This window comes from Parapedobacter sp. (genome assembly GCF_053550995.1).
In genome coordinates this window covers 1-42,676 of sequence record NZ_JBMQOC010000015.1, presented here as the reverse complement: position 1 = coordinate 42,676, position 42,676 = coordinate 1, and the positions used below count along the sequence as shown (strand labels likewise).

Here is a 42,676-nt window from a genome sequence, read left to right as displayed (position 1 = left end):
AGCCTCGGCCCCACCACCTTGGTAAACATGTTTCAACCGGCTCTTGAGCGCAAAAACCGCCTGTTTGTTCCGGTCTTCGTTTTGGTTAAACTCAAGGTTTAGAACCCGTTTAAAATTCATCTGATAATTTTTTTTGCCTCTTTTTGGCTGTACCTTCGTTAAATTTTCTCAGGATAGGCTTCCGGCTATCCCTGCGAAATTTGCCTCGGTTCGCTCAAAAACAGCCTGTAAAAATTTTTACCATACAAATTTAAACAGGCTCTTTATCATGGTTCACAAGATACGGCATTCTTTTTTATCTTTTTTTCTTTTTTTGGGTTACCTTTTAGGTCACCGCGTATTAAAGCGTAATTAAGCACGTTTGTTTTAAACACAAAAAAAGAAATTAACATGAAAAATGCATTCAAATTCGGTTTTTTAGGTTTGTTGTTCTCTGTAGCTTTTGCTGCTTGTAACACCACCACTTCTGAAAGTGAAAACACCGCTGATTCGTTGGCAACTGAGATCGAAGAGCAAGTAGAAGCTACTACTGATTCTATCGATTCACTCGGTGACGCTGCTATCGACTCATTGGACTCGTTGGCACAATAAGCAACCGAATTGAGAAAATCCGGAAAAGGGGTCGTCCGCCAGTTGGCAGGCGCCCCTTTTCTTTTTACCTATGCATTCATCAACCAACTATCCAGCAAATACCGGCAATTCAGCACTTTCTCATATAAGTCTGCCGGCGTATAGAAATAATGGTTGGAAGCCTCATACCCCAATCGCGAATCGCCGGTCTGGAGGATAGCCAACCGATGAGCCAGTGCTATTTCATCGGCAAGGACATGGGCGATCCGCTCTTTGGTGGCCCCCCGGTTCGATCCCGCCGTTGACAAGGTATCGCGCAATTCGATAAAATCGACTTGATTGGCTATACTTCGGTAATGAATGGAAATCGCTTCGATAAGGTTGCTTTCCCGCTGCACGGCAGTGCGCTCCCGCCGATGGAGATGCAATGGCCCGCACTCCGCTGCCAGGCGGTGGGTAACCGCAGCAAAGGCTTCGCCCAATTCACGAAGTAATCCTGCAAAGACCGCTGACGGATAGATAGACCGCCAGCTGGTTACGTCATCATACGGAAGCCCCACCATCGTCGCCCTATACCCTGTGGGTTCGGACCAAAGCAAGTTGGACGGCCCACATTGCAACGGTGCATTGTAAACGACGCCGATATGGTATGGGAATTTACTGAAATGCTGGCTGAACGTATGCCAGGCGCTAACAACCGCCCCTGCTGCCTTGCCGAAACGGTGGCGGGCAACGGTTCGGATCGCATCGTCCGCCGAAAGATTCCCATCACTGCCCATCAGTGAGACAACCTCCAAGTTCGGGGACGGGTATCCGCCCAATGTCCAGCTCAACATCATTCCTTCTATACCTTCGGCCCGAAGATGCTCTATGTGTTTGGCTACATTATAAACTGCTGGTATATAAGGCACCGCACCGATCTCCCACGTGTTGTTGGCCTGAATCTTAGCCATGGTTTTCAGACCGTGTTCCCGCGCGATTTTCCAATGCCGCCTCGCCCTCGGGCCGGGGCCTACCGCAGAAATGGAATACTCGCCGACCTGGCTTTTCACGCCGCCACGCTCGATTTCCAATTCCCATTCGCTGACACTCATCAGCAACGTATGTTCGGTAGATAAGCGTGGGATAATGGCCGGTGCCCAATCGCCGGGCCACCCCCAATCCCAGATAATCAACTGGGGCCGCTTGGCGTCGGCATCAACTGATTTGGCGTGGACGGCCGCGGAAAAGCCCTTGGCTATCCCACGGTTATAGGTATTAATAAGCGATGAAACCACCTTAGGCGCCCCCAGTTGCCCGCAGCGCGGACATTGGTTGCCCTGGCCGTGCGACCAACAATGGGTAGGGTTTTCCGAGGCCGTGATCGAAAAGAAACCCGAAAGCAACGGTACCCGCTCGATGATCTGCGCGATAGCATCTTCGAGGTACCGTTCTACTGCAGGGTGGCTCGTACAGAGGGCGGTGCCCTGGCCACGAAGGTCGGGGTGTGTTTTAAAAAACGACTCGGGCTGGTGCCGGGGCTCATTCAGATAAAGGAAGATACCCATACCGTGTTTCTGCGCACGCTCGGTGAGCGTCCGAAGGTTGTCCAGCCGCCGCTGCCAATTGTCGCTGATGGAAAGATCCCAAGGGAATGGGGTTAGCTTGCTGAGCACAATATGCATCCAGATACTGTCTACACCCGAAGCTGCCAGCCGCTCCAGGTAGGCATCGGGGTATGAGTCGATTTCGGGATCGAGCAGTGGATCGCCGAACAGCGCGAAGTAAGGGTACGCTATCCGTGGGCTGAAGCCGGCGGCCGGCGTTGCCACATCCCGCTTTGTTGTGATAGGTGCGGACAGTTCTTCCACGAACTGGAAATATGGCATCCGCTCCTTGGGCAGGCCGTGCGGAAAGGACGCCTTCAGAAGCTCCTGGAAATCGCTTTTCGTCGGCCCATCCAGCTCAGCCAACTGATCGTACCGCAAAGGCGGGCACTCCGGCTTTATGCTGCCCAGCTTGATATAGAAGAAGTCGTCTTCCTTCAGCGTGAATTCCAATTGGGCCTCACTCCATCCCATCAATGCCTGCAACTGCACCTTCGGAAGGAGATGCCAGTTGCGGCGGATTACCGTGAGGTAACTACGCTCCCATTGTTCGGCCGTAACATCAGGTACCGCATGCAATCCCATCGATGCCGCTATATCCTGCAGCTGCCGCGGCGTGGCACCTACCGTTGCTGCGAGACGGTCTGATGGGACAAGCCCCCAATTTCGCCAGACATAGGCATACAAGGCGTTGGGGAAATGACTGAACGTCAATGCTTTCTTGCCTGTCTCCATCACAGAGGCCGTAATTGCACTCGCCGGAAGCCCCTCAAAAAGTAGAAGCGCGCCCAAAGCGGTATTCGCGGCGATAAACTGCCTGCGGTCCATCCCAAATTTACGTCGTTGGTTCATCGTCGGTTATCCATTTTCAGATTTCGGAATACGGGCCAATGTACAGAATTTTATGAAATTTATAAAAACGGCAGTGTAGCAAACGGATGCACGGTACCTAATTCCATAATATCGATACTATTTTACGGTTAAGCATCTAACTAGTTGCTTTTCATATTAAATTACGGTAAGTTAGCATCACTAACAATACGACCCCTGTTATGAAAGCAGTAGAATACCGGTTGCCCAAGGAGTTTGACAAGTCGTTTATCGTCTTTACCGAACGGGGCACCTATTTCCCGTGCCCTTGGCATTATCACCCCGAATATGAGTTTGTGTTAGTCAATAAAAGTACCGGTCGGCGCATGGTGGGCGACCATATTGGCCACTTCAATGAAGGCGACTTGGTGTTCATGGGCCCCTCCCTACCCCACGTATGGGTCAATGATGCCGCATATCTGCAGGGCAAGGCCCAACAAGATGCGGATGCCGTGGTGGTACATTTCGTTGAAGATTTCCTTGGCGAAAACTTCCTTTCTCTTCCGGAGCTGGAGCCGCTTAAAAAGATACTGGACCTATCCCGCAGAGGGTTGGCCATCAACGGAAAGACCAAAACAGAAATCAACCGGCGGATGAATGGGATGATCGGCGAGAGTGGCCTAAGCCGGCTCTCGTCGCTTTTCGCCATGTTTGATATCCTGGCCCACAGTACCGAATATGAGCCGCTCGCTAGCCCTACTTACATGCAGCATACGCAGGGCTATTATTCCGATCGATACAGTAAAATCACCGATTACATCCTTCGAAATTATCATCGTGAAATTACCCTAAATGAGGTCGCATCAGAAGCTAGCATGGCCATCACCACATTTTGCAACTTCTTCAAAGAGCATTACCGCATGACGTTCGTAGAATACCTCAATACCATTCGTATCGGGCATGTATGCAAATTGCTTGCAGATAGCGACGACAATGTCGTTACGATTGCCTATGAATGCGGGTTCAATAACTTGGCCAATTTCAATAGGCAGTTCAAGCGCCTGAAAGGCATGTCGCCAAGTGAGTACCGGAAGATGCTGGTATTGGAGTCGGCTTAGCCATGATATTCTTCATCGACACGACGGGCAGCACCCTGTAAACCGTACAATGCTATCTGCCATTTTTTAAGCATTTAACCCCCCATCCATCAGTATGTTCTCGCCATTGATATAAGCACCGGCCGCAGACGCTAGAAGGACAATCAACCCTTTTATATCATCCCGATTAGCCATTCGGCCCAAGGGCACTTTTTTGCAATAGTTTTGTAAGAATTGTTCGGGCTGGTTATTGAACAAGCCTCCCGGACTTATACAATTGAAGCGAATATTTCTACCCGCATGTATTCGAGCCATGTAACGTGTCAAGTTAATCAAACCCGCGTTGTGGAAGAAGTAATCTGGAGGAGGATTACCCATATTTGTACCTTCGTAATTCGATAAATCGGGTCCTTTCATCCCCATCATAGAGGCAATGTTAATGACACTACCGCCTCCAGAGCGAACAATCAAATCGGTCATTTCCCGCAGCAGATGGAACATGCCCGTAGCATTGTCTTGCATGGACTGGGCGAATTGTTCTAGCGGGTCGTCGTAGCGTTTCATAGGGCGGGATACCGCATTATTGACGAAACCATCCAAACGGCCAAAACGTTGTTGGATGTGTGTTTTCAACGCATTGACGGATTCGGAAATAGCCTGATCAACCTGCATGGCATGTACATCGTAACCAGCAGCACGAAACGATGCGGCCGTATCCGCCGCGCTTTCCAACCGCCGCGATGTCGTAATAACCGTTGCATCAGCTTCGGCCAACCCTTCCACGATGCATTGACCATATTTACCGGAACCCCCGGTAACGAGGACGACTTTGTTTTTTAAGTTTAGTAATTCCCTGACGTTCATCTTACGATACTTTTATACACTTACCACCCTGCAACCGGCTTTCATCGGCTGCAATAACAAGGCTCATCAAACGGTGTGTTTTGTTAAAATCCAGGCGGGGTTTGCCCTCCTCAACCGATCGCACAAACTCGACCAGGTTATCCCGGAACATGGAATAAGAATTGCGGACATCTACCCATTTCCAACCCTGCTGCCCGAAAAAGGATAACTGGAATGTCCCCGATATGTGGTTAAATAGATGAAGTGTAATATCTGTTCCGTTCATCAACCGGATATGGATAATTTCCCGGGCTAACTCACCAACATGCTGTACACTTTCCGGCAGCGGGTCGTCCAATACGCTGAATATCGCTTCCAACAGGTGGATACCGTACTTTTTCCAGTCTTTCTTACCTACCGCCGTGACCAACTCAACTTTGCCTAAGGAGGCCAGTTCTTGTTTGGCAACACGACATTCATTGGCGTAGCGCATCGACGAACAGGACATGATAAACTTATCCGCTTTATGTTGCTCAGCAAACCATGCCAAATCGTCACGTGAATATGCCAATGGCTTATCGATGAAAATGGGAACCCCTGCATTGATAAATGGCTCTGACATTACCTTATGGCTTTCTGGGTCATCCCTTCCCAAAATCACCGCATCCACTTCCCCCACCATATCTTCTTTTTGGTCGATGACGGTGGCTATAGCAGACGATCTAGCAATGCTTTCGGCTGTCGTACGGTCTTGGCACCACACGTGCGTAACGCGCGCACCGGGGATGCCCAATGTGTCGCAATTGGCATCCAAGTAAGCGGATACTGCCGGGTAACCCGTGCGGGTGATTTCTACACCATCGTATTGTCCATTGATAATGGCCGACCACGAATAGGGATGGGCATTCCCTTCACTCATACCAAGCATACCTATTTTGATCATAACCATCCATTTTTATCCCATTCGGCCAGGTTCAGCTCTGCTGGCCTCGGGTACTTCATCGCTCGTGCTTGTGCCAATAATGCTTCATCAAAGTGCCGTGCATTGGCACAGGCAACGGCATCTTCGAGATACGTGGGTTTGTCGATGCCTACCAGCACAGCAGAAACAGCCTCATGTGCCAATGCGAACTGCGTGGCAAACTGAGGCAATCCGGTAAATTTTTGCCCTAGCAATGCCCGGTACCCTTTTATGTGCTGTTCGACGTCATGGAGTGCCGGATGCATAGACCCTACCCCGTCGGTGAGCATCCCCCGCATGAGTACCGAGCGGACGATGATACCCACTCCTTGTTTAAATGCTTGTTCGAAGTGCACACCATGGCTTTGGTCCATCAGGTTAAAGGGGAGCTGGATAGCATCCCATCCCCCGGCACTCACCGTAAGCTGTGTCTCGTCGGGCTTGTACACGGAAACGCCGATAGCCCTCACCAGGCCTTCATCCCGCAATCTCGTAAACGTCGAAATCACTTCGTCGATTTCCAGGATTTCCCTGTCGGCATAATGCACCATATAGAGGTCGATGTAATCGGTTTGTAGTGTTTGTAGACTTTCCTGCAACGAGCCGCGGATGTAAGCCTCGAGCTCCGTTCGGGGCACCAGTGTTCCATTGGGGCGTCTCAAATGCCGGCACTTGCTGGCAAGTACTACCTCCTGTCGCCTATCGCGGAATGCCCGTCCCATAATCCGCTCACTCTCGCCGTATAGACGAGCGGTATCAAAGAAATTAATCCGCGCCTCAATCGCCCGGTGGAGTAACGCGACGGCCTCGCGCTCGGCCAACATATCGGCTTCACCCTTCACGCCAATCCCATAAGGCATGCCGATTTCCACGCCGCCAAAGGCGATTTCCGAAACTTCGATATCGGTATGGCCCAATTTCTTTCGCTGCATCGCCATATTATTCCGCATACGATTTCCCTATATTTCCCTGCTTGCCAAAAGCTGTTAAGATATCCTTGCAATAATTCGTCAAACCAACCACATCCGCACCTACGCTCACAAAATGATAACCCATAGCCAACAACTCCTGCAAATTAGCGGTAGACCCTACGGTGGCAGCAAACTTGCCGTACTTATTGGCTACCTCGGCCACCCGCTTTCTGGTTCCGACCAATAACGGGTGATCCCACTGCCCTGGAGCCCCAATGCCCTGGCTGAAATCGCCAGGACCGAAGAACAACATATCAAAACCTTCCAACTGAGCGATTTCGTCCAATTCGTCCAATGGCTCGGGGTCTTCGATCTGCAGAGCAATAAAACGCTCCCGATTCGCCGACTCCAGATATTCATTGAAATCCATCGCCGTATATCCCCCGTCTGCATTTCCCCCATCAATCGGACGCCGCCCAATCGGATGGAAACGGGTCATATGGATGACCTTTTCGGCGTCTTCCACACCCATGATGTGGGGCACCAGTATACCGGTTGCATCCATTTCCAACGGTTTGATATAGTCGCTGTATGAACCACGTGGCACACGCACCATCACATCGGTACCGTGCGCTTTGGTAGCCCACACGTGTGATGCAATAACGGACCAGTCTTGGCCGATGTGTTCCAGATCAACCCACACGCAGTCGAAGCCTGCTAATGAAGCGATCTCCGACATCAGTGCATCTTTCAGATTAACTTTAAAACAACTGGCCGTATCTCCCGACCGCAATTTATCCAGTACCTTGCTTTTCCTCATATGAATATCATTTATTTACTGGCCGCATTTTCGGCTTTAGACAGAACAGCAACAAGGCGCAAACCACCATGCTTAATGCCGCAATTTGAAAGATCAACGTAAGATTCACCTGTTCATCCCGCAGAGCTCCGGCAACATAAATTCCGATCCCGCCGATGACACAACTGCAAAGATTCAAAAATCCGTAACCTGTCGCAAGATAGCGTTTATCAGCAATCATGCCCAAAATGGGCATCATGTTCGCATCAATAAACGGCCGTGTCAGCGCATAAACCACGAAACCGACAACTGTGGCCCATAACAACATGGTATAGCTGGCTACAAACACAGCGGGCACCGCCACAAGGAAACCGATAGCCGGCAACCACATCCGCGCCTTGGAATTGGTCTTGGACCACCAGTCGGCCAACACACCGCCCCCGATGACACCGACCAGCATTGCCGGGAAAAAATAGGCTGTGGAATACAAACCCGCTTCCGTTTGAGACAGGGCAAACCTTTCCTTATAGAAGGTTGGCAACCATCCGTTCACCATCCAACTGATGGCTCCGGCGATTCCCCAGATAATCATGACGATGATAAACGAGGGATTTCCGAATAATCGCTTCAATGCCCCCCGAGGACCCGTTCTGGATGCGTGTAGGGCGGCGTCTACCGCTTCCTCCTCGGTATTGGCTTTCGGGTCGCGTAGAAAAAACACCAATACAACGGCATACCCGATGCCAACGATTCCAAAAATACTGAAAGCATGATTCCAACTATGGGTTTCTGCCAACCATCCTCCAATAAATCCCAAACTTTGACCAACCATAACGCCAGCTACATGGATACCCGTAGCGGTAGACCTGGTCTTACCGGTGTGCCAGTCCATGATTAAAGCCATTGCAGCAGGCATATAACATGCCTCACTGATTCCCATCAACGCACGCGCCGCGAGCAATTGCTCAAAAGAAGTGGCTAAGGAGGTCAACCAGGTGACCAACGACCAGAAGAATAAGCTGCCGATAATAACCTTGCTCCGATTAAAGCGATCAGCCAAATAACCGGCAAATGGGCTGGCAAAGCCGTATACCCAAAGAAAGACAGAAGTTAATAAACCGAACTCCGCATCCGTCATGGGAATGACTTCTATGATACTTGTCCGCATGGTGGTAATCGTCATGCGGTCAAGGTAATTAAGTGCCCCAACTAGGCATAGCAGCGCTACTAAAAGCCAGGGGTAATACCCTCGTTTACTAATCATCCGCTTAGTTTTTTTTCTAGCCTACGCATCATTTTTAGTACCGCATAAGCTGCTGTTGCATGAATATCTGCATCGTATGTAGTCTTATTGACATCTCTCACTTGATTATACAATCGGAATAACATTTTTCGATCACCCACTTCTCCCCGCTCCGCCAATCCATGAAGCAGTTGCTGCAATCCGGCCGGGTCCCTTTCCATAGACTTCAACTGATTTTTGATGGAAAGAGCCTGCGGATCTCCGATGAGAGGAGCCGTCATCCATGCCGTGGCTAGCAAATTGGCACGCACAGCGACTGGTTCCATATTAATTATCTGAAGCTCCGGCAACTGCAACCATTCATTAAGAGTAAACGGTTTGAGATAGCGGAGCACATAGGAGATAGTCGGAATGAGATCGTTCTTACCTTGCTCAGTTAATTGGTTCAACAATCGTAGACAGGTTGCCCTAACCATGTCCAGTCCGGCATCCGGATGATGCGTAGCATTCCACAGCTTGTAAATGGTAAACGCGTCAATGCTATCGGCCGTTATCCCCGCTACCCACCCCGGGCTCACATCAACGGGCACGCCTAGTTTAGCGAGTGTCTCAATTGCATGGAGGCGATCGATACTGGACGGATTGTTATAAGCGGCAACAATCCTTCCTATCCACGATTCCCGTTCTTCTGATGTTAGAGCTGCCTGTGCTAATGCACGCCAAATGCCAATGCGATAGCGGGGTTGCTCACTATACTTTCGCTCTTCATTCAAGAAAACTGTTCTTACATCATTGACCAAATAGTTTTCCCATATCAGAAATTCGGCAACATGTACTTTAACCCATTCCTTTTGCGTATGGAGAAGTTTTTCTAAGTCATTTAGTGCATGTTGTTTCATATCGGATATAGCCAGTGCCTGTGAATTTACTTTTTTCGGAATAACCAACACAGCAGTGATGATGAACATCGCGAATACCGATGGAAACCATTTAGGCCTTACCAACATGTCCAGCCTCCATCAACGACAATCGTCTGGCCCGTAATGTAAGTAGCTGCATCGGACAAAAGAAAAGCAACGGTCCCGGCAATTTCACGGGGCTGTCCAATACGTTTCATCGGAACACGGGCTTCGAGACGCTCGATAAAATCGGGATGCTGGCTTTGAACAGCAGGATTCGGAAACGGGCCAGGCGCTATAACATTGCACCGTACTTGCTGTTCCGCCCAATGTACGGCCATATACTTAGCCATATGTCGTATAGCCGCCTTGCCTACGCCATATTCTATGGGGTTTTTATTCATCGGCTTTTTATACACCGATGGGTAAGGCGCGACCAGCCCGTACATACTAGCGCATAAGACGATACTTCCTTGGCTTCGGGCGGCCATAGCTTGCCCAACCAGGCGACTTATGTGAAAAACGGCAGTTATGCCACCATGATTGGCCTCATCGAATTCGCCGGTCGTGAGTTCCTCAAATGCTTTGCTAGTGGAGGCAAACGTTAAGTTCACAAATCCATCTGGACAGCCATTGTCCATTATTTCCTTCGTTACGAATGAAGACACAGCATCCAAATCAGTTGCATCCAAACTGACGGGCACCACGTTTTCTCCCAATCCATGAGCAACGAGAAATGCTTTTGCCCGATCTGCTAGATCGATGCACAACACACGCACCCCCATTTCACTCAACAAGGTTACCAATGCACCTCCCAAATAGCCAGCTCCACCCAATACCCAAACCGATCTGCCATTCAAACTGAATAATTCATTCATAAACTTAATTAAGTCCCGAAACTTCTGTTATTCTGCGTCTATTTCTATGATGGTCCCCGCGATGTGCCGATTTCCGTTATTAATGTTATAGTAATAGACAACCAATACACGATTTGCGTCCAGCTGTACGGACCAGGGATATCCGATATCCGTACCGCCGCCATCTTCTCTCAATATAATTTCTGGCGCCGTTGCATAGTCGGTACATTCTGGATTGAGGATCCTCGCCCGGATACCATATGGTTTATGGCGATACCCATAGACCAACAGCACCCGATTATCAGGCAATCGCATGGCCTGTAAGGGATGTCCTTGAAAACCCATCTTCTCCCAATTCCCGAAACTTTTACCTCCGTCCGTCGATCGTGCAATACAAGCTTGGTCGTCCATATTGGCCGTGCGGAGAAAGGCAACGATATCACCTTTAGGAGTTTCATATACAGAGGCTTCATTAAACGAGGCATGACTATCACGGGCCACTACACTACTGTATTTCCAAGTGAGCCCTTTGTCTTCGGATATAAGCAAATAATTGGACGTCTTTCTACTGGGCTTATCCGCGTCAACGGCAGCGACCACCCAAAATATCCGGCCATCTTTCCCTTCATACAATGCGCCACGGTTATAGGCGGGAAGCGGCTTCCCCATCGCATTATAATTAATTTCCGCATCAAGGTGTGGTGGATATATAGGACCTTGCCAAGTTTTTGCACCATCGGTAGACCGTAAGAGGTAACCTCCCAGAAATATCGCCCCCCCTGCTTCAAAATAGGGCTTCTTCAGTTTAGTCAACTCCTCGGGACGCAGAAAAGCCCAACCATAACTGGCACAGAGCATGCTCCCATCACGGAGCTGCAGTAAACAAGGATCCTGCGATCCGCCAAATGGGTGTGCATAAATTAGTTCGGGTTCCGGCGTCCAATGCTCTCCATCCTGTGATCGAACCGCCACCAGATAGCTATTTGGGTCGACATGCGAAGTTACCGACCCTCCAAACACCTTCCGATCAGGAGCCCTGCGAAAAGCAACCAAAAGCTCTCCATCTGGTTTTTTGATAACGGAAGGAAATGCACTATGGTACATCGAATCCGCATAGATTACCACGTCTTTAATTTTACGTACTACCGGAATGGAGTCCCGCTGCGCATGGCTATAGGCATATGGCAGCCAGATTACTCCAATCAAAGCAACTATTAATCGTATCCCTTTCATAAACAATGCATTAAATTTATTATACCAACCTTAATTCTCGAATAGTCCTTTCCGAGCAAAAAATACTACCTATAGATTTTGCCCACCCTAAATGTCGCGCTATTAGCCAACGTTATGGGTTATCTACTCGGTTCTACGGTCACTTCCCGGATTTTGATAGCCCTCCTTATTTCTCCTTTTCCAGTTTTATAAGCGAAATCAGAATAGACGATTAAAAAGTGATTGATCCCTACGGGTAGCAGGCCCGTATATCCGCATGAGACATGCTCATTCTTTTCTCCAAAAGGAAGCATTTCAAACGGGTCCGTCCATCGGTGGCCCTTGCCATCCGTAGAAAACCGAAGCTGGACGCCCGGTCTTCCCGAAGCCAATACCACAACACCGTTACCCAACTGCAACAACTTGGGCAATACGCCAGCGCCGGCAAAAACTTGCGGTTGGGTCCACGTTACACCACGATTGTCCGAACTACTTACATACATCGGGCTATGTCCCAATCCATCTGAAGTACGTAATACACATAGGTATGTGCTGTCTTTAAGTATCTCAAAAGCAGGCTCCGTAAATCCAAACGAAAGCCTCTTACTCCCATTAGGGTCATGCTCCAAATCAGGTTGATAGGGTATCTTGCTAACGACATCCCAAGATCTTCCCCCATCAGTTGATCGGTAGAAGCTCACCCCGGCCGCCGGCACCTTACCCGCCTCTTCATAAAAACTTGGATAAGTGATTGTTGCAACACTTCCACCTGCCTCAATGCGCATATCACCCCACCATACTACCGGAAACAGTTCACCATCGGTATACCGCAATACTCCGGGATCATTCAATACATTATGTTCCACATTCCAACGACTATTGCCCGGGCTCAACCGAGCAATGTATACACCGCGCAACGCATCCGGGAGCGCAGACATACGATAATAGGAAAAGTCCCTACCATAGGCTTCCTTATTGGAATCGACAGCGTTGAGCAAGTCTAACTCCGATACCTTCAACGCCACTGGCGTACTATTCTTGATGTAGGTACCATCCGTCAGCTCAAGTCCGCCGCCCAAAGGCATTCCCCCTTCTATTTCCTTCCACGATTTTCCTTCATCATCCGAAACGGCGAAACTACTAAGCCCTTTTCCATAGCTTTCCGCTGCATCTTTCCCCATGTGCCAAGCTACCACCAATTGTCCATTAAGTGCCCGGTATATGCTCGGAAACTGAAAATATCCCCAACCATACTCTCGGTCAGCCACGCTGATAATCGTAGGTTCTCCCAACGAAATCTTTAAATTGGAATCATTTTTTCGATGATATACACCCTCTATGCCTTGATAAACAGGGATGCCATGCTGAATTTTCCCGTAAGACACGATTCCTCGTTCTCGCCATTTTACAGTCGGGTTATCGGTATCGGGACTGCCTTGATAGCCAAGTATGGCAAATCCCATTAATACATTCGTTAGTACGGTTTTCATTTTTTAGTTCTAGTATCCGTTCGCTATAATCATGTCAACGCCACCGTCAAAGCAACCCATATAGAAATCAATTAAATTTAAAGGAATAGAGATCGGCATCTTTCAAATAGAATTTCAATCGAATGGGCCTGCCTGCCAATTCGCCAACACTTTTGTGTTCTCGCCACGAGACAATTCTCGCTATTTCGTTACCAATAATTTCTTGCGTCTCCAGAAATGAGTAGCCTGGAATAGGCTGCCGTTTCTCATCTAATATTTCAACTCTCACCGATCCCGCAGCTGATGTAGAATAGTTGATTTCGAGCTCATTGCCATTAAATATAAATGGTTTCGTAATCACTTCCCCCCCATCGTAATCAGCGGAAAGAGATGCAAAACCATCTATACGTAACGAGTACCTTTTTATATGCGCTGATGGTTGGGCATAACTTTCATTTAGGTATATAGAGATTTCAGTTGGACTGGTTTCAACGACATTGAGTACCGGATAATTAGAACGTGAAACCCAATTTTCCAACCCAATCCCGGGGCGAACAAACGACTCCATAAATGTTCTGTCGTATGTATTCCCTCCCCGGCTACTCATTAAGACAGCATCAGAACAATCTTTGTAATAATTTGGGTTTACATTCAGCTTAGCAGCTTGTTCCCCGTGCACAACTTGCCTATTGGGCATAAAACGCGCACCTATCGCCAGATAAATGTGAGGTGCACGATAATAGGGACTGGTCTGTTGAGTATACAAATGCTCTAATGGAGTATCTCCAAACGTCATCGCTTCCGGCGCCGACCAGTTCACAAAATCCTTGGATACAGTACGGCTAACAGACCTAAATCCCTTATACGCCGTAAAGCCACCATCAGTATACGTTCTAAAATAACAAACATATTGGCCTTCATGTTCAGACCAAAACACTACATTCTGCGAATCAAACACCCCGGTCTGAAAAACTGCTTTTTCCTGCTTCCTTTTCCAGTGTATTCCATCTTCGGAAATGTATGCGATTAACCCACTTTTATCGGTGCCGCCAACCGCCTTGTACCGCTCACTTGGTTTCGCGTTGGGATTGGTATCAAGAAAAGGGCTAAAATTATGCGTTACTGGAGCTGCATGGGCTAATATCACATTATTCTCCAAGGTACCGTCTATTGTATAAAGACCAAGTGAAGGTTTCACCCAATGAATGCCATCTGCCGATTCCGCATAACACGTAACTTCATTATCATTCCCATCTTTCCCTGCTTCCCGGATACCTCGATAATACATTCTATACAAACCGCCATCTTTAATAATCGTACAATACGCAGAAAAATTCCCTTCCCAAGGCTTATCAAAATTCAGCACAGTCCCCTCATTTACCGGATGGTGCATCTTTTGACTGACATTATTCATGCTATCCAATAGAAAATTATCTACAAACAGTTCTCTCCTATTACCGATTTGGGCAGGTGAAACGGATTGCGCCACCAGTTGAAGCGGTAGTAGCGAAAAGGCACATATACATGCACCAAGTAGTTTCGTTAAATCTTTCATGTTTAAATTGCTTATTCGTCCGTATTACCCAACAGTGTCAACTCCATAACCTGGATGCCGGCAACCTGTCCCCAAGTTTCTTGGCATACAAAACGAATATAGCGAACCGGGGACGTATTTTCGGCGATTTGATATTTCTCCCCCTCCACATGCGCGTATTGGATATCGGCTGCTGTCACCGTACCCACAGGACTTCCTGAAGGCTTGATGGATTCAAATTCCCCAAGCAGTGTCCATCCGGAAAAATCCGCATTCACATCCGGCGAGTCACTTCCCCATAGCTGAAACCTGCGGGGATGCGCATGATTGTAGATCAAGGATGTTTCGCTTCTCGTGTTAATCACCAACTGCGTCAATGTAGCCAATTGCCCCATATCAAATGTAAACTCATTCGAATTATTCGCAAAACCAGATATGATGCTTTCATTCCAAGCATTCTCGATATACCAATTTGGCGTCGTATAAGCGTTGTAAGGGATACCATCAGGGTTCCATCGCATAAATTTACTTTTATCCAAGGGAATACCATTGATGATCGGTTCCACGGGCCTGAACGCAGTAAAAAAGGTATCTATGGCATCGCTTTCAGGCAGAAAAGCAGTTCGATAGGACACCTCTCCGCCTACATTGGATAGCGTTGTATCGGAAACCGAGTGGGGAATCACGGCTATTTTAGCCGCTCCACTAGTTTTTTCTTTATATTTTACCTCATTCGCAATGGCATATTGCGGAGCACGGAGCCACCTCAGGGATAACTCGCCAAGACTGGGAACAAATTCTTTAAGCCCCAGAGAGCGGTCCTGCAATGACGCAGCGAATCGATCGCCAAAAACATTCGCATTGATTTCATAAGGCATTGAGGGGTAGTTGAGGTTTCCATCCGTCGTTACCAACTCGAATGTGTACCCATCTTCAGACAGATTATCGATAAATACGCGAATGGTATCTTTTAATGAGTTTTCGGGAATATCCAATATGACAGAATCCGTACGCGAACGCCAGTAAACCTTGACCTTGGCAACTTTGGGATCACTATTGACGTAGTGAAGCAACACCCGATTCCTACCCGCCTGCATAAAGGCTGTATCCAGCCGTCCTACGTATATCGTTTCTCCGTGTTTCAGGTACTGATCATGGAGGTCGTTCATTTTCGAACATGAAATCGATGTAAATAAAACGATTGAAATGCTTATAAGTAGGATGAAATATCTTTTTAGGTAATATGACATGACTATATTATTTCATTATTATCAGTATTTATTATCTCCCCATAAGGTCATCTCCATGACCTGCACGGCCGATCCGTTTCCCCAAGTTTCCTGCGCAACAAAACGGAGATAGCGTACAGGAGGGGCCTCAAGCGGAACGTTCCAGTCTTCACCCGTTTCCCATGCGTAGCGAATGTCTTCATCCGAAACTTGCCCCAAAGGCAATCCGGATGGTTTTATAGACTCAAACTCCCCCAAGAAAATCCAGTTATCGAAATCTTGATTTACGTTTGGATGCGGTGAACCCCACAGTTGGAATCGCTTGGGATGACCTAAATTATAGATGAGATGTGATTCGGAACGTTGGTTAATCTTAAACCGGCTCAATTTAGCAGTTTGCCCCATATCCAAGGTAAACTCTAAACTGGTTGTATTGGCGAAACCTTGATTGTTCGCTACCCCTAAGCTGCCGATTTTCCCATCCCATAGATTCTCAATCCACCAGTTGGCTGATGTATACCCATTGTAGGGAATACCCGGTGGATTCCACCGTCTGAATTTTGACTTATCTACCTCTACTTCGAAAATGGGTTGATAGGTCGCCATCAACGTGTCTGTATAATTCCCCCAGGGATCACGGGCAAAAATGCCGAATATCCGCTCTTCGTCTTGATACCCCCTCACATTCCCCCTTCCGATTTTGGCCTTGCTATAGAACGTTTCCGCTTCGGTAAGTTCTTCGATACCATGGATATTATTAGGTGTGATAACGGAAACAACCACATCGGCTTCCGTTGGATTTTCCCAATCCAACCGGATTCCTCCAAAATCGTTCTGAGCCTGCAAAGACTCCATAATTGTATAGATAGGTGCATCAAGTGGATGGATCGTCACCTCAACAGAAGGCGAAGCGTTATCACTCCGATCGTAAGCAATCAATTGCACCCGATGTTCGGCAGATTTACCAAACCCTTCAATGACAAGGGAGTTTTTATAAGCAGAAGCCTTTTGTTCTATTTGATTACCATTCCGCTCGTAAATAGCTTGAACATATAATAAGTCTTCATCGTCAGGAATGTCATACGTAATAATAGCCCCCCCAGGGGTATTTTCCACTGTCGGAGAAGTAATGCTCACTGGCGGTGTGTCGTCTGTCGGATACTGCCCAGTGAATTCATTCTCGCTACAACTGTTTAAGAAAACAGCCATAACAACGAGCAAAATCAAACGTTCTTTCATTGTTTTGAATAATTTAATATTAACCATTTTTCTACCAACCGGGGTTTTGAACTAGATTTTTACTACGAAGTATTTCATCTTGCAAGATCGGCCAAAGGACCTCTTTCAGCGTATACTGCTTGCGGGTGAAGGTAATGGGTTGGTAAAATTCTTGCGCGTTGGTTCCCTCCGTATTCCAGCCTTGAATTGGCTCGTTAAAAGCGTTTATAGCCTTTTTCCATCTCCTTAAATCCCAAAACCGCTGTCCTTCAAATGCCAATTCGATATTTCGCTCACGATGGATAATTTCGCGCATGCCAGCGGTGGACTGAAACTTATCTGGATAGATTGAATGAGCCGGCCAAGCTTGTTGCACATCGGCCAATCCCGCTCGATTCCGGACGTGGTTAATATAAGTCCATACCTCGTCATTTGGTGCCGGCAACATCTCGTTCAATGCCTCCGCATATAATAGATACAGATTTGCAAGCCTATATATCGGAAAATCGAAACGCTTAGGGATAAAGGTTGTCGCGTTATAAGTTGATTGATAATTGGATAACTTTTTTATGTAGAATGTGGTTACGGAATAGCGTTCCGTTCCTATACGTCCACCTGCCATGGATCCCAATTTAAAATTCAACGGCCACTGTTGGTTATCATTGATTCTTCCTAGACCAAACCACCAGCCCCCGTCGACGGCCAGACTCCCATAAAACCTCGACTCCCTATTCAAATGAAGTTTGGCAGTCGTATACCCTGGCTGCATATAATACCGATGGTCTTCCGGTACGTTTTCTAATTCATACCTTCCTTCGTAATCGAATTCTGTATCTTCCTCGATAGGAACACCATTCCTAGAATAATACATCTCTGCCATTTTAAGCGTCGGAGCCATCATTTGATAAACCACTCGTTCATGGTCAGCATGCAATCGTGGGATGGTCGCTTTTTCTAAATCTGTACTTATAAATGAAGACAGGCCCCAAATCCGTCCAGAATTATATTTATCGGTAACAATTTGTCCCGGCAATAACACCAACCGTGTGGAATCAGAAATATTTAACGAAGGATTATTAAATTCATACAACTTAATACCGGCTAGGTGACACGTATCAATTGCATTCTTGCACGCAACAGCGGCCCTTATCCACTTCTGGGCGTCATAGGTGGGATTGAACAGCGCAATACCGCGATTGTCTTTCATGTCAGCATAGTCCTGGTTACCATTAAAAAGCGGGCTTGCGGCGGTAACCAAAACGTCCGCCTTAATCGTCATCGCCGCGGGTTGTGTAATCCTACCCTCTTCGGAAATTTCATTGTCAATGCTTAGCGGTAGATCCGATATCGCCTCATCAAGCAAAGTCACAATATAATTCACGACTTCATCGATTGGCTCCCGATAAACGGAAACCCGATCCGTGGGTGTTTCAATAGATAGGTTTTCCCTGACAATCGGAATCGGACCGTACATCCGCATCAGATAATAATGATACCATGCTTTCAATACCTTTACTTCGGCAATCCATCTCGCCCGCTCGAAACTATCCAAGTCTCTGGCTTTGTGAGCATTCTCGATAAACGTATTGCAATCCCGGATAGCTTGCCAAAGTGCTGATCCGCCTTGTATTGCATGCCAGTAACTGAAATAGGGCCGGGTAACATTGTTACCAAAACTAGCCAAATCATAGGCGTATTGTGCCCTATTATTGAGGTCCTTATGAAACCAAATATCATCGGCGCACATAAATCCAGGCTCATTCAGTGTGCCTATCCGGGGTAAACGACTATAACAAGTCGCCAAATATTTTTCGGTACTGACCCGATCTTTAAATGCATAATCCAATGTCGGCACATTATCCGGAATGACATCCAAATAACGACCACAAGACACGACCAGTGTAGTTAATACGATAGCAATTAGATAAGTTTTCTTCATAATTCTAATTCCAAGTTAAAGCGAACATTGAATCCCGAAATTGATTACCCGCTGTAACGGATATCCCATTCCATTTCCACCCATTTCCGGATCCCATAATTTAAATTTGCTGAAATTGAATAAATTTGTACCATTGGTGTAAATCCGCACTTTGGAAAAACCCACTTTTTCGATTAACGACTCGGGCACCGAATAGCCGAATTCAGCCTGTTTCAACCTCAAGAAAGCACCATTCTGCATAAACCAAGTACTAATCGCCGCATTATTGGTGTTTGGCGTGCTCGACAATCGTGGCCATAACGCGTGGAGATTCCTATTGTCTTCTGACCAGTGGTTATCTGCGTATACTTTCAACAGTTGATTGGTGTATCCGTTCCCACCGACAAATGGGGCGGTTGCCGACGGATCAATCCAAAACGACTCCCGGCCAAGTCCCTGAAAAAAACAAGAAAAATCAAAGGCTTTATATGAGGCAGAAATACCGAAGCCATAAACAATCTCCGGCACGGTAGGAAACCCGATGGGTACTTGATCGAGTTGATTGATAACTCCGTCAGCATTGATATCTTTGAACTTAATGTCTCCGCCCATAGCGTCTGCCCCTTGGTCGGGCGAGTTGATCACCTCTTCATCGTCCACAAATAGACGTTCAGCCACATAACCCCAGGTTTGATTGATTGGGAACCCAATCCGTGACTTCCAAGGCACGGCACTGAAGTCTGGCTCTTCGTACACCTTGAACTGACTGGTTGAGTAGGTAAAATTCGCCCTGCCAGCCAGTAACCAGTTACTACTTATACGTCGATTGAAATCCATGGAAAAATCTATTCCCTTACTGCTTGCTTCTCCCACATTAGCTTTCGGCAAATAGACTAATCCCATGGTATTGGGTATATGTTCTCGTTGCATTAAAATGTTTGACCGATGCTCCTTATAGAGATCCACAACGAGGTTAATGCTATTGAGAAGACCTATTTCTGCACTTAAATTCATCTTTCTAGCCGTTTCCCAACTAATATTGGGATTCGCATAACGTATTTCATGTATGCCGTTAATGGTATTTCCGAATTCCGAGCCAAACAGGTAGCCACCTCCATTCATATTCACTTCAGAAAGAAAGAAAAACCGTTCCGCTGGTGAGCCAATGGCATCATTGCCGACCAGCCCATATGTTCCCCTTAACTTCAGATTCGAAACAATACGGTTAATCGATTCTTTCCAAAAGGGTTCTCTTGAAACATACCATGCTGCGCCCACAGAAGGGAAAAAACCAAATCGGTGAGATTGATGAAACCGCTCGGAACCATTGTAACCGAAATTTGCTTCCAAAAAATAGCGCTGATGTAAACCATAAGTAAAGCGCCCGGCAAGCCCCACATTACGGTGCGGAAGTGAATTTTGGAGCGAGCCCGCATTCGCTTCTAGTTTATTTAGTAATGTAAATACCAGCATACCACTTACCGTATGTACAGGGTTTATTTCACGGTCGTAGCTCAAAATACTTTGGAAATAGTTTTCTGAGGTCACCTGCTTCTGGTCTTCGCCATAGTCTAAATATTCATGGCCAACTGTGGGATTCAATGCATTTAATGTATACTGTCCGTCCCGTTTGTCAAATTGCCCTAATGAATAATAGAATGGGCTGTAGCTTCTGTTGACACTATAATAATTGTAACGGGTGGTATTATACATCCCGCTGAATTTCAAGCCTTCCGTAACAAAACTTAAATCTTGTTTAAGCTCAAACTGCGCCAGTACCATGGCGTTGGTGTAGTTGCGATAACCTTTCACTAAATCGGCATAGGGGTTGCTGTATTGGCCCGCATCGTAATTGCCAAAAAGAATGTGCTCGGTTGTTAGGTTCGCATCATCAGCCGGATAATATGCAGGATATAACACAGGATTGGTACGCATAATTTGCCTATAAATCTCAGCGCCGCCACTTATCGGCCCACTGTAGTCAGACCATGTGGTATTCAGTCTGACGAGTGCTTCTGTAGTCTTTGTTAAATTTATATTTACATTCGATCGCAAGCCATAAGTCTTTAAGTCGATATTATTATTGAAATTATTCCGCTTGTCAACGTTAAGCAACCCGTTATCCTGATTATATGTTGCCGCGACATAATAACGCGCTATGTTACCACCACCGCTCACATTCAAGTTTAATCGGCTATTCAGCGTTTGATCTTTCAGCAACATCCCATACCAGTCTGTGGCAGGGTAGAGCAAAGGATAAGCTCCCAGTTCCGTATTTTCGATTTTTTCCTGTGAGTATAGTTCGTGGCCCAACCGGTCCCGTGTCTTAACCGATTCATTGGCCAATTTCATGTAGGTAATTGGATCGGCGAGTTCGATTTTCTCGGTAGGACTCGATAACGAACTTTCGTAGCGGACCATTATGGATGCTTTTCCTTCCCTGCCCTCTTTTGTTGTGATTAGAATAACACCATTTGCACCCCGCGCGCCGTATAAGGAAGTTGCTGTTGCGTCTTTCATGATTGAAAAACTCGCAATATCATCTACCTGCATGCGAGCCAGTTCGCTGGAGGGCATTTCAACACCATCTACCAAAATAAGGGGTCGATTAGAATAACCGAAGCTGGTGACTCCCCGAATGAAGAAATCTGCATTGTCCATACCCGGTTCGCCACTTCGTTGAAATGCAATCATGCCCGCAACACGTCCAGCTAGGGCCGTCGTCAAATTACTGGAAGGAACTTTCAGGTCGCCCGGCTTTACAGTTGTAATCGCTCCGACAACACTTTCCTTTTTTTGTTGGCCGAAGGCGACTATTGTTACTTCGTCCAAAAGATCCCTGGTTTCCGCCAAGACCACGTCGATTACCGTTCTATTGTTAACAGCAATACTTTGCGGCTCCATCCCCGTAAAGGTAAATATCAAGGACGCAGAACCGGGCACGTCAATGGAATACATCCCTTTTTCGTCCGTAACTACTCCTTTGGTGCTTCCCGACAAGGTAACGGTAACACCAGGCAAGGCATCGCCCAGCGTATCTGTAACCGTTCCGCTGACATGGATTTCTTGGCCAAGTGCCACGTTAGGTACAATCGATGCCCCTAACAGCAACAGGCATAAGCCTCGAAATAGAAATCGTACTTTTATTCTCTTCATATTTTATAATTAAGTTGTTAGGACCAGCGGGTCGACGCCGCAACTGCTAGTTCGTAAATCAAAGGTAGGTTGTGCCTTATTGTTACTCTACTACTTTTCTTTACATTAGTAGTACAATATTTCGAGGTAAAATCGTCGGGTGAAAAATAGTACCGATGATTATAAAATTAGTATGGTTGTAGTTCTTTAGGTTAAAATTGGAGGGGTTATAAGTCGTGTTCCTGACGGGTAACCATAAATTCAATAAATCATAATTACTTACAACCGGCTTCTCCCTACGACCGCCCAACGCGTAATATAGGATCCCTGTTCGATAACCACGAGATAGTCATATAGTGCTACGGTAGGGCAAACATGATAGGGTAATCCATACAATGCATCGCCCACCTTCCATGAATGTCCTGACGGTGCTTCCAACACCAGGTGTTCCTCGCTTTGGCTAATCGGCTTCAGATCGGGGGCATTCAGGAAATACACCCTCCGTTCCAATGGATTTTCGGCCGCGACCGCTTTGTGCCCCAAGTCCACACATAGCCGGTTCGCATCGGGCATGGACACGATACGCGTCAACAATACCGCTGCAGGAAGAAACGGCTGGTCCGGTAGGCTGTCGGCATATCCTTTGTCCCATAGCACAAACGTACCCGGGCTGCATTCCACATCAGGATAGGCTGCATAAATCGGTAATGACGGCGAACCGCCGATGATAATTTCTGGCTTGGGGAGCCCGGCCATTTGGACCTGTTGCACAAGCTCACTCACTGCTTCAAAATTTCGTGCACAGATCACTTTTCGCTTTTCGATATCCCGCTCATGTACGTGGCCATCATATGCATGAAAACCCCGAATAGCCACGCCGTCCAATTGCTCACATTGTTGATATAAGGCCATCGCCTCCGCTCCCGGCTGGATACCGGTACGCCCCATACCGATGTTCAGGTCCACATAAACAGCGATAATCATCCCCGCTTGCATAGCCGCATCCGCCAATGTGCGTGCCGCTTCGGGATTATCTACAATGGCGGAAAAATTGGTTTTTGGAAACCTTTTCTTCAACGACAGAAAGCGGGATAGCTTCGGACCATACAGCGGATACGCCAGTAGCACATCCAGGGCCTCGCACTCACCGAGCATTACCGCCTCAGCAATGGTCGCGCACTTAAATCGCGAAATTCCGGCGTCCAACTGGAGACGGACTAACTCCTTGGTCTTATGTGTCTTTACATGCGTCCGCAAACGTATGGGATCATCAATCATACTTTTCAAAAGCATGATATTCTGTTTAATACGCTCCGGAAATATCAGCAATGCGGGTGAATCAACGTCGGACTCGTTGCGGGTTCGGTACCAAGTATCACGGGGTTGCATAGAATAAAATGATTATCCAAAACTATTGATTTGCGCCTCCAGGCTATTTTTGAGGATCTCTTCTGAATTTGCCGCTAAATGGCTTGAACGGCAACGCCAACATTCGTAGCCACCCAGTTCCAACTCATGGACCGGCGGCACATAGCCCACGTAATCATTGGCCAGGCAAATCGTAAAATATCTTTTATCGGGCCGACGTGCTTTGATAGCCAAACCCGTTTCAGTAAAAAACTCACCGGGAAGCGCGCCAATAACGCCCGAACCAATCCGGAAGGCTTGTACGGGCACGCGCTTTTCATCGGGGTACTCGGCCAATAGTACCTGTTCCCGCGCATATACCTGTTGGTATCCTTGCTGGCCGAAATGGATGTTTTCGTAGTCGGCTTGGGCTAGGAGTTCTTTCGCAGTCTCCAATTCGGCGGGCGTTGGTTTACGTAATCCCACCGTTATCTCATCATAGCGGCTCCCTAATAAAGGCTGTGCCTCCCAAATCAATCCAGCTAACGAAGCCACTACACCCTCGGCAAGTTCCTTGCCGATCAATCGACTTTTCTCGTGGTTCGCTGCCGGGTAACGATCAGGCTCCAAGAAATCCCAGATATTTACTTCACCACTGGTTCCGTTGCTCATCATGCCTACGAAACCAGGCCCCCCTCCTAATAACGCGGTCAGTTCTTTCGCAAACCATCCGAAATAATCTGCGCTGATGGTGCCCCGTTCGCAATCGCCCACGTAGTGCAAGGAGTAATTGGCAAGCAATCCGATCCATTCCCCATCAACGCCTTTGACAGCCAAGTAGCGTAATTCTGTATCCGGTTGAGATGTACGCTCCACAATATCATTTTCGTTGCCGAAAGGATTGGTTTTTATCGCATCGATACCTCCGTTAACGGGGTTGAACGGTCGATAGCCCTCCTTCATTCGATAACGCCTGCACACCATATGCCGGGGCTCGTCCAACCAACCGTAGGCGATTTGAGCGGGAACCAGCCGTTGCTGCGCCTTCAAAGCAGCCTCGACAAGCAATGCAGGCAACTTCTTTCGGTATCCCCAGTCCACATGCCCCATCAGTAAATCGGCGACTGAACCGGCGGAATGGGTGTGTGTACTTGAAATCAACTGATTTTGTATCGGGATACCTGTTTGGGCTGTAATCTTGGTTTTTACCTCGTCGAGAAAATCACGTTGCATAACACAGATATCGACTACCAGGATGAGCAGCGTGGTCGCATCATCTTGCATAATCATGGCCTTCGCATAAAGCGGATCGGCGATGTGATTCGCATAACGGCACGTAAACTCACCGTTGATTACAGTTCCAAGCGGCGGCGTGATATCCACCTGTGAGGCCCCGGCTTTAAATGAATATTTTTGCATAATTACTTACCTCTTCCACGCCCGCCGCAAAAACCGCAACCAATTGCCGTGGAAAATATTATCCGTATCTTCTTCCGAATAGCCCCGGCGTAGCAGGATGGCTTCAAACTTTTGCAAATCGGCAATCGAGTCCATGTCCCACGGACTTTGTTCAGTACCGAATATCCCATCCAAATCGCTTCCAATACCGATATGACGGGCATTGCCGGCCAGTTGGCAGATATGATCCCAATGGTCGACTAGGTGCTCCAACCGGATATCCAGTTGCCAAGGATCGGACACCGTGTCGATAAACCGGATGTCCATTGCCCAGCAATCCAACATACCGCCGATGACAGCTCCGCGGGCAACCAGTCGCTTGATTTGATCGTCGGTCAGTTGCCGTTGATTGGGCACCACAGCCCTTACGTTGTGATGGCTTGCCCAAATGGGACCCTCGTAGGTATCCAACACTTGATTGAACCCTTCGTCCGTCAGATGGGTCACGTCCAAGATCATGTTCAGTTCGCCCATCACCTTCATCAACTCCAACCCTTCATGATGTATCCGTCCGGATGTCTTCGTACCGTCAGCATACCGGCCAGGGCCGAAATGCGATAAGCCCAGCGCACGCAACCCATAACCATGTGCCCGATAAAGATAGTCAATATTCACCAACGAATCGGCGCCTTCCAGACTCAAAATATAGCCAATTGGCTTATCGGCATAGCTGTCACTTTCATCGGCCCATAGGGCTAGGTGTTGTTCTAAGCCTTCCAGATTGTTGATCTGCATCATTTCGCCGAGGGCCTCCATCTCACGGTACCACGCCAGTTGGGCCTGTGTCATGGCCCATGCTTGTTGCGGCGAGTTCCACGCAGTGGGCACATAGCTGTTTGGACGGAACCGGGCCAATTGGGTGGCCACCACCAACCCAACGCCGCCCTCCCGCAGCGCTGGCAAACATACTGTACCATTGCCCCGATCCGGCCGATCGGTCATATTTGACTCCCGCTGGCGGATTTCCGAAAGCGGCAATGCCAGGTCGCGATTCCACTCCAAGGCGTTCATCGCTAAATCCAGATGGGCATCAATGATCAATCGTTTCATGGGCGTATGTTAAAATGAGCTGGCGGATTTCTTCGCTGAATCGTCGGAATACGGTATCGCGTTCACCCGTTCGGGATGCATAGTCTATCAGTTGCTCCTCCAAATCATCGGGGATACGTGTAATCTTTGCGAGTTCCGGATTGAGATCACTCATAACCATTCCGTAGGCGTAGGTGCCCATCAAGTCCATGTATCGGAAATTACCTGCAAAAGGTAGGTAGTGCCCGGCGTCGTTGCGGCAGGCCCTGTCGATGCTTTCCATGGATGCATAACCGTTTTCTACCAGATAGATGGCTTCGCGTGCCCATGCCGCCATCATCCGCGCCCGCGTACTGAAACCGCCGTGTACCGTGTACGGGTCTTTGCCCCATACTTCTCGGCCCATGGTGGCTAGCCGATCAATAGATGCGGGGTCCGATTGGGCATTCGCGATAATTTCCAGAAACAACGTAAGATCAGCCGGATAACTCCAATTCAACCCGAGAATGCGATGGGGCTGTGCCATGCCCATTTGCAATTCATCCAACAGAATGCTGTCGGTATTGATCGCGATAACCGCGTCGTCATCCAGCCGGCATGCCAGCTGCTGAATAACGTTTCGTTTGCTGGCCATCCGCTCTGCAGTAATGGCTATGGCGACATCGCAGAGGATGGTGTCTGGCCAATCAGCCTGCAAGGTCAATAAATGGATATTTGAGCCCCTTATCCCTTCAATGGTTGAAAGTGCCTGGTTCGTATTGGCCGTAAGTAATACGGTCTCTTGTCCGGCACCCAGCGTATTGGCGGCCACACGATACGTCGGTTCACTATCACCTACGATAAATATACGTTCTTTTGGTTTGTTCATCTTTTACGTTAAACATCGCCTTTATGAAAGCGTTTGCAACACTTCACCGGCTACGGAAATAGTTTCTTCAATGTCTTCTTCGGTATGTACGGCACTGATATACCATAGCCCCCTGCCGATGACACGGACACCCCGGTCATGCAACCCGGCAATAAACCGACTTAGTTTGGCTTTATCGCTATGGATAGTATCCCGGTAATCGCGCATGGCATCGAGCGAGGTAAATGCTGTATTGAACATAGGACCCATGCCCTGCACCAACAACGGCTGTCCCGTTTCGTTAGCCGCCGCTCGCAAACCGTCCATGAGCCGTTGGCCCAACCGGAACATCCGCTGATACGTGTGCTGATCGTTTTCTAACACGGTTATGGTGGCCAAGGCGGCGGCAACCGTGGCGTTGCCGCTATTCATCGTACCCGCGTGGATAACACGCGCCGACTCGATTTCTTCCATCCACGCCCGCTTACCTACAACGGCGCTGATAGGGTAACCGCTGGCAATCGCTTTGGCAAAGATGGACAAGTCTGGCGTTACGCCAAAATAGGTCTGCGCCCCCCCCAGTCCCAACCGGAAGCCGGTAATTACTTCATCAAAGATGAGCGCCAAACCATATTCATCGCAGCTATCGCGTAGTCCTTGAAGGAAGCCCTCGGCGGGTGGGATGCAACCGTTGTTACACATCACGGGTTCAGTAATGATAGCGGCCAGATTGGCATGGTGCGCGGCCACGGTCTTTTGTACCAGCTCCAGATCATTCCATGGCAATACTATAAATTCGTCGCGGCTGTGCGTAGCCAACCCGCTCGACCAAGGATATACCGACGGTTCATCTCTGCTACCCAGTGCTTCTGCCGAAGGCGTACTGATACCCCAAGCCACATTATCGAGCCATCCGTGGTAATGCCCTTCAAACCTGAGAAATTTTTGTTTGCCCGTTTTGGCCCGGGCTACGCGCAAAGCGGTCTGCACCGCTTCGGAGCCGTCAAGGCAAAAACGCATCAATTCAGCAGATGGAATAAGTTCATGGAGCTTTTCGGCAAGTTCGATTTCCTTCAGATGCTGGCCGGCGTATAACTGTCCCGTTGCTGAATACTCGGCAACGGCTCCTATCACCTCCGGATGAGAATGCCCTACAATCAATGGTCCCTGGCTCAACGTGAAGTCGAGGTATTCATTGCCATCTGCATCATAAATGCGGCTACCGCTGCCGTGTGTATAAAATATAGCATGGGGATGGTTATACTTCCGGAATTCGGAAGAAACACCGCCGGCTAGTACTTTCCCCGCCCGCTTCAATAGCTGAGCTGATTCCTGATATCGACTTTCGATCATTTTGCTTGAGATACGTTTACTTCTTCCACTGCTGCCGTGTCCTTTGTGTTATACCGGGAGGCTAGTTCATAGATAGCTTTATTGAACTGGGCAAATGCGGCTTCCCATCGCTTTGCGGATGCATCGGTATATGGATACAAACCGCGAAGGTTGTGAATGCCTTTTGCTCCCTGTGCTACCATCTGCCGCATCATTTCGGGCACGTCTTCTCGGTTGCTTAGCCGGGGAAATAGCCGTTTCAAAACGGAGAGGCGATCCGTACCGCCTTCAACAGCTATCCGTTCAAAAATGCCCATCATCGTTACCCAGGCGCCAGCATCGTACCGGAACGCCTTATCAGCATCGGCAAGCGTGGTGTGGCCATGCTCGACAAGCGTAAGCGCCTCGCGGTAAATGGCATACATCAATCGGTTGGTGATAAACCCGCGGATGTCTTTCAAAATCAATGTAGGTTCCTTCCCCCACGCTTCGCCCAGGGAAACCATAAATCGACCGACGGACGGATCGGTCTCTTTACCGCAGGTAACTTCCAGAAAACGCGTAATGTACGCCGGTTCGGCCCAATGGACACCTAAAAAACGCTCAGGATGCGGTACCAGTGCCTGCAATTCGCTGATGGGAATTGCCGAGGTATTGGAAGCGATAATGGTATCGGGTGCGACCGCCTCCGCAATTTGCTCATATACAGCCCCCTTAATCTGCTTATCTTCGATAACACACTCCATCACCAACCGGCAATCGGCCAACTGCCGGTAATCCTCGGCCAAATGAAGGCGTTCGATGCAGGATGCAATACCCTGGGTCAACATGCCCGTCGCATCGGCATGCCGGAACAAATTAGCGATGTGACGCGATGCCTCTTCCTTTTCGCCCGCTATTGGCGCCAATGCAACCACCCGATGTCCTGAAGCCAGCAAAGCAACGACGATGCTGCTTCCCATCAATCCCAATCCAACCACACCCACCGGCATGGATTTCATCGCCTGTGTATCCATAAACGGCTAGCGGAGTTTAACAATGCAATCAATTTCTACGCGAATACCTTCGGCCAACACCGACTGAACGGTAGTACGCGCTGGCCGAATGCCGCTGAAATAGGTACCGTAAACCGCGTTGAAACGCTCGAATTCGGCAATATCGGCCAGATGGACAGTACTCTTCACCACGTCGCCTAGCGTGGCGCCGGCCGCTTCTACGATAGCTTTGATATTATCCAACGTCCGTGTGGTTTCTTCTTCAATGGTGCCTAATACGAACCGGGAGGTTGTGAAATCTACAGCGGCCTGACCACTGATGAACAGAAATCCGCCGGCGATGACCCCGTCCGAATAAGCCCCGGTAATGAAGTTGGCGTCGCGATGCGGGTGTACGATTTTTTGCATGCTCATATACGGTATTTTCTTTTATGGTAATAGCTGAACTAATCAATAAACAAAGGTAGGTTGATGGCCGCAGGGTGTCTATTACATTTATTTGGATTTGTAGTACTATTTTTTAAAATGGATTTGTGACCATGCAAAACCTTAACGCCCCGATAACATCTGCGTAACCTTCATTTCCCATCTTTGCATGCAATGATGGCTTATGTATTGGAATAACCGTTACCTCAACTGATGAATAAACGGAGCGTCGACTTGGTAGTGATTTCTGATGTGCACCTGGGCACCTACGGTTGCCACGCCAAAGAACTCCTGCAATACCTCAAAAGCATCAAACCGAAACACATCCTGCTCAACGGCGACATCATCGACATATGGCAATTCAGCAAACGCTATTGGCCCGAATCGCATATGAAAGTAGTGCGGAAAATACTCAAATTCGTGGCTGAAGGCGTACCGGTAACCTACCTCACCGGCAACCACGATGAAATGCTCCGTAAGTTTGCCGATTTTAAACTTGGATCGCTAACACTGACCAACAAGCTCTCGCTACGCATCGGTAAAAAGCGCGCATGGGTGTTCCATGGTGATGTATTTGATGTATCCATGCAACATGCGAAATGGCTGGCCCGGTTGGGTGCCATCGGATACGATGGCCTTATCCTATTGAACAGCATGGTCAATTGGGCGCTTGTAAAATTGGGACGGGAGAAGATGAGCCTTTCTAAACGCATTAAAAACAGCATCAAGAATGCCGTGAAGTTTATCAACGACTTTGAGGCTACGGCCGCTTCGCTGGCTATCGAAAAAGGTTATCAATATGTTATCTGCGGCCATATCCATCAACCCGAAATCCGGGTGATTGAAACCGAAAAGGGCCGAGTTACCTACCTCAACTCGGGCGATTGGGTAGAAAACCTCACGGCATTGGAATACCACCGGGGGAAATGGCGGATATACCGTTACCAACCCACCGACTACGCGGTTACGCTTCCGGAACCGGACGCCACCGAAAACGACGACTTAGGCAATAAACTTAATATGGAGCTGTTACTCCATATGCTCAAATCGGAACCAGTGGTTTGAAAGGGTTAATCTGAAATGGTTAATAGTCAGTCTGCAATGGTTAGCTGGTGAATTCGGAATTAAGAATTGACAATTAACCACTGACAATTAAAAATAACCATTATAATTGTAACGCCATTGAGCGTACACAAAATGATTGATCAGTTTCGTAAATACACCCCGCTAAATATCCTATTTCTATCTATGGTGGGGCTCGTACTCTGCTTGGGTGTGTTTTTGCATCTGCCCGAGAACCTGATGCCGGTATTTTTCGAACCGGCCATCAGCAATTTCACGGGTAAGCTATCCCCCGAAAACATCACGCCCCAAGCAAACGTGCTGATCACGCTGGTACTTACCATCCTCCAGGCATTGTTGATCAATACCGTGGTCAATCGGTTTAACCTCGTGGGCCGGTCGAGTTTTCTCCCGGCACTGATGTATGTGACGCTGGCAAGCCTCATGTTGCCTTTCCTTGTGCTATCGCCGATATTGATTTGCAACTTTTTGACCATCTGGATGCTTGACAAATTGCTCAGTATTTACCGCCGCACCGAGATCAAACCGTTGATGTTCGATCTCGGCATGATCGTAGCCCTAGGCAGCCTGGTCTATTTTCCTTTTATCGTGATGTTACTGCTGCTGTGGTGCAGCCTGATGATTTTCCGTCCGTTCAGCTGGCGCGAGTGGGTAGCCATACCCATTGGCTTCGCCACGGTCTATTTTTTGCTTGGTGTTGTCTATCTATGGTTCGACCGGATGGATGCATTTTATGAAATATGGCTACCCCTCACGTATCCGTTCCCCACATCCATCCATATCGATATCTACGATTACCTGGTGTTGCTGCCGTTGATAGCCATTCTCGTACTTTTCGTCATTACCCTGCGCAAGAACCTGTTCAAGAGCGTGGTACACATCCGCAAATCATTCCAATTGTTGTTTTGCATGTTCGCACTGGCACTCATCTCGTTTTACCTCAATGCCGATTGGTCCATTAACCATTTTTTGCTGGCAGCGCCACCCATCGCCATCTACTTGACATACTACTTTAGTTATGCCGCGAAGCGCTGGTTTTACGAAAGTATATTTGCATTACTGCTGCTCACCATCCTTTATTTTCAATTTTTCTAATTGATTTATAGGCAGGGTTTTAACCTTTTTTAACAAAAAGGATGGCCGGTAACAATTAAAATTTAAATAGCTTTGCATACATTTTTTGATCATTAAATTTACTGATTGTCAAGTAACAGGTATTTATCGACATCATCGTCCCGTTTTTAAATTAACACATGCAGCACCGCATATCGAAGCTCTTTTATACCATCACGCACATTACCCCTGGCGTTTACGCACTCACTATACTCCTGCTCTTTGCAACCACGGCACAGGCGCAACGCGCCACCACCAGTTCACCGTATTCACGTTATGGGCTGGGTGAAATGCGGGGCGATGCGCTGCCGCAGGCACGTGCCATGGGAGGTATCAGCACCGGTATACGCTACTTGAACGGATATGGCAACATCAACGTCGGTAACCCTGCTTCTTATTCGGCATTGGGCCTCACCACCATTGACGTTGGCTTATTCGGCAATATTACCGAATTGAGCCAAAACAACCTCAGCGAAAACTCGTACAATTTCTCATTGAGCCACATCAACTTCGGCATCCCCTTGGGCCGCCCTGGGGGGATCAGTTTCGGGATCATGCCGTTTTCCGACGTTGGGTTCAGTTATGCCATACCCGGCGCCATAGACACCACCGATATACGTACCGTGTATGCCGGAGCCGGCGGCACTACCAAAGCGTACCTTGGCTATGGTGTGCAGATAACCAAGAATTTCAGCGTAGGCGTAAATGCCTCGTATATTTTCGGTACGCTGGAACGGATAAATTCCGTGGAGTTTCCCGATGATATCGGCGCATTGAATGTACGGACCGACAGCAGCCAATATGTAAAGGGATTCAGCTTTGATTATGGCCTGCAGTATTTCCAGCCATTGGGCAACAATGTTAATTTAACCATCGGATACACGGGTACTGCGGGCTCCCCGCTCAACACCAGTACGTCGCGCGTGATTACCCGGACGCCGACGAGCGTGGAAGATGACCAAGAGAACCTGCCGGTAGATACGATTTCGGCTGAGGAAGGTTTAAAGCAAAAGATTACCATGCCGATGAAGCATAGCGTGGGATTCAGCATTGCCAAAGGGAGCAACTGGTTGATCGGGGGCGATTTCAACTACGCCAAGTGGAGCGACTACCGGGTAGGGAATACCAACCCGCAGTTGACCGACAGCTATGGCTTCGCTATTGGTGGCCAAATAACGCCGGATGTAACGTCGGTGAATTATCTGGGCGTGGTAGATTATCGATTGGGTTTTAAGTACAACAAGTCGCATATCAATATAGACCATCAGGATATTAACCGCATGGCTTTGACCGTTGGTTTCGGATTTCCCCTCCCCTCCCTGTTCGGCACCTCATTCTATAAAATCAACTTTGCCACCGAATTTGGCCAGATGGGCACATTGTCGAATAATTTGGTGCGCGAGCGGTATATCAACTTCAATTTGGGATTTACGCTAAACGACAGGTGGTTTAGACGCAGGTACTATGATTAGCGAACATCATTTAAGGTGATGGGCAAGCTTGGCAAAAATACATGGTTTGCGGGTGTATGCGCCGTATGGGGAGCGGTAATGCTGACCGCCTGCGAGACCGACCTGAAGGAGGTAGACCGGATTGCGGCCATACAAGCAGAAGAGCCCGTGGACATTTCGGTGGGTGTAACGGTAGTATATAGCGATTCGGCGCTGGTGAAAGCTCGGATGACGGCACCGGAGATGCGCCACTATAACGTGGAGGAGCCCTATTATGAGTTCCAAAAGGGTGTAACCATTATATTCTATGATGAAAACCGCGTGGAAACACAGCGTATCACTTCGGATTATGCCATACAGAAAGAGGCGGAAGAGTTGATTGAATTTAGGGGAAACGTGGTCATTACACGTGCCGATGGGTCTGTTATCAAGACAGAGGAACTCATCCACGACCAAGAGGAGAACACCTTTTATAATCACGTACCCATTACTGCTTTCTTTAAGGGTGGCGACAATTTGCGGGGCGATTACTTCACGTCAAACGGGGATTTCACCGACGTCTATATCGACAATTCAACAGCACTGCATTATTTGCAACAGGGCCAAGCCCCTACTTTCCGGTAGTATCCCGCAATTTATTTAACTTTTTGTGCTTTTTTTGATAAAAGTCGTATCTTGCGCCTCGTTTTAAAAATGTGGATACAACCACCTGAAAACAAGAATTTGACACAATAAATAACGGCTTAAAAAAACAGTTTTACACAGGCTATGGGATTGATGAATTATTTACGCAACCGCGCAGGGACGGTAATTGTCGTCTTTATTGGTTTTGCGATAGTTGCGTTTTTATTAGGGGATATTATCAACTACGGTACGCCGTTTTGGGCACGCCACCAGAATCAGGTGGGTAGCATCAACGGCGAGGCGATCGATATCAACGCTTTTAATGCACAGGTAGACCAAACCTCGGAAATGTTCAGGCAACAGATGGGCGGGGGTAACCTAAACCCGCAGATGAAATCATTTGCCGTACAGCAGGTGTGGAGCCAATACCTCAACCGGGAGCTGCTGAAAGGCGAAGTGGAGCACATTGGTCTAACCGTTGGAAAAACGGAGTTGAATGACCTCGTACAAGGCGAAAACCCTTCCATGCAGATACAACAGGCTTTCCGCAATCCGCAAACGGGCCAGTTTGACCGCGACCAACTCAACACCTTCATTTCGCAGGTAAACATGTTGCCCCAAGGCCATGAAGCCCACGGCCAATGGGAAGTACTCTTGCAGAATGTGATCGACGAACGGCTGAGCGCCAAATACACCAACCTCGTTAGCAATAGTATCTATGTCACTTCATTGGAGGCAAATGAAGCCTATAGCCAACGGAATAAGTTAGCCAATTTCGAATACGTACTGCTCGATTACCAATCGGTACCCGACAGCTCGGTGACCCTCACAGATCAGGATTACCAAGAATACTACAACGAGAATAAAGGGGTGTTTACTAACCCCGAGGAAACGCGCAGTTTGGAATATGTGGTATTTGATGCCAGTCCCACTGAACAAGATACCGCGCGTGTACAGACCGCCATTGAGGAACTAAAAACCCAGCTGGCCGAGACAAAAACAGACTCGCTGTTTGCTGCCGTCAATTCCGACACGAAATACCCCTACATCTTCCGGAAAGAGGGCGACCTAGGCCCTGCCTTGGATACGTTGCTTTTTGATGCGCCCGTAGGCACTACGGTAGGCCCCATACTTAGTAACGGCCGGTTTGAAATTGCAAAAGTGGCCGCTTCTTTGGTAGGCCCGGATTCGGTGAAAGCCAGCCATATCCTGCTCAATCCAGCCACTGAAGGTGGTACGGACAAGGCAAAAGCCAAGGCAGACTCCATCAAGGCATTGGTTGAAAAGGGGGAAAGCTTCGCGGCGCTGGCCATCCAGTTCAGTGCGGATGAAGGCAGCAAAATAAACGGTGGCGAACTGGGCACATTCGGACGTGGCAGGATGCTTCCCACATTTGAAGACGCCGTTTTTGGGGCCAAGGAAGGTGAGGTGATCATTACAACGACCCAATATGGCATCCACATCATCAAGGTGGAAGACCAGATCGGTTCGTCGCGGTTTGTCAAAGCAGCCATTATCGATAAACAGATAAACAGCGGCCGCGAGACATTGGAAGCAGCCTATCGACAAGCGACCCAGTTTTTTGGCGCAGTGGGCGGTTCCGATTTTGAAGAAACCGCTACCCAACAGGGGCTGTCTGTGCTCAAAGCCGACGATGTAACGGCCATGGAGACGAACCTGATGGGCACTGAAGTACCGCGTGAACTTGTTCGATGGGCTTTTGAAGCCGATAAAGGTGACGTTACCGACAAAATACACGAATCTGAAAACCACTATATCGTTGCAAAGCTTACCGGCATTCGTGAGAAAGGCCAGTTGCCGCTCGAGGCGGTTAAAAGTGATATCGAGGACGTGGTGCGCAAGCGGGTGAAAGCAAAACAGCTGATCGCAAAGGCCGAAGAGGCCGCTGCGGGAGCGACCGCCCTGGCGCAGATTGGCCAGAAATTAGGCAAAACACCTGCCTTGGCAGAAAATATTGTATTTGCCAATCCGGTAATACCGGGCGTGGCCCAAGAAAACACGGTGGTGGGTACGGTCTTCGGATTGCAACCCAAGCAACCCTCTAAACCCATAAGAGGGTCGCAAGGCGTATACGTGGTTGAAGTGACCGGTTTTGTGAACCCGGAGGCACCAACCGACCTGACAGCCCAAAAGCAACAGCTTTCGCAGTCGCTGTCGCAGCGCATCTGGTCGTTGGCATTCCAGGCATTGCAAGACAAAGCGGATGTGGTAGACAACCGGGCACGGTTCTTTTAGCCGCAGGCACTAAACTTTATTTCGTACCTTTGTATCCGGATAGCGGTTGCCGTTATCCGGATTTTTTGTGATTATGGACATACAAGAAACCATCGTTAATAAAGTAGCACAGAGCGGGCTGATGACCATAGACCTGGCTGATTTCGCCCCAAAGGGTGAACGAGTGGTATACGACATCAAGGACAACCTGTTCCAGGGCCTCATTTTGCGCGAGAAGGATTTCAGGGAATTTGTGAAGGCACATGATTGGGAACAATACCAAGGCAAATATGTGGCAATTACCTGCACGGCAGATGCCATTGTGCCCACCTGGGCATACATGTTGCTCGCCAATCGGCTGGAACCGCATGCAGCAGCAGTCGTTTTCGGTGACCTCGCCACCCTGGAAACCATCCTTTATGAACGTGCGTTGGAAAAACTGGATGTCGAACAGTATCGCGACCAGCGGGTGGTGGTGAAGGGATGTGGCGATATTGAAATACCCGAATCGGCTTTTGTGAAATTCACTGCCATGGCTAGCAAAGTAGCCAAAAGCATCATGTATGGCGAACCCTGCTCAACCGTACCCGTTTTTAAACGCAAAGCCCCTCTAACCAATGGGTAAAAGCGGCATTTTATTTGTATACCCTAAGCTATGAAGAAGATGCTTACCCTCATATGGGCAGTGCTGGGAGCAACTTTTCTGGCAAACGGACAACAGCTCCCCTACTTGAAGGAACCCGCTTTCCAGGCTGGAGAGGAGCTCAGCTACCGACTGCGCTATGGCATGATATCCGCCGCAACGGGGACACTCAAAGTGGAGGATTCGAAAATCAAATTCAGCAGTCCGCACAGCTACCACCTCTCGGCTCGTGGACAGACCTCCAGTGCGTTTAGTATCTTCTTTACCGTAGACAATCGGTATAACTCCTATATCGATTCACGCACCTTCCTCCCACATTACTATACCGAGAATATCAGGGAGGGTAGTTACCGTCGCACGGACATCGTGAGTTTCAACCATCGTACCCAAACGGTTAAGGGGAATAAAGGTACGTTTAAGAGCCCTTCGTCACAGACATTCGACCTCTTATCGGCTTACTATTTCGCACGTAACCTCGATCTGTCCAACGTAAAGAAGGGGCAGTCGTTCAAACTCACCTATTTCCTAAATGATGAAATAGCCACCTTGGGCATCGAATATATCGGGGTGGAAACCATTAAAACATCGCTGGGCACCTTGGAATGCCTGAAGTTCAGCCCTGAAATTAAGCCAGGCCGCATTTTCCGTAAAGATAGCCGCCTGTACCTGTGGGTAACCAACGATGGCAACCGCATACCGGTGAAGGCCCAAGTAGATATCCTTGTGGGGTCGGTAACGCTGGAGCTGACCGATGCGAAAGGCTTGAAATATCCGTTGGGCGAGCCGGCAAAGTAACTTAACACACAACCGACCATGATGATCGAAGTTGGCTCCGTACTGGTGAGCGAAGAATTGATAAAAGAAGAGTTTGTATGTAACCTTGGCAAGTGTAGGGGAGCTTGCTGTGTAGAAGGCGATGCCGGTGCTCCGTTACAACAGGAGGAACTCGATGTGCTGGCCGCGGTATATCCGAAGGTGCAACCCTATATGACCGAAAAGGGTATCGCCACGGTAGAAGAACATGGTACACATGTGATTGACGCGGACGGGGATCTCACCACCCCCTGCGTAGACGGCCATAAAGAATGTGCGTATGTGACCTGGGAAAACGGCATTACCAAATGCGCCATCGAAAAGGCCTATGAAAACGGCGAAATTGACTGGAAGAAACCCCTCTCCTGCCATCTCTATCCTATCCGCACCACAAACTACCCCGAATTTGACGTGTTGCACTATGACCGCTGGCATATCTGCCATGCCGCCTGTGCCCTGGGCCGCGAACTGCAGGTGCCGGTGTATGCCTTTTTAAAGGAACCGCTGATCCGCAAATATGGCCAACAATGGTATGAAGAATTGGAAGAATCCGTCGCGCTGCTCGGTCGAACCTGACCTTTCACCTTGCGCTTAGCACGAATAATAATCGAACCCGGATTTATAGTTATTATGGATTTCTTAGTATCTTGCGCCGTTTTGAAACAGACAAGTTAAATTCATGGCTGCCGACCGTTTTACATGCTCAAACTAAGCGAAATACAAAGGCCCATTGAAGGGGAACTAACAATTTTTGAAGATAAGTTCAAGGAATCGATGCGGAGCTCGGTTCCCCTACTCGACCGTATTACCCATTACATCGTAAAACGAAAGGGCAAACAAATGCGGCCGATGTTTGTCTTTTTTTCGGCGGGATCGTGTGGCGAAATCAACGACGCCACACATCGCGGCGCCGCATTGGTTGAGCTTTTGCATACCGCCACGTTAGTACATGATGACGTGGTAGACAACGCAAATGTGCGGCGGGGCTTCTTCTCGGTAAACGCCCTTTGGAAAAATAAGGTTGCCGTGTTGGTAGGTGATTTCCTGCTAGCCAAGGGTCTTTCGCTCTCTATCCGAAACGCCGATTTCCGCCTGCTTGAAATCGTGACCCATGCCGTGGAGCAGATGAGTGAAGGAGAGTTGTTGCAAATCGAAAAAGCTCGGCGCATGGATATTGAAGAGCATGTCTATTTCGAAGTCATCCGACAGAAGACGGCATCGCTTATTGCCTCGTGCTGCGCGTGCGGTGCGGCCTCTGCCGGTGCCGATGACGCAACCGTCGGACAAATGCATCGGTTTGGTGAAAAAGTAGGCATCGCCTTCCAAATCAAGGATGATTTGTTTGACTTCGGCATCGATGATGTCGGCAAGCCACTGGGCAACGATATTAAGGAAAAGAAGCTCACTTTGCCCCTCATCCATGCGCTGAAGCAGGTCGGCAAAGCCGAGAAACGACGGATCATCAACTTGGTAAAAAACCACAACGAAGATTCGCAGAAAGTAGCCGAGGTAATCGCCTTCGTAAAGGCAAATGGCGGCATGGAGTATGCCACCGCGCAGATGATGGCTTACCAACAGGAGGCTTTTGATATCCTGGCCGACCTGCCCGATAATGCCTACCGGCACGGCTTGGAACAACTTGTAAGGTATACAACTGAAAGAAATAAATAATATGAGCAACGAACTTCTGTTTTTTGGCGGCTTTTTACTTTTCATCGTCCTCATGCTGGCCATTGACCTGGGTGTATTCAGCAAAAGCAATTCGGCGGTAAGCTTTAAGCAAGCGGCCATTATGAGCGCGGTATGGGTATGCTTTGCCTTAGGCTTTTATGTGGTTTTGAGGATATGGGGGCACGAACTGCATAACATCGAAGACTTTGCTCGACTGGAGGAGGTAACCAAAAGGCACCTGCATAACATCCGCCTGATACCGGACGACTTTATGGCCAGCCTGGAACTATACCGCCGTAATCTCGCGCTCGAATACATTACGGGCTATGTTGTTGAATACGCGCTCTCTGTAGACAATATATTTGTGATGGTATTGGTTTTCAGTTCATTTGGCGTACCCACGCAGTACTATCATAAAGTATTGGTTTGGGGTATCATCGGCGCGATCGTCCTGCGCTTCCTTTTTATCTTTCTTGGAGCAGCATTGATTAGCCAATTCGGGTGGATACTTTACATATTCGGCCTTTTCCTGGTATACACCGGCATCATGATGTTCATCCATCGTAACGAAGAGGAAGAAATCGATCCGCAAAACCACGCGGTCGTTAAATTTGCCTCGAAATACTTTTCGGTGTACCCCACGTTCGTAAACGGGAAGTTCTTCCATATGGAGAACGCCAAAAAGTATGTTACGCCCTTGTTTTTGGTCTTGCTGGTCATTGAGTTCACCGACCTCATCTTCGCGGTCGATTCCATTCCCGCCATATTTGCGGTAACCAAAGATCCTTACATCGTATTTTTCTCCAATATCTTCGCGATCCTGGGCCTTCGGTCCATGTTTTTCCTATTGGTCAATATCATCCACAAATTCCATTACCTCAAAACCGGCCTTTCGTTCCTGTTGGTCTTTATCGGGGCCAAAATGCTGTTGCACGACTGGTTGGCCAGTATTGGTTTTACAACCTCGCATTCATTGATCATCATCGTGTCGATATTATTCATCAGCGTGGTGGCGTCGCTCATTTTCCCTAAGAAAGAAGTGCCCCATCAGTAGCTTTGAGACACGCCGGGGAGCAATATCCTAAAACAGCACGTCTCCAATAGCCGGTGTTTTCTCGAAAACACTTTTGGCATAGGGGCATAACGGCAAAATCTTGAGGCCGCTTTCGCGGGCGAACTCCACAGCGGCCATGACCAGCGCCTTGCCGACCCCTTGTCCCGAAAATTCGGGGTTTACTTCGGTATGGTCGATGATAAACTTATGTTCACCGGCCCAGGTATAGGTCATCAACCCCGCTCCCTGTCCGTTTACCACCGCCGTGAACCGGCCCTTTTTACCGTTGTCGTCTCGTTTTATTTCCATTTGCTTCCTTGTTTGCATGAAGATGTGTCACGTCATTCCGTATAGGCTGTGCCCGTGTTCTGGAACAGGAATGCCCATTTATCCGCCTGCTCGGCGATAACCATGGCCGTGGGTTTACCCGCACCATGGCCGGCTTTTGTTTCGATACGGATAAGCACGGGGTTCGGGCCTGTATGGTACTCCTGCAGGCGGGCCGCGAATTTAAACGAATGTGCGGGCACCACGCGATCGTCATGATCGGCAGTGGTAACCATCGTTGCCGGATAAGCGGTTCCCGCTTTCAGCGCGTGATAAGGCGAATAGGTGTGCAGATAATTGAACATTTCAGCATTATCCTCGGCTGTTCCATAATCGTAGGCCCAACCCGCTCCCGCTGTAAATTTATGGTAGCGCAGCATATCCAATACACCGACCGCCGGTAAAGCAACCTTGAACAGCCCGGGTCGCTGCGTCATGGCTGCCCCTACCAGTAAGCCACCGTTGGAACCGCCTGCGATACCTAATTTTTCGGATGAGGTATAGCCCTTGTCAATGAGGTATTCCGCGGCCGCAATGAAGTCGTCAAAGACATTCTGTTTCTGCAGCTTCGTGCCCGCCAGGTGCCACTTCTCGCCGTACTCCCCACCACCCCGCAGGTTGGCTACTGCATATACGCCTCCTTGCTCTAGCAGGATGATGTTGGACGTACTGAATGAAGGCTTGAGGCTGATATTAAAGCCCCCATAGCCATATAGAAGGGTTGGATTGCTACCATCTAACTTGATTCCCTTTTTATGGGTAATAATCATTGGCACTTTCGTGCCATCTTTCGAAGTGTAAAACACCTGCTTAGACTCATATTGTGTCGGATCGAAATCAACGCCCGATGCTTTATATAATTCGGATTTACCGGAGGCGATATCGTATTTGAAAATGGTAGAAGGGTATACATAGGAAGTAAACGAGTAATACAATTCCTTATCTTCCGCTTTCGCGCTAAAACCTCCTGCCGACCCCACATCGGGCAACTCAACCGTACGCTCCAGTTTACCGTTGCGGTCATACTGTAACACCATAGAAGTCGCATCTTTGAGGTAATGGGCAAAAATCTTACCACCACCGGTACCGGCACTAAGCACGTTGCCGGTTTCCGGGATCAAGTCTACCCAGTTTTCCGGGGTAGGGTTTTCCGCACCAACCGTGACGATTTTCCCATTTGGCGCATCCAGGTTGGTATAGATAAACAGCTTATCGCCATCATTGTCAATGATGCTATGGTCTTTTTCAAAATTATCGACCACATTTACGATCGGACTCCCGGGCTTGGATAGGTCCTGGATATACAATTCGCCTCCGCTCGTTGTATTGGCAGCCGTGATTACTAGGAACCGCTCATCTTCCGTGAGATAACCACCGATGTACCTGCGCGGGGTACTCGAACCGCCGAAAATCAGGGCATCGTCGCTTTGCGGCGAATTGAGCTTATGGAAAAAAAGCTGGTGCTGGTCGGTTATTCCCGAAAGCGCGCTACCTTCTTCGGGTTTTTCATAGCTGCTGTAATAGAAACCTTCGTTACCACGCCAGGCCAAGCCGCTGAACTTTACGTCTACCAACGTATCGCCAACCATCGTTTTGTCTTCCGCTCGGATGACCACGACTTTACGCCAGTCGGATCCCCCTTCCGACAACTGGTAAGCAACCAGGCTACCATCGCGTGAAAATGCGATATCCGCCAAGGAAGTGGTACCGTCGTCCGAAAATTTATTCGGATCGAGGAAAACCTCCACGTTGCCGTCGTCGCCTTTCTGGCGATACAGCACGCTTTGATTCTGCAACCCGTCATTCTTATAGAAATAGGTGTAGTTGCCTTCGGTAAACGGTGCGGAAAATTTTTCGTAATTCCACAGTTTTTCCAGCCGCTTATAAATCGCGTCGCGAAAAGGGATTTGTTCTAAATAGGCCTGGGTCACCTTGTT

General features: G+C 48.4%; 36 protein-coding genes. 12 read left to right on the top strand and 24 right to left on the bottom strand.

Annotated features, from left to right (window positions below; genetic code table 11):
* The first annotated feature begins 390 nt into the window (after nucleotides 1-390).
* Entirely contained in the window at nucleotides 391-591 is a 201-nt protein-coding gene (locus tag ACO1NT_RS02575; RefSeq protein WP_449046832.1) for a hypothetical protein, read from the top strand.
* Between the two features lie 68 nt (nucleotides 592-659).
* Here ACO1NT_RS02575 and ACO1NT_RS02570 read toward each other — a convergent pair whose 3' ends face one another.
* The gene (locus ACO1NT_RS02570; protein WP_449046831.1) at nucleotides 660-3,008 is read right to left on the bottom strand and encodes a hypothetical protein; all 2,349 of its coding nucleotides are present in this window, start codon (nucleotides 3,006-3,008) and stop codon (nucleotides 660-662) included.
* A gap of 200 nt (nucleotides 3,009-3,208) precedes the next feature.
* On the opposite strand from ACO1NT_RS02570, the gene ACO1NT_RS02565 reads away from it, so the two are divergent.
* Nucleotides 3,209-4,084, top strand: coding sequence for an AraC family transcriptional regulator (locus tag ACO1NT_RS02565; protein WP_449046830.1), 876 nt, complete (start codon nucleotides 3,209-3,211; stop codon nucleotides 4,082-4,084).
* A 66-nt stretch (nucleotides 4,085-4,150) separates the two neighbouring features.
* On the opposite strand, the gene ACO1NT_RS02560 is transcribed toward ACO1NT_RS02565, so the two are convergent.
* From ACO1NT_RS02560 to ACO1NT_RS02460, 21 genes are all read right to left on the bottom strand, one after another.
* The gene (locus ACO1NT_RS02560; protein WP_449046829.1) at nucleotides 4,151-4,927 is read right to left on the bottom strand and encodes an SDR family oxidoreductase; all 777 of its coding nucleotides are present in this window, start codon (nucleotides 4,925-4,927) and stop codon (nucleotides 4,151-4,153) included.
* Between the two features lies 1 nt (nucleotide 4,928).
* Nucleotides 4,929-5,849: a Gfo/Idh/MocA family oxidoreductase gene (locus ACO1NT_RS02555; protein ID WP_449046828.1), complete on the bottom strand. Its 921-nt coding sequence runs from the start codon at nucleotides 5,847-5,849 to the stop codon at nucleotides 4,929-4,931.
* Nucleotides 5,846-6,817, bottom strand: a complete 972-nt coding sequence (locus ACO1NT_RS02550) for an aldo/keto reductase (protein WP_449046827.1) — start codon at nucleotides 6,815-6,817, stop codon at nucleotides 5,846-5,848. The genes ACO1NT_RS02555 and ACO1NT_RS02550 overlap by 4 nt, the downstream gene beginning before the upstream one ends.
* Nucleotides 6,807-7,598, bottom strand: coding sequence for an HpcH/HpaI aldolase family protein (locus ACO1NT_RS02545; protein ID WP_449046826.1), 792 nt, complete (start codon nucleotides 7,596-7,598; stop codon nucleotides 6,807-6,809). The genes ACO1NT_RS02550 and ACO1NT_RS02545 overlap by 11 nt, the downstream gene beginning before the upstream one ends.
* 7 nt (nucleotides 7,599-7,605) lie before the next feature.
* Nucleotides 7,606-8,841, bottom strand: a complete 1,236-nt coding sequence (locus ACO1NT_RS02540) for an MFS transporter (protein WP_449046825.1) — start codon at nucleotides 8,839-8,841, stop codon at nucleotides 7,606-7,608.
* The gene (locus ACO1NT_RS02535; RefSeq protein WP_449046824.1) at nucleotides 8,838-9,788 is read right to left on the bottom strand and encodes a hypothetical protein; all 951 of its coding nucleotides are present in this window, start codon (nucleotides 9,786-9,788) and stop codon (nucleotides 8,838-8,840) included. The genes ACO1NT_RS02540 and ACO1NT_RS02535 overlap by 4 nt, the downstream gene beginning before the upstream one ends.
* Before the next feature lie 29 nt (nucleotides 9,789-9,817).
* Complete coding sequence (locus tag ACO1NT_RS02530) at nucleotides 9,818-10,597, bottom strand: SDR family oxidoreductase (RefSeq protein ID WP_449046823.1); 780 nt, start codon at nucleotides 10,595-10,597, stop codon at nucleotides 9,818-9,820.
* A 27-nt stretch (nucleotides 10,598-10,624) separates the two neighbouring features.
* Nucleotides 10,625-11,809, bottom strand: coding sequence for a sialidase family protein (locus ACO1NT_RS02525; RefSeq protein WP_449046822.1), 1,185 nt, complete (start codon nucleotides 11,807-11,809; stop codon nucleotides 10,625-10,627).
* A gap of 119 nt (nucleotides 11,810-11,928) precedes the next feature.
* The gene (locus ACO1NT_RS02520; RefSeq protein ID WP_449046821.1) at nucleotides 11,929-13,278 is read right to left on the bottom strand and encodes a sialidase family protein; all 1,350 of its coding nucleotides are present in this window, start codon (nucleotides 13,276-13,278) and stop codon (nucleotides 11,929-11,931) included.
* Between the two features lie 67 nt (nucleotides 13,279-13,345).
* Nucleotides 13,346-14,812: a hypothetical protein gene (locus ACO1NT_RS02515; protein ID WP_449046820.1), complete on the bottom strand. Its 1,467-nt coding sequence runs from the start codon at nucleotides 14,810-14,812 to the stop codon at nucleotides 13,346-13,348.
* 11 nt (nucleotides 14,813-14,823) lie between these two features.
* Nucleotides 14,824-15,960: a DUF4998 domain-containing protein gene (locus tag ACO1NT_RS02510; protein WP_449046819.1), complete on the bottom strand. Its 1,137-nt coding sequence runs from the start codon at nucleotides 15,958-15,960 to the stop codon at nucleotides 14,824-14,826.
* 102 nt (nucleotides 15,961-16,062) lie between these two features.
* Entirely contained in the window at nucleotides 16,063-17,259 is a 1,197-nt protein-coding gene (locus ACO1NT_RS02505) for a DUF5000 domain-containing lipoprotein (RefSeq protein ID WP_449046818.1), read from the bottom strand.
* A 31-nt stretch (nucleotides 17,260-17,290) separates the two neighbouring features.
* Nucleotides 17,291-19,177: a RagB/SusD family nutrient uptake outer membrane protein gene (locus tag ACO1NT_RS02500; protein ID WP_449046817.1), complete on the bottom strand. Its 1,887-nt coding sequence runs from the start codon at nucleotides 19,175-19,177 to the stop codon at nucleotides 17,291-17,293.
* Nucleotides 19,178-19,192: 15 nt separating this feature from the next.
* The gene (locus ACO1NT_RS02495) at nucleotides 19,193-22,237 is read right to left on the bottom strand and encodes a SusC/RagA family TonB-linked outer membrane protein (RefSeq protein WP_449046834.1); all 3,045 of its coding nucleotides are present in this window, start codon (nucleotides 22,235-22,237) and stop codon (nucleotides 19,193-19,195) included.
* A gap of 333 nt (nucleotides 22,238-22,570) precedes the next feature.
* Entirely contained in the window at nucleotides 22,571-23,680 is a 1,110-nt protein-coding gene (locus tag ACO1NT_RS02490; RefSeq protein ID WP_449046816.1) for a D-TA family PLP-dependent enzyme, read from the bottom strand.
* Nucleotides 23,681-23,692: 12 nt separating this feature from the next.
* Complete coding sequence (locus ACO1NT_RS02485; RefSeq protein WP_449046815.1) at nucleotides 23,693-25,057, bottom strand: hypothetical protein; 1,365 nt, start codon at nucleotides 25,055-25,057, stop codon at nucleotides 23,693-23,695.
* Between the two features lie 6 nt (nucleotides 25,058-25,063).
* A complete protein-coding gene (locus tag ACO1NT_RS02480; protein WP_449046814.1) occupies nucleotides 25,064-26,146 on the bottom strand; it encodes a dipeptidase in 1,083 nt (360 codons plus the stop codon).
* On the bottom strand, nucleotides 26,127-26,993 hold the full coding sequence (locus tag ACO1NT_RS02475; protein ID WP_449046813.1) for a 3-hydroxyacyl-CoA dehydrogenase NAD-binding domain-containing protein: 867 nt from the start codon (nucleotides 26,991-26,993) through the stop codon (nucleotides 26,127-26,129). Before ACO1NT_RS02475 ends, ACO1NT_RS02480 begins: the two co-directional genes overlap by 20 nt.
* A 21-nt stretch (nucleotides 26,994-27,014) precedes the next feature.
* Entirely contained in the window at nucleotides 27,015-28,325 is a 1,311-nt protein-coding gene (locus tag ACO1NT_RS02470) for an aspartate aminotransferase family protein (RefSeq protein ID WP_449046812.1), read from the bottom strand.
* Entirely contained in the window at nucleotides 28,322-29,320 is a 999-nt protein-coding gene (locus ACO1NT_RS02465; protein ID WP_449046811.1) for a 3-hydroxyacyl-CoA dehydrogenase family protein, read from the bottom strand. The genes ACO1NT_RS02470 and ACO1NT_RS02465 overlap by 4 nt, the downstream gene beginning before the upstream one ends.
* Nucleotides 29,321-29,326: 6 nt before the next feature.
* The gene (locus tag ACO1NT_RS02460) at nucleotides 29,327-29,713 is read right to left on the bottom strand and encodes a RidA family protein (RefSeq protein ID WP_449046810.1); all 387 of its coding nucleotides are present in this window, start codon (nucleotides 29,711-29,713) and stop codon (nucleotides 29,327-29,329) included.
* Between the two features lie 225 nt (nucleotides 29,714-29,938).
* Between ACO1NT_RS02460 and ACO1NT_RS02455 the strand changes: the two genes are divergently transcribed.
* The 10 genes from ACO1NT_RS02455 to ACO1NT_RS02410 all read left to right on the top strand — a co-directional run bounded on the left by ACO1NT_RS02455 (nucleotide 29,939) and on the right by ACO1NT_RS02410 (nucleotide 40,412).
* Nucleotides 29,939-30,790: a UDP-2,3-diacylglucosamine diphosphatase gene (locus ACO1NT_RS02455; RefSeq protein ID WP_449046809.1), complete on the top strand. Its 852-nt coding sequence runs from the start codon at nucleotides 29,939-29,941 to the stop codon at nucleotides 30,788-30,790.
* Between the two features lie 132 nt (nucleotides 30,791-30,922).
* Nucleotides 30,923-31,903: a DUF6427 family protein gene (locus ACO1NT_RS02450; RefSeq protein ID WP_449046808.1), complete on the top strand. Its 981-nt coding sequence runs from the start codon at nucleotides 30,923-30,925 to the stop codon at nucleotides 31,901-31,903.
* A 158-nt stretch (nucleotides 31,904-32,061) separates the two neighbouring features.
* Nucleotides 32,062-33,393 carry a hypothetical protein gene (locus ACO1NT_RS02445; protein ID WP_449046807.1) on the top strand — a complete coding sequence of 444 codons (1,332 nt, stop codon included), beginning with the start codon at nucleotides 32,062-32,064 and terminating at the stop codon, nucleotides 33,391-33,393.
* 18 nt (nucleotides 33,394-33,411) lie between these two features.
* Complete coding sequence (lptC, locus tag ACO1NT_RS02440; protein WP_449046806.1) at nucleotides 33,412-33,996, top strand: LPS export ABC transporter periplasmic protein LptC; 585 nt, start codon at nucleotides 33,412-33,414, stop codon at nucleotides 33,994-33,996.
* A gap of 153 nt (nucleotides 33,997-34,149) precedes the next feature.
* Nucleotides 34,150-36,252: a SurA N-terminal domain-containing protein gene (locus ACO1NT_RS02435; RefSeq protein WP_449046805.1), complete on the top strand. Its 2,103-nt coding sequence runs from the start codon at nucleotides 34,150-34,152 to the stop codon at nucleotides 36,250-36,252.
* A gap of 73 nt (nucleotides 36,253-36,325) precedes the next feature.
* On the top strand, nucleotides 36,326-36,856 hold the full coding sequence (locus ACO1NT_RS02430; RefSeq protein ID WP_449046804.1) for a DUF2480 family protein: 531 nt from the start codon (nucleotides 36,326-36,328) through the stop codon (nucleotides 36,854-36,856).
* A gap of 30 nt (nucleotides 36,857-36,886) precedes the next feature.
* Nucleotides 36,887-37,669 (top strand): DUF3108 domain-containing protein, encoded by a 783-nt coding sequence (locus ACO1NT_RS02425; RefSeq protein WP_449046803.1) that lies wholly within the window; start codon nucleotides 36,887-36,889, stop codon nucleotides 37,667-37,669.
* A 21-nt stretch (nucleotides 37,670-37,690) separates the two neighbouring features.
* Entirely contained in the window at nucleotides 37,691-38,263 is a 573-nt protein-coding gene (locus ACO1NT_RS02420) for a DUF3109 family protein (RefSeq protein WP_449046833.1), read from the top strand.
* 123 nt (nucleotides 38,264-38,386) lie between these two features.
* A complete protein-coding gene (locus tag ACO1NT_RS02415) occupies nucleotides 38,387-39,358 on the top strand; it encodes a polyprenyl synthetase family protein (protein WP_449046802.1) in 972 nt (323 codons plus the stop codon).
* A 1-nt stretch (nucleotide 39,359) separates the two neighbouring features.
* A complete protein-coding gene (locus tag ACO1NT_RS02410) occupies nucleotides 39,360-40,412 on the top strand; it encodes a TerC family protein (RefSeq protein ID WP_449046801.1) in 1,053 nt (350 codons plus the stop codon).
* A gap of 27 nt (nucleotides 40,413-40,439) precedes the next feature.
* On the opposite strand, the gene ACO1NT_RS02405 is transcribed toward ACO1NT_RS02410, so the two are convergent.
* On the bottom strand, nucleotides 40,440-40,721 hold the full coding sequence (locus ACO1NT_RS02405) for a GNAT family N-acetyltransferase (RefSeq protein WP_449046800.1): 282 nt from the start codon (nucleotides 40,719-40,721) through the stop codon (nucleotides 40,440-40,442).
* A gap of 32 nt (nucleotides 40,722-40,753) precedes the next feature.
* Nucleotides 40,754-42,676 (bottom strand): prolyl oligopeptidase family serine peptidase (locus tag ACO1NT_RS02400; RefSeq protein ID WP_449046799.1); only part of this gene is annotated, 1,923 nt, incomplete at its 5' end.

Excerpts from the sequence above, each read along its gene's own strand:
- ACO1NT_RS02575 (WP_449046832.1), top strand. The coding sequence starts at position 391 with ATGAAAAATGCATTCAAATTCGGTTTTTTAGGTTTGTTGTTCTCTGTA.
- ACO1NT_RS02570 (WP_449046831.1), bottom strand. The coding sequence starts at position 3,008 with ATGAACCAACGACGTAAATTTGGGATGGACCGCAGGCAGTTTATCGCC.
- ACO1NT_RS02565 (WP_449046830.1), top strand. The coding sequence starts at position 3,209 with ATGAAAGCAGTAGAATACCGGTTGCCCAAGGAGTTTGACAAGTCGTTT.
- ACO1NT_RS02560 (WP_449046829.1), bottom strand. The coding sequence starts at position 4,927 with ATGAACGTCAGGGAATTACTAAACTTAAAAAACAAAGTCGTCCTCGTT.
- ACO1NT_RS02555 (WP_449046828.1), bottom strand. The coding sequence starts at position 5,849 with ATGATCAAAATAGGTATGCTTGGTATGAGTGAAGGGAATGCCCATCCC.
- ACO1NT_RS02550 (WP_449046827.1), bottom strand. The coding sequence starts at position 6,817 with ATGCGGAATAATATGGCGATGCAGCGAAAGAAATTGGGCCATACCGAT.
- ACO1NT_RS02545 (WP_449046826.1), bottom strand. The coding sequence starts at position 7,598 with ATGAGGAAAAGCAAGGTACTGGATAAATTGCGGTCGGGAGATACGGCC.
- ACO1NT_RS02540 (WP_449046825.1), bottom strand. The coding sequence starts at position 8,841 with ATGATTAGTAAACGAGGGTATTACCCCTGGCTTTTAGTAGCGCTGCTA.
- ACO1NT_RS02535 (WP_449046824.1), bottom strand. The coding sequence starts at position 9,788 with ATGTTCATCATCACTGCTGTGTTGGTTATTCCGAAAAAAGTAAATTCA.
- ACO1NT_RS02530 (WP_449046823.1), bottom strand. The coding sequence starts at position 10,597 with ATGAATGAATTATTCAGTTTGAATGGCAGATCGGTTTGGGTATTGGGT.
- ACO1NT_RS02525 (WP_449046822.1), bottom strand. The coding sequence starts at position 11,809 with ATGAAAGGGATACGATTAATAGTTGCTTTGATTGGAGTAATCTGGCTG.
- ACO1NT_RS02520 (WP_449046821.1), bottom strand. The coding sequence starts at position 13,278 with ATGAAAACCGTACTAACGAATGTATTAATGGGATTTGCCATACTTGGC.
- ACO1NT_RS02515 (WP_449046820.1), bottom strand. The coding sequence starts at position 14,812 with ATGAAAGATTTAACGAAACTACTTGGTGCATGTATATGTGCCTTTTCG.
- ACO1NT_RS02510 (WP_449046819.1), bottom strand. The coding sequence starts at position 15,960 with ATGAACGACCTCCATGATCAGTACCTGAAACACGGAGAAACGATATAC.
- ACO1NT_RS02505 (WP_449046818.1), bottom strand. The coding sequence starts at position 17,259 with ATGAAAGAACGTTTGATTTTGCTCGTTGTTATGGCTGTTTTCTTAAAC.
- ACO1NT_RS02500 (WP_449046817.1), bottom strand. The coding sequence starts at position 19,177 with ATGAAGAAAACTTATCTAATTGCTATCGTATTAACTACACTGGTCGTG.
- ACO1NT_RS02490 (WP_449046816.1), bottom strand. The coding sequence starts at position 23,680 with ATGCAACCCCGTGATACTTGGTACCGAACCCGCAACGAGTCCGACGTT.
- ACO1NT_RS02485 (WP_449046815.1), bottom strand. The coding sequence starts at position 25,057 with ATGCAAAAATATTCATTTAAAGCCGGGGCCTCACAGGTGGATATCACG.
- ACO1NT_RS02480 (WP_449046814.1), bottom strand. The coding sequence starts at position 26,146 with ATGAAACGATTGATCATTGATGCCCATCTGGATTTAGCGATGAACGCC.
- ACO1NT_RS02475 (WP_449046813.1), bottom strand. The coding sequence starts at position 26,993 with ATGAACAAACCAAAAGAACGTATATTTATCGTAGGTGATAGTGAACCG.
- ACO1NT_RS02470 (WP_449046812.1), bottom strand. The coding sequence starts at position 28,325 with ATGATCGAAAGTCGATATCAGGAATCAGCTCAGCTATTGAAGCGGGCG.
- ACO1NT_RS02465 (WP_449046811.1), bottom strand. The coding sequence starts at position 29,320 with ATGGATACACAGGCGATGAAATCCATGCCGGTGGGTGTGGTTGGATTG.
- ACO1NT_RS02460 (WP_449046810.1), bottom strand. The coding sequence starts at position 29,713 with ATGAGCATGCAAAAAATCGTACACCCGCATCGCGACGCCAACTTCATT.
- ACO1NT_RS02455 (WP_449046809.1), top strand. The coding sequence starts at position 29,939 with ATGAATAAACGGAGCGTCGACTTGGTAGTGATTTCTGATGTGCACCTG.
- ACO1NT_RS02450 (WP_449046808.1), top strand. The coding sequence starts at position 30,923 with ATGATTGATCAGTTTCGTAAATACACCCCGCTAAATATCCTATTTCTA.
- ACO1NT_RS02445 (WP_449046807.1), top strand. The coding sequence starts at position 32,062 with ATGCAGCACCGCATATCGAAGCTCTTTTATACCATCACGCACATTACC.
- lptC (WP_449046806.1), top strand. The coding sequence starts at position 33,412 with ATGGGCAAGCTTGGCAAAAATACATGGTTTGCGGGTGTATGCGCCGTA.
- ACO1NT_RS02435 (WP_449046805.1), top strand. The coding sequence starts at position 34,150 with ATGAATTATTTACGCAACCGCGCAGGGACGGTAATTGTCGTCTTTATT.
- ACO1NT_RS02430 (WP_449046804.1), top strand. The coding sequence starts at position 36,326 with ATGGACATACAAGAAACCATCGTTAATAAAGTAGCACAGAGCGGGCTG.
- ACO1NT_RS02425 (WP_449046803.1), top strand. The coding sequence starts at position 36,887 with ATGAAGAAGATGCTTACCCTCATATGGGCAGTGCTGGGAGCAACTTTT.
- ACO1NT_RS02420 (WP_449046833.1), top strand. The coding sequence starts at position 37,691 with ATGATCGAAGTTGGCTCCGTACTGGTGAGCGAAGAATTGATAAAAGAA.
- ACO1NT_RS02415 (WP_449046802.1), top strand. The coding sequence starts at position 38,387 with ATGCTCAAACTAAGCGAAATACAAAGGCCCATTGAAGGGGAACTAACA.
- ACO1NT_RS02410 (WP_449046801.1), top strand. The coding sequence starts at position 39,360 with ATGAGCAACGAACTTCTGTTTTTTGGCGGCTTTTTACTTTTCATCGTC.
- ACO1NT_RS02405 (WP_449046800.1), bottom strand. The coding sequence starts at position 40,721 with ATGGAAATAAAACGAGACGACAACGGTAAAAAGGGCCGGTTCACGGCG.